This is a genomic window from Saprospiraceae bacterium (assembly GCA_016717265.1).
Taxonomy (GTDB): Bacteria; Bacteroidota; Bacteroidia; order Chitinophagales; family Saprospiraceae; genus Vicinibacter.
Genome location: JADKFX010000001.1, coordinates 2463603 through 2521273 on the forward strand (window position 1 = coordinate 2463603; position 57671 = coordinate 2521273).

The 57671-nt window shown below is 34.0% G+C and carries 47 protein-coding genes (2 of these 47 cut by a window edge); 28 read left to right on the plus strand and 19 right to left on the minus strand.

Annotated elements, in window-relative coordinates; all coding sequences use genetic code 11:
- The 3 genes in view from IPO86_09470 to IPO86_09480 are tightly spaced (at most 13 nt apart) and all read left to right on the plus strand, a layout consistent with a single transcriptional unit that may run on beyond the window.
- Positions 1-1755, plus strand: partial view of a hypothetical protein gene (locus IPO86_09470; GenBank protein MBK9728333.1) — the 3' portion only. 906 nt of this gene lie to the left of the window's left edge; only the last 1755 of its 2661 coding nucleotides appear in the window; its start codon lies beyond the left edge, outside the window; the stop codon is at positions 1753-1755.
- A gap of 13 nt (positions 1756-1768) precedes the next feature.
- Complete coding sequence (locus tag IPO86_09475; GenBank protein ID MBK9728334.1) at positions 1769-3805, plus strand: hypothetical protein; 2037 nt, start codon at positions 1769-1771, stop codon at positions 3803-3805.
- Between the two features lie 12 nt (positions 3806-3817).
- Positions 3818-4543: a methyltransferase gene (locus IPO86_09480; GenBank protein MBK9728335.1), complete on the plus strand. Its 726-nt coding sequence runs from the start codon at positions 3818-3820 to the stop codon at positions 4541-4543.
- On the opposite strand, the gene IPO86_09485 is transcribed toward IPO86_09480, so the two are convergent.
- The 4 genes from IPO86_09485 to IPO86_09500 all read right to left on the minus strand — a co-directional run bounded on the left by IPO86_09485 (position 4521) and on the right by IPO86_09500 (position 8782).
- Entirely contained in the window at positions 4521-5855 is a 1335-nt protein-coding gene (locus IPO86_09485; GenBank protein MBK9728336.1) for an MATE family efflux transporter, read from the minus strand. The two genes, IPO86_09480 and IPO86_09485, sit on opposite strands and share 23 nt — an antisense overlap.
- Positions 5856-5947: 92 nt before the next feature.
- Complete coding sequence (locus IPO86_09490; GenBank protein ID MBK9728337.1) at positions 5948-6193, minus strand: DNA-binding protein; 246 nt, start codon at positions 6191-6193, stop codon at positions 5948-5950.
- A 152-nt stretch (positions 6194-6345) separates the two neighbouring features.
- Positions 6346-7458, minus strand: coding sequence for an alanine dehydrogenase (gene ald, locus IPO86_09495; GenBank protein MBK9728338.1), 1113 nt, complete (start codon positions 7456-7458; stop codon positions 6346-6348).
- A 493-nt stretch (positions 7459-7951) separates the two neighbouring features.
- Positions 7952-8782 carry a 1,4-dihydroxy-6-naphthoate synthase gene (locus tag IPO86_09500; GenBank protein ID MBK9728339.1) on the minus strand — a complete coding sequence of 277 codons (831 nt, stop codon included), beginning with the start codon at positions 8780-8782 and terminating at the stop codon, positions 7952-7954.
- Between the two features lie 2 nt (positions 8783-8784).
- Between IPO86_09500 and IPO86_09505 the strand changes: the two genes are divergently transcribed.
- Positions 8785-9477 carry an RNA pseudouridine synthase gene (locus tag IPO86_09505; GenBank protein ID MBK9728340.1) on the plus strand — a complete coding sequence of 231 codons (693 nt, stop codon included), beginning with the start codon at positions 8785-8787 and terminating at the stop codon, positions 9475-9477.
- A 234-nt stretch (positions 9478-9711) separates the two neighbouring features.
- Positions 9712-10386, plus strand: a complete 675-nt coding sequence (gene fsa / locus IPO86_09510; protein MBK9728341.1) for a fructose-6-phosphate aldolase — start codon at positions 9712-9714, stop codon at positions 10384-10386.
- Here fsa and IPO86_09515 read toward each other — a convergent pair.
- The gene (locus IPO86_09515; GenBank protein ID MBK9728342.1) at positions 10366-11223 is read right to left on the minus strand and encodes a nucleoside phosphorylase; all 858 of its coding nucleotides are present in this window, start codon (positions 11221-11223) and stop codon (positions 10366-10368) included. The genes fsa and IPO86_09515 overlap by 21 nt on opposite strands.
- A gap of 18 nt (positions 11224-11241) precedes the next feature.
- Here IPO86_09515 and IPO86_09520 point away from each other — a divergent pair, with 18 nt between their 5' ends.
- Entirely contained in the window at positions 11242-11595 is a 354-nt protein-coding gene (locus tag IPO86_09520) for a hypothetical protein (protein MBK9728343.1), read from the plus strand.
- Positions 11596-11610: 15 nt separating this feature from the next.
- Here the strand turns inward: IPO86_09520 and IPO86_09525 are convergent, their stop codons facing one another.
- A complete protein-coding gene (locus IPO86_09525; protein MBK9728344.1) occupies positions 11611-12102 on the minus strand; it encodes a hypothetical protein in 492 nt (163 codons plus the stop codon).
- 22 nt (positions 12103-12124) lie between these two features.
- Here IPO86_09525 and IPO86_09530 point away from each other — a divergent pair, with 22 nt between their 5' ends.
- Positions 12125-13120 (plus strand): acyl transferase, encoded by a 996-nt coding sequence (locus IPO86_09530; protein ID MBK9728345.1) that lies wholly within the window; start codon positions 12125-12127, stop codon positions 13118-13120.
- 62 nt (positions 13121-13182) lie between these two features.
- On the opposite strand, the gene IPO86_09535 is transcribed toward IPO86_09530, so the two are convergent.
- On the minus strand, positions 13183-14001 hold the full coding sequence (locus IPO86_09535) for an N-acetylmuramoyl-L-alanine amidase (protein ID MBK9728346.1): 819 nt from the start codon (positions 13999-14001) through the stop codon (positions 13183-13185).
- A gap of 734 nt (positions 14002-14735) precedes the next feature.
- Between IPO86_09535 and IPO86_09540 the strand changes: the two genes are divergently transcribed.
- The 11 genes from IPO86_09540 (at position 14736) to IPO86_09590 (ending at position 25057) form a co-directional block, all read left to right on the plus strand.
- The gene (locus tag IPO86_09540) at positions 14736-15380 is read left to right on the plus strand and encodes a hypothetical protein (GenBank protein MBK9728347.1); all 645 of its coding nucleotides are present in this window, start codon (positions 14736-14738) and stop codon (positions 15378-15380) included.
- Between the two features lie 2 nt (positions 15381-15382).
- Positions 15383-16477 (plus strand): cytochrome c biogenesis protein CcsA, encoded by a 1095-nt coding sequence (gene ccsA / locus IPO86_09545; protein MBK9728348.1) that lies wholly within the window; start codon positions 15383-15385, stop codon positions 16475-16477.
- 77 nt (positions 16478-16554) lie between these two features.
- The gene (locus IPO86_09550) at positions 16555-16746 is read left to right on the plus strand and encodes a hypothetical protein (protein MBK9728349.1); all 192 of its coding nucleotides are present in this window, start codon (positions 16555-16557) and stop codon (positions 16744-16746) included.
- Positions 16730-18151, plus strand: a complete 1422-nt coding sequence (locus IPO86_09555) for a Glu/Leu/Phe/Val dehydrogenase (protein ID MBK9728350.1) — start codon at positions 16730-16732, stop codon at positions 18149-18151. Before IPO86_09550 ends, IPO86_09555 begins: the two co-directional genes overlap by 17 nt.
- A gap of 369 nt (positions 18152-18520) precedes the next feature.
- Positions 18521-19003, plus strand: a complete 483-nt coding sequence (locus IPO86_09560) for an Lrp/AsnC family transcriptional regulator (GenBank protein MBK9728351.1) — start codon at positions 18521-18523, stop codon at positions 19001-19003.
- 38 nt (positions 19004-19041) lie between these two features.
- Positions 19042-19833, plus strand: coding sequence for a TraB/GumN family protein (locus IPO86_09565; GenBank protein MBK9728352.1), 792 nt, complete (start codon positions 19042-19044; stop codon positions 19831-19833).
- 48 nt (positions 19834-19881) lie between these two features.
- Positions 19882-22224, plus strand: a complete 2343-nt coding sequence (locus IPO86_09570; GenBank protein MBK9728353.1) for a TonB-dependent receptor — start codon at positions 19882-19884, stop codon at positions 22222-22224.
- A 5-nt stretch (positions 22225-22229) separates the two neighbouring features.
- Complete coding sequence (locus IPO86_09575; GenBank protein MBK9728354.1) at positions 22230-23165, plus strand: DUF4249 family protein; 936 nt, start codon at positions 22230-22232, stop codon at positions 23163-23165.
- A 7-nt stretch (positions 23166-23172) separates the two neighbouring features.
- Positions 23173-23511, plus strand: coding sequence for a gliding motility protein GldC (locus IPO86_09580; protein ID MBK9728355.1), 339 nt, complete (start codon positions 23173-23175; stop codon positions 23509-23511).
- Between the two features lie 23 nt (positions 23512-23534).
- Positions 23535-24557, plus strand: a complete 1023-nt coding sequence (locus IPO86_09585) for a hypothetical protein (protein MBK9728356.1) — start codon at positions 23535-23537, stop codon at positions 24555-24557.
- A gap of 5 nt (positions 24558-24562) precedes the next feature.
- Complete coding sequence (locus IPO86_09590; protein MBK9728357.1) at positions 24563-25057, plus strand: hypothetical protein; 495 nt, start codon at positions 24563-24565, stop codon at positions 25055-25057.
- On the opposite strand, the gene IPO86_09595 is transcribed toward IPO86_09590, so the two are convergent.
- The 3 genes from IPO86_09595 to IPO86_09605 are packed head-to-tail and all read right to left on the minus strand — an operon-like array spanning position 25054 to position 26860.
- The gene (locus tag IPO86_09595) at positions 25054-25629 is read right to left on the minus strand and encodes a molybdenum cofactor guanylyltransferase (protein ID MBK9728358.1); all 576 of its coding nucleotides are present in this window, start codon (positions 25627-25629) and stop codon (positions 25054-25056) included. The two genes, IPO86_09590 and IPO86_09595, sit on opposite strands and share 4 nt — an antisense overlap.
- A complete protein-coding gene (gene fdhD, locus IPO86_09600; GenBank protein ID MBK9728359.1) occupies positions 25626-26486 on the minus strand; it encodes a formate dehydrogenase accessory sulfurtransferase FdhD in 861 nt (286 codons plus the stop codon). Before fdhD ends, IPO86_09595 begins: the two co-directional genes overlap by 4 nt.
- A complete protein-coding gene (locus IPO86_09605) occupies positions 26480-26860 on the minus strand; it encodes a hypothetical protein (GenBank protein MBK9728360.1) in 381 nt (126 codons plus the stop codon). Before IPO86_09605 ends, fdhD begins: the two co-directional genes overlap by 7 nt.
- Positions 26861-26890: 30 nt before the next feature.
- Here IPO86_09605 and IPO86_09610 point away from each other — a divergent pair, with 30 nt between their 5' ends.
- Positions 26891-28639 carry a M28 family peptidase gene (locus IPO86_09610; GenBank protein ID MBK9728361.1) on the plus strand — a complete coding sequence of 583 codons (1749 nt, stop codon included), beginning with the start codon at positions 26891-26893 and terminating at the stop codon, positions 28637-28639.
- Between the two features lie 161 nt (positions 28640-28800).
- On the opposite strand, the gene IPO86_09615 is transcribed toward IPO86_09610, so the two are convergent.
- Positions 28801-30486, minus strand: coding sequence for a formate--tetrahydrofolate ligase (locus tag IPO86_09615; GenBank protein MBK9728362.1), 1686 nt, complete (start codon positions 30484-30486; stop codon positions 28801-28803).
- A 143-nt stretch (positions 30487-30629) separates the two neighbouring features.
- Between IPO86_09615 and IPO86_09620 the strand changes: the two genes are divergently transcribed.
- Entirely contained in the window at positions 30630-31655 is a 1026-nt protein-coding gene (locus IPO86_09620) for a PD40 domain-containing protein (GenBank protein ID MBK9728363.1), read from the plus strand.
- On the opposite strand, the gene IPO86_09625 is transcribed toward IPO86_09620, so the two are convergent.
- A complete protein-coding gene (locus IPO86_09625) occupies positions 31652-31999 on the minus strand; it encodes a hypothetical protein (protein MBK9728364.1) in 348 nt (115 codons plus the stop codon). The two genes, IPO86_09620 and IPO86_09625, sit on opposite strands and share 4 nt — an antisense overlap.
- A 211-nt stretch (positions 32000-32210) precedes the next feature.
- Positions 32211-33290 carry an endonuclease gene (locus tag IPO86_09630; GenBank protein ID MBK9728365.1) on the minus strand — a complete coding sequence of 360 codons (1080 nt, stop codon included), beginning with the start codon at positions 33288-33290 and terminating at the stop codon, positions 32211-32213.
- 37 nt (positions 33291-33327) lie between these two features.
- On the opposite strand from IPO86_09630, the gene IPO86_09635 reads away from it, so the two are divergent.
- From IPO86_09635 to IPO86_09670, 8 genes are all read left to right on the plus strand, one after another.
- A complete protein-coding gene (locus IPO86_09635) occupies positions 33328-33669 on the plus strand; it encodes an MmcQ/YjbR family DNA-binding protein (protein MBK9728366.1) in 342 nt (113 codons plus the stop codon).
- 2 nt (positions 33670-33671) lie between these two features.
- Positions 33672-34760, plus strand: a complete 1089-nt coding sequence (locus IPO86_09640; protein ID MBK9728367.1) for an FAD-dependent oxidoreductase — start codon at positions 33672-33674, stop codon at positions 34758-34760.
- Between the two features lie 83 nt (positions 34761-34843).
- On the plus strand, positions 34844-35947 hold the full coding sequence (locus IPO86_09645) for a Re/Si-specific NAD(P)(+) transhydrogenase subunit alpha (GenBank protein MBK9728368.1): 1104 nt from the start codon (positions 34844-34846) through the stop codon (positions 35945-35947).
- Positions 35947-36246: an NAD(P) transhydrogenase subunit alpha gene (locus IPO86_09650; GenBank protein ID MBK9728369.1), complete on the plus strand. Its 300-nt coding sequence runs from the start codon at positions 35947-35949 to the stop codon at positions 36244-36246. The genes IPO86_09645 and IPO86_09650 overlap by 1 nt, the downstream gene beginning before the upstream one ends.
- Entirely contained in the window at positions 36243-37658 is a 1416-nt protein-coding gene (locus tag IPO86_09655; GenBank protein MBK9728370.1) for an NAD(P)(+) transhydrogenase (Re/Si-specific) subunit beta, read from the plus strand. Before IPO86_09650 ends, IPO86_09655 begins: the two co-directional genes overlap by 4 nt.
- Positions 37659-38087: 429 nt before the next feature.
- A complete protein-coding gene (locus tag IPO86_09660) occupies positions 38088-38468 on the plus strand; it encodes a hypothetical protein (GenBank protein ID MBK9728371.1) in 381 nt (126 codons plus the stop codon).
- A 43-nt stretch (positions 38469-38511) separates the two neighbouring features.
- Positions 38512-44844 carry a T9SS type A sorting domain-containing protein gene (locus tag IPO86_09665; protein MBK9728372.1) on the plus strand — a complete coding sequence of 2111 codons (6333 nt, stop codon included), beginning with the start codon at positions 38512-38514 and terminating at the stop codon, positions 44842-44844.
- 517 nt (positions 44845-45361) lie between these two features.
- Positions 45362-49993, plus strand: coding sequence for a T9SS type A sorting domain-containing protein (locus tag IPO86_09670; GenBank protein MBK9728373.1), 4632 nt, complete (start codon positions 45362-45364; stop codon positions 49991-49993).
- Positions 49994-50060: 67 nt separating this feature from the next.
- On the opposite strand, the gene sppA is transcribed toward IPO86_09670, so the two are convergent.
- The 6 genes in view from sppA to IPO86_09700 are tightly spaced (at most 11 nt apart) and all read right to left on the minus strand, a layout consistent with a single transcriptional unit that may run on beyond the window.
- Complete coding sequence (gene sppA / locus IPO86_09675) at positions 50061-51839, minus strand: signal peptide peptidase SppA (protein ID MBK9728374.1); 1779 nt, start codon at positions 51837-51839, stop codon at positions 50061-50063.
- Between the two features lie 6 nt (positions 51840-51845).
- Positions 51846-52493 (minus strand): deoxynucleoside kinase, encoded by a 648-nt coding sequence (locus IPO86_09680; protein MBK9728375.1) that lies wholly within the window; start codon positions 52491-52493, stop codon positions 51846-51848.
- On the minus strand, positions 52477-52983 hold the full coding sequence (gene folK / locus IPO86_09685) for a 2-amino-4-hydroxy-6-hydroxymethyldihydropteridine diphosphokinase (GenBank protein MBK9728376.1): 507 nt from the start codon (positions 52981-52983) through the stop codon (positions 52477-52479). The genes IPO86_09680 and folK overlap by 17 nt, the downstream gene beginning before the upstream one ends.
- Positions 52976-54526 carry a M28 family peptidase gene (locus tag IPO86_09690; protein MBK9728377.1) on the minus strand — a complete coding sequence of 517 codons (1551 nt, stop codon included), beginning with the start codon at positions 54524-54526 and terminating at the stop codon, positions 52976-52978. Before IPO86_09690 ends, folK begins: the two co-directional genes overlap by 8 nt.
- 11 nt (positions 54527-54537) lie before the next feature.
- A complete protein-coding gene (locus IPO86_09695; GenBank protein MBK9728378.1) occupies positions 54538-55875 on the minus strand; it encodes a hypothetical protein in 1338 nt (445 codons plus the stop codon).
- Positions 55872-57671, minus strand: the 3' portion of a protein-coding gene (locus tag IPO86_09700) for a UbiD family decarboxylase (protein ID MBK9728379.1). Its footprint extends 30 nt past the window's final position; 1800 of the gene's 1830 nt are visible here — the last part of the coding sequence; its start codon lies off the right edge, out of view; it ends in the stop codon at positions 55872-55874. The genes IPO86_09695 and IPO86_09700 overlap by 4 nt, the downstream gene beginning before the upstream one ends.

The window sequence follows — 57671 nt, forward strand, 5'->3', positions numbered from 1 at the left end:
GAAAAGAGAAATTCAAGGGAAGCTAATTATTCAACACCCATGGCACTGTTGAATTATAGCTGGGATGTAAAGGAGAATTTAAAATTTACATCCGGAATTATGGGTTTGACAGGAAAGCGTTCAGATTCTCAACTGGATTGGTTTAATGCACCAGATCCAAGACCCGATTATTACCAAAAACTGCCTTCCTATATTCAAGATAGCACAGTATCCAATGCAGTTGTAGCTGCCTGGAAAAATGATGTGAATACACGTCAAATTGATTGGAATCAATTGTATTTTGCGAATTATGGAAATATAGAAACCATTCAAGGTGTGAATGGAAATCCAACTGCTACCGTTACCGGTAAACGTTCTGTTTATTGGCTTCGAGACAAACATTTTGATCCAACAGAATTAGAACATTTTGGAAACCTTAAATGGTTTAATAAAAGAAATGAATTTATAGCAGGATATCGAATGGAGTTTTCTAAAACTGAATTTTATCTGAAAGCTAGAGATTTATTAGGTGGAGATTTTTTTGTGGATCTTGAAGATTTTGCGGATTTGCCATCTCAACAGCATCCGGACATCAGTCAAATAAATCATATTGTAAAAAAAGATGAAATTTATGGATATCATTATGAAGCTAAGAATCAAAATTTTAACTTTTTTGGAAACTATATTTATACTGGGAAGTTTATCGATCTAAGTTTTGGTGCAAACTATACTGCAAATTCATTTTCAAGAAATGGAAAATTCCAAAATGCAATTTTCAATAATTCTTTAGGTGAATCGGACCGGGTTCATCAGAATGGGGTAGGAGGAAAAGGATTAATTACCTTGAAATTAAACGGACGTAATTATATTCGAACTAACCTTGCGTTACAAAAATTGCCTAATCGATTTGATCAGGTTTTTATAAATCCTGAATGGCGGGCAGACCAACTCCAAATAACAGATAAAACCACCGTTCAATATATTGATTTAAGTTATTTTTATAGATCACCAGAATTCAAATTTGAAATCAGTCCTTATTATGCAACCTATAAAGATCAAATTGTAAATCGGAATTTTTTCCTGGATGAGCAATTAGAATCTGCAGAAAATATTGAATTAACAGATGGTGGTTTAATTAGTGCTTTTTACACAGGTCTTAATCAACGACATATAGGCTTCGAAACTTCATTCGAACTAAAATTAGGCAGAGGATTTGAAGTATCCGGAGTTTATAATGTTGGAGATCATATTTATACCTCGAGACCTGAATTGATTATTTTTGATAAATTCAGCCAATCAAATTCGCAGCATACAATATATTTGAAGAACTTTTATGTTCCAGGCTCTGCACTTCAAGCAGCTTGTTTGAATCTTAAATACGATTTTAAAAGGAATGGGTTTGCAGTATTAAGTGCAAATTTTGTGAGTGACCAATATTTAGAACCCAATCCATTGCGAAGAATTCCACAAGCTGTAAAAGAACTGGATCCAGAAAGTGATCAGTTTAATAAAATTATAAATCAGGAAAAATTACCTTCCGTGGTTTATTTGAATGCCTTTGTATATAAGAGTTTTGAGATTTTTAAAGAACGGTTTGCAATTTCTTTAAGTGTCAATAATGTTCTTAATAAAAAAGGTATTGTTTCCGGTGGATTTGAACAATATCGCTTTGATTATCAAGATAAAAATCCAGATAAATTTCCTTCTAAATATTATTATTTGCAAGGATTTAATTATTATTTAGGAGTAAGTTGGAAATATGATTTTAAAAAATAAAAAGATTCTTTCTATGAAGAAGCTATTATATAGTCTTGTTTTGTTTTCGATTTGTGCACTTTCATGCATTGATCATGATTTTGATGCTCCACCTCAAGTGACCGATGACATTGGGTTTCAACCAAATTCATCCATTGCAGCATTAAAGACAAAGTTCGTTGCTGGTAAATTCATCGATATCACGGATGACTTATTAATTCATGCAATTATAGTAGCAGATGATAAAAGCGGGAACTTTTATAAGACACTTGTAATTCAGGATTCAACAGGTGGTATAGAGTTAAAAATTAATCGTACAGGTTTGTATGCGAATTTTCCGGTAGGAATGAAAATTGGCTTAAGATGCAAAGGACTAACCATTGGCGATTATAATGGATTAATACAAATTGGACAAGGAACTTATCAAAATGGTAATTTTACAAATCTTTCTGGTATTGAAGACGCACTCGTAGATCGCTATGTTTTTAAAGGTCCGAGAAATCAAGTAATTACGCCTAAAAAAAGAACCATTCCTGCATTGATAGCACAAGATCTAAGTACATTGATTCAATTAGATGATTTGGAATTTATTCGTTCCGATACAGGTAAAACTTTTGCAGATATTATTGGAAAGAATCCATCAAATTTAATGCTAACCGATTGTGCTGGAAATGAAATTATTTTAAGAACCAGCGACTTTGCAGATTTTGCTGGTACTACAGTGCCACCAACAAATGGTTCTATAGTGGTGATCCTTAGTAAATTTAAATCGGATGCACAGCTTTATATACGCACCATCAATGATATTCAATTTTCTAAACCTGCATGCAAAGGAGGATCTGGAGGAAATGGAGCTTTAATTAATATTCTCGACCTTCGTAAATTATTTACAGGAACCATCACAAATGCACCCGATTTAACAAAGATAATAGGTACCGTAATTAGTGACCGGGTGAATCAAAATACAACTTCAAGAAATTTACAATTGCAGGATCAAACTGGTGGAATTACAGTTCGATTTTCTGCAAATCATAGTTTTAGTGTTGGAGATCAAATTGAAATCAATGTTTCCAAACAAGAGTTGTCAGAATTTGATGGCTTACTTCAAGTGAATAATGTTGATTTATTAAATGCAAAAAAATTAGGGACACTTACGGTGGTGCCCTCAAAGAAAACGATCGCTCAGATAGTTGCTGATTTTGAAAATTTGGAATCAACTCTTGTTGAACTTACAGATGTTGCCATCTCAAAATCCAGTGGTGCATCTTATTCCGGCACCTGTACAATAAAAGATGCATCTGGTATGATGGATTTATATACTCGGTCTGCAGCATTATTTGCAAATGATAATTTCCCTACTGGCAATGTAAAAATTATTGGTATCGTAACTCAAGGTGGTGCTGGTTTGAGTAAACAAGTAGCAATCCGTACAACAAGCGATGTAAGTGGCGGTGGAACTGGTGGTACTCCTGAACTCATTTCACTAAAAGATATTCGGGCAACTTTTTTAGGTACCATAACCACAGTTGCAAGTAATAAAAAAATACGCGCCACCGTAATTAGTGATAAAGACAATATGAATACAACTACAAAAAATATCCATATTGAAGATGCAAGTGGAGGTATTGTGGTGAGATTTACGGTAGATCATTCATTTAGCCTGGGGGACGAATTAGAAATTAATGTTTCAAATCAGGAATTATCAGAATTCAGCGGTTTATTGCAGGTAAATAATGTACCATTGGCAAATGCTACTAAAATTGGAACCAATACGATAATTCCTGTAGTTAAAACTATTGCTGAGATTTTAAATAATTTTGAAAGTCTGGAATCTACTTTAGTAGAAGTGTCTGATATTGCGATTTCTAAAGCTAGTGGAACAACATATTCTGGTACCTGTATTCTTTCTGATGGTACCGGTACAATGGATTTATTTACGCGTTCGCAAGCAAGTTTTTCAGGAACTAATTTTCAAACCAGTAAAGTGAAAATTGTTGCATTTGTGAATCAAGGTGGAGCATTGCTTTCTAAGCAGCTTTCTATCCGTAAAATTACTGATATTACACCATGATACTTTTGATTGTTGAGCAATTCAGTTTTTAGATTAAAGCAATTTTCAGTAGAAATCTTTGAGGGTGTCTTCCCTGTAACTACGGATTCTATATTATTAGGTTCCTGGGTGCGCGTAGCAGATAGTTTGCGAATTTTAGATATTGGTACAGGCAGTGGCTTATTGAGTTTAATGGCCATTCAAAGAGCGGTTTCTAACGCAGAAATTTATGCCATTGATTCTAGTTTAGCTTGTATTGAGTGCTCCAAATATAATTTTTTATCAAGTCCTTGGGCAGACAGATTGCATGCCTTCAAATTGGATGCGTTGGATATTTTAAAACCATCTGATTTTTTTTTATTGGATGCTACCTTTGATGTTATCATTTCAAATCCTCCATATTTTATAAACGCTCTAAAATCCGATTTACCAGATAAATCGCGAAGTCGTCACCAACAGGAATTGGATTTTGAATTGCTTGCGCGATTAACAGCTAAGCATTTAAATGTAAATGGCAGTGCATCCTTTATAATTCCAATCAATGTAGAAGAAACATTATCAAATGTTATGATGAGCTGCCAATTATTTGTTTCTAGATTATGCAGGGTGCGAGATCATGCGCAAGCTCCGGTTAAACTTTGTTTAGTTGAATATAAGAAAATCCATGAGTTACCAGAAATAGAAAATATCATTTTATTTAATGAGGATGGCAATAGATCCAATGAATATCACAATATTACGAAGGCGTATTATATTTAAATTCCTTGGTTATCGAAAGGAAACGGCGATACAGGAGCACTGCCATAACACTCAAACAGACAATAAAGGCTACCCAAACTCCAATGACTTGCCAATTTAAGGTAACACTTAATAAATAGCCTACAGGAATCCCAAGAAACCAATAGCAGAGTGTCGTATATAAAGTTGGTAATTTCACATCTTGTATTCCTCGGAGGATACCAATTCCAACGGCTTGAATAGAGTCTCCTAATTGAAATGCAGCAGCAAAAAGAAATAATATAGAAGCTTGGCGAACAACTTCTTGTTCGGATGAAAATAAATAAGGAATATAATTTCTAAAAAGTATAAAAGCGATGGCGCATAAAATGCCATAAATAGAAGCAAATTGCAATACCGAAATTCCAGTCTTCCTTGCTAAATGAATATTTTGCATTCCATATGCTTCTCCAACTTTGATAGACCCTGCACTTGATAATCCGATAGAAACCATAAAAGTTAAAGCGGCAACTGAAAGCGCAACCTGATGAGCAGCTTGTTGAATTGCTCCAAACCATCCTACCATAATGCCTAATATTACAAAGGCACCAATTTCACTGACATACTGCCAGGAACTAGGAATAGCAAGTTTTGCAATTTTATTTAGAACCTCCTTCTTCAGCAATCTATTTTGGAGATTATATTTTTTAAATTGAATCTGATCCAAAACAAAAGCTCCTAGAATTATTGCCATTAATAATCTTGTTATAAAAGTTGCAATACCTGCACCTTCTATATTCAGTGAAGGAAATCCCCAATTACCATAAATTAAAGCATAATTTAGAATGGCATTAAACGGAATGGAAGCGAGTGATAAAATCATAGGTATTTTAGTATGATTTAAGCCATCACAAAATTGTTTAATACTTAAAAATGCTATCATTGGAACGATAGACCAAAGCATCCAATTTAAATAAGGTCTTCCCATATTCGCTACCTCTTGATCTTGTTTTAAATAGTATATAATTCCGCCTGTAAAATATAAGATAGAAACAAGAAGTATACTAATTGACATATTAAGATAAAAGGCATTGTTAAGCAAATTACCACAGGTTTCTTCCTTCTGAGCCCCTTTTAATTCAGCAACTAATGGAGAAATTGCAACCGTAAAACCAATACAAAGAACAAATGGCAATCCGATCATATTATTTACCAATGCAGCTGCTGCAAGATATTTATAACCTAATTGACCCACCATAGCAGAATCAATGATGTTTAGCATCATTTGTGAAAGATTCCCAAGGATTATTGGAAATGCTAATTTCAATAATTCGACTTGATGATTTTTAGACAAAAATAATTTTTAATGATCCGAAATAAAAAAGGGTTTGCTAATGTTCAAGAGAGCAAACCCTGTATAAATAGGTAAGGTAAAATTTGTGTTTTCTAATTTTGTTTTGCGCTTTCTTCTATTAATTGTTTCGCAATATTTAATATCGTTTCATCTTCAATATGCACGATTCCTCCATTGGGTCCTGGTTGAATATGATTTCCAGAATTTTCTAAATGATGTGCTCCAAAATAATTTCTTACGGTTTGCTCATCTAAACTTAATTGATCTGCAATTCTTTTAATTCCGCCAGAAGGTAAATTGTGTTTGATTAATCTAAGTTCTTCTAAGGTTATATTCATAAAAACAGTTTTATTTGTGAATAACGAAATGACCCTTGAAGTTATTACGAGATTTAATTCCTTGCAAGTATTTTTAGATAAATTTTTAAAGAAAATTTAATTCAAGCTTATTTCAAATTCAAATGAATCTAAAAGACAGCTGGATCCTAAATTTATAACATCGTTTCAACCGGGACATACGGTAAATTGAATGCATCTGCAACGCCTTGGTAAACTACTTTTCCATGGACTACATTAAGTCCTGTTGCTAATGGCTTACTATCCTTGCAGGCTTGTTTCCATCCTTTATCTGCTAATTGTATAGCAAAGGGCAATGTAGCATTTGTAAGGGCTAGGGTAGAGGTAAATGGAACTGCTCCAGGCATGTTGGCAACACAATAATGGACCACTTCATCAATGATATAAATAGGATCATCATGGGTGGTGGGTTTGCTCGTTTCCATGCATCCACCTTGATCAATCGCAACATCTACAAGTACAGTCCCAGGTTGCATCGTCTTCAGCATATCGCGGGTTACAAGATTCGGCGCTTTTGCTCCAGGAATTAAAACAGCACCGACAATAAGATCATGAGAACGGACTAAATTTCGAATCGTTAATTCATTAGAATACATGGTTGTAACATTGGGTGGTAAGACATCCGCCAAATAACGCATTCTCGGTAAACTAACGTCTAATAAAGTGACTTGAGATCCAAGTCCGGCAGCCATTTTTGCTGCCTGTGTCCCAACAACACCGCCTCCTAAAATAAGAACTTTGGCAGGTGGTACACCCGGAACACCACCCAAAAGGATTCCTTTGCCTTTTTGAGGTTTTTCTAAGAATTTAGCACCCTCCTGAATTGCCATTCTACCAGCAACTTCCGACATTGGAACTAATAATGGCAGACTCCGATCTGGTAACTCAACGGTTTCATATGCTAAACAAATTGCACCACTTTGGATCATGGCCGTAGTTAAAGGCTCATAGGATGCAAAGTGGAAGTAAGTGAAAATTAATTGGTTTTCTTTAATTAAAGGATATTCTGAAGCAATGGGCTCTTTTACTTTAATAATCATTTCAGCAATCTGATATACCTCCTCAATCGTGTGAAGTATAGACGCTCCTGCTTCTAGATACATCTGATCTGTAAATCCACTGCCGATTCCGGCGGTTGATTGAACATGGATTTTATGGCCTCTTTTACTAAGTTCAAGAGCACCTGCCGGTGTTAATGCCACCCGGTTTTCATTACTTTTAATTTCTTTTGGAACGCCTATGATCATAACAAGGTTGAGTTAATTGAAATACAAAAGGCGAAAATACGATAAGAGCTCAATTTTTAGGGAGATCCTTAAAAAAAGATAGCCCGTATACAGTTATACGGGCAAATCTTCATTTAATAACCAAAACTCAAAACTCAAGTGGCTTTAGTTCAAGAACTATGCCAAATTTTCAGAAAATTAATACCTTCTGATTAGATCTTTGAAATTCAGGATTTTATAAAATGAAGCTGCTTTGAATTTGTAAATGCAGTATAAAATCGACTGCTACTTATGGATTTGTTTGAAAATAAAACAAACCAAATTCTTATAAAAAGGTCCTAAAATAAAAATGCTCGTGACTTTTCACGAGCAAAAACGAATTTTACATTTAATAACCAAAACTTACACAGCGTAAAGATATAATACATTATTAATATTTACAATATGTAAACGGCTATTTTATAGGTTTTAATATAAATTTAAATAACATAATATGTAATTGATTGTAAAATAATCAATTGAAAATATCATCTTCATTTGAAAAAATTTGATTTTCAGGATCAATTAAACGAAAAATTGCCTTTTTACCCTCTGGGCCAATTTCTTTCGTGAAATGATTAACATATAAATCAATATGCTTCAGGATTACTTTTAGGTCTAACTCATTGGCCTTTGATTGTATGAATGGTAATAGTTCTGTTAAATGTGTATTTGCCCATTCCAGACTTTTTTGAACTTGACCTTGAATTTCCTTTCGGAGGCTTACTTCTAAATTCCGTTTTATTGCAATGAGTCCTAATGGAATTGGCAAAGAGCTTTCTTTAAACCATAGTTTTCCTAAATCAACGATTTCAAATAGTCCTTTTGCCTGATAACTAAACCTCGTTTCATGAATAATGACCCCTGCATCATATCCACCATCTGTTAGCTTATCCTCAATTTCCGAAAAAATACAGTGTTCAAAATTCTTACAATCAGGAAATAAATATTGAAATAGAAAACTAGCTGTAGTGTTTTTACCGGGTAATAGGATTTTTAAATTCGGCAAATCTTTTAATTGTATAGGCTTTTTTCCTACGAGTAAAGGTCCGCAATCATAGCCAGCAGCGCCTCCACAATTTAGAATTTGATATTGTTTGTAAACGGAGGGAAGCATCACGGCACTTATCTTAATTACATCAAATTCACCTAAAATTGATCTTTCATTAAGCTCTTGAATGTCCATGTAACTAAACTCCGCTTTTGTTAATTTAGGATTCTCAATAAAACCCTGAATCCAGGCTCCAAAAATATAAGTATCATTGGGGCACGGAGAAATCGCTACTTTTATCAGTTTATTTTGCATCTATGAAATTTATTCCACATATTCTTTACGAAGATAATCATCTATTAATCCTTGAAAAGCCTGCAGGACTGCTCTCCCAGGGAGACCATACCGGAGACCCTAATTTAGTGGACCTGGTAAAAGAATATCTTAAAGTTAAATATCAAAAACCTGGAAATGTTTATGTAGGTCTCGTACATCGTTTGGATCGACCGGTTTCAGGCATTATTATTTTGACAAAAACTTCGAAAGCATCTTCTCGATTGCAAGAACAGATGAAGGCTGGTGAAATTGAGAAATATTATTTGGCTGTTACAGAAAGCCATCCTCCTAAAGAAGATGATACGCTCACGCATTATCTTACTAAAGATGAAGGAAAAAATAAAACCAAAGTCTACGATCATGCTAAAAGTGATACTAAAATTTGCAGCCTGTATTATCGGGTATTAGCAAATATGGACGGTCAATGTTTATTGGAAGTTGAACTTCAAACAGGTCGTTCACATCAAATCAGAGCGCAATTAGCCCATATTGGCTGTCCGATTAAAGGGGATACAAAATATGGTAGACCTGCTACCAAAAATGAAAATGATATGGCCTTGTATGCTTATCGAATTGTATTGACCCACCCGGTATCAAAAGAAGTATTGAGTATCGTGTCATTTCCACAAAACACTGGATATTGGAGAAATTTGAAAGGATTTTTTCCTAAATAAGCACGGATTTTAATTTTTTTCTACTTCATTAATAAGCCTTAGAGGGTTTATCAAGGATATTTTTACCCAATAATTTCTTAAGATCATTCAGATCTGACTTAAAATCTTAATTTTGCCTTCGGTAAGGGTTCACGACTTGCTCCTGCTGAATCCCCCAGGGCAGAAATGCAGCAAGGGTGAGTGGTTGAGCGGTGCGATGAGCTCTTGCCTTTTTTTAATAATCAACCTGGAACTATGAAGTTTTTTATTGATACCGCCAACCTCGACCAAATTAAAGAGGCCCGTGAATTGGGAATTTTAGATGGGGTTACTACCAATCCAAGCCTTATGGCAAAGGAAGGGATTACCGGCAAAGAAAGTATTTACAGGCATTATAAGAAAATATGTGATTTAGTGAGTGGCGATGTTAGCGCTGAAGTGATTTCAACAGATTATAAAGGAATCATGAAAGAGGCAAAAGAATTGGCTGAAATTGCCGAAAATATCGTCGTAAAAGTTCCAATGATTAAAGATGGTATAAAAGCAATCAGCGAACTTACTACGCTAGAAATTAAAACGAATTGCACCTTAGTCTTTAGCGCTGGCCAAGCGATCCTTGTAGCTAAAGCTGGGGCAACCTACATCTCCCCTTTTATTGGCCGAATTGATGATACCAACTGGGATGGTATGCAATTAATTAATGACATTTTTGAAATATACACGATGCAAGGTTATGACACTGAAATCCTTGCAGCATCCATCAGAAGTGGTTTGCATATTGTAGAAGCCGCTAAAGCTGGAGCAGATGTGGTAACCTGCCCATTAGAAGCAATACTAGGTCTCATAAAACATCCTTTAACAGATATAGGCTTGCAGAAATTCCTGGAGGATCATAAGAAAGCTCAAGCTTCATTGACCAAAAAGGCTTAAGATTTTTTCGAGCGCAAACCTTATCATAATTTTAATTGTCTTTTCAGGATTATTTGAAAATTTACCAGTAATACGGTTTGCTAATATGGCATTAATCGATAGGGCCTGATGACCCATTAAGGTACTTAAACCATAAATCATAGAAGTCTCCATTTCAATATTGCTTATTTTGCCAATATTTGGAATATTCCAGCTTTCAATTTCAGACAGAAGGTTTGCTTGAGAAATCCTCGTAGGTCTGCCTTGCGGAGCATAAAAGCCAGCTGCTGTAACAGTGTTTCCTATACATACTGTTTCAGAATTAAAATGCTCTAATAATGCAGGATCCGCTCGGGTGATATGCAATCCTTGGAGTCCAGGAATGGTATGGGAGGATGACGGAATTTGCTTAAACGTTTGATTTGAGTCAGGGTAAAATGACAATGTATTGTCTAGCGCAATACAATAATCTGTAATTAATATTTGATCAATTTCAATTTCTCTTTGTATTGCACCTGATGTACCTAAGCGAATAATCTTTAATTGTTGTGGATGCTTATGAGGTTGCCCGGTTTGTAAATCAATATTGAATAAAGCGTCAATTTCATTCAATACAATATCAATGTTGTCTGTGCCGATGCCTGTTGAAATGATACTCATCAATTGGCCTCCTAAATAGCCAGTGATAGTATGAAATTCGCGTGCTACAACTTCAGATTCAATTCGATCTAAATACTTCGCTATAATTGAAACCCTTTCTGGGTCACCAACTGTTATTATGATTGGAGCAAGTTGTGATTTTTTTAGTTTAAGATGGTAAATGCTACCATCCTGATTTTGAATCCAGTTTGTTTTCATATTTTAATAAATTGCAGAATGAATAAAAACAAAATATACCATTTAAGTCAATGTAGTACGTGTAAAAGGATACTCGGCAATATAAATTCCAGTTCCTGTGAATTGCAAGATATTAAACAAGATGCTATTCAAGCTAAAGAACTGGATGCAATGGCAAAAATTGTTGGATCATATGAAAAACTTTTTAGTAGGAAAGCCTTAAAATACAGAAGCCTGGGCTTGCATTTAAAAACACTTTCTGAAAAGGATTATCGCAAATATATTTTATCAGAATACACGTTTCTAAAAAGACCAATCATACAAGTAGGAAATCAATTATTTATTGGAAATACAAAAGAGGTGGTAGCAGCCGCAAAAAAAGCTTTGGAATAAAATGAGTACTAGATATTATTTACAATTTAAATAGATTTTTCCGGAATGTAAATCATTGCTGATATGACCGGCTTTATCTATCAAATTAATAATAAAATCTAAGGAATCTTTAGGATACTGGGGCGGATTGCTGCAAGGAGGAATATTATCTTTAAAAAGACAACAGCTTGTAAAAATTAAAATCGTTAGGACCCCTTTTTGTGTTTCTTTGTCAGAGGGAATTAAGTCAGGTATTTTATATTCATCTTGAATATTGCCAGTTCGGCCATCTATTACCCGAATATCTTTTCTCGAATCGCCACTTCCATACCCTAAATCACCATCTCCATCTTCAAAGCGAAATTGTAACCAAAGTGAATCCTGGTTTAAGTCCCCTTGTGTCATCTCCGTTTTGCTTACTCCAATTAATTCGATTTTAGGGATCTCTGATCCATTCTCAGGTTTGGTACATCGTATACAAATACAACATGTTAAAAATAAAATAGAAAGATTTGAAAGTCGATGCATAGATTTACGACAATAACGAAAAATGCAAAAAAGAATTACCCTGCAAGATAAAATATTAGACATGAATGATTTCAGTTTGCAGGAAATCATTTTGGAAGTATTTGACTATCAGTCGTTATTTAATCCGGTATACGCTGAATTTATTCGATTGCTGGGCAAATCAAAGGAATCTGTAAGAGCTCTTAATGAAATACCGTTTCTGCCAATTCAATTATTTAAGACCTTGGAAATTAAGACAGGGGAGTGGTCTGCTGAACAAACCTTTGAATCTAGCGGAACAGGACAACACGGTGTTTCAAAACATGCAATTGCTTCTTTAGATTTTTATCATAAAATTGCCCGACATTGTTTTCATATGCATTTTGGGTCAATTTTGCAATATGAATTTGTTGGACTCCTACCAAATTATTTGGAAAAACCAAATTCTTCCTTGGTTTCAATGCTCCAATTTTTTATAAATGAATCTAATGACATTTCTGAAAATTCATTTTTTTTATACGATTTTTCTGCTTTAAATAGACATTTAAATGCGCTTAAAAAGGCTAAACGCAAAGTAATATTATTCGGGGTGAGTTTTGCATTGTTGGATTTTGTAGCAGAATACCAGATTGAATTTGAACAACTCATCATAATAGAAACTGGTGGAATGAAAAACCGACAAAGAATCATTGAACGAAGTGAATTATTAACTGCCTTGAAAAAGGGATTCCCACTTTCAAAAATAGTTTCAGAATACGGCATGACAGAAATGCTATCGCAAGCTTATGCACTGGATGCTATAGAATATCGCGGAACGCCATTTCTTAAATTTTTGATTTCTGATCCAACAGATCCAATGCAATTCTTAGAAACCGGTAGAAGGGGCATTATAAATGTTATGGATTTAGCAAATATTCATTCCTGCTCATTTTTGCAAACAGAAGATATAGGGATACTCAATGAAAATGGTAATTTGCAAGTATTGGGGCGATTTAATCCAGAAGATACTCGGGGTTGTGTACAAATGTATGAAGGCTAAGATTTTGTATTAAATATCATTGCATTAATAAATTGGAGTACTCAATGTATTATTAAATTCAATTATTTTAAAAATCCTTCCGTAATCCAGTCTGCAAGTAATTGTCTGTTTTTAGGATAAAGAATTCTTTTTTGATCTTCAGGATTATGAATATTTGCTAGCTCTACAAAAATAGGTTCTGGGTCAGAGTTTCTAACTACATAAAGTGGTCTTGAACTGACAGTGCCTTTGTAGCATTCATTTTTTCTACAAATTTTGTATTTTTCTTCAAATACATTTTGTATATCAAGAGCTTTATTTTTACTAATAGTACTTTCAGATTGATAATAGAAAAATACATCTTGCCTGCTTTCTTCACTTTGTGCATCAATATGAAGTGAAACCATCCATTGTTTAGCAATCCCTTTTTTCTTGTGTTTCGAGTATAATTTATTAACTTTTGAAATGCCTTGCTTTAGCCTCTTTTTTTGGCTCAAAGGAATTTCATGACCACCCATACTGGTTTCATCTTTATCACAATCCAGGTACATTTCATCTCGAATGCCGTCGTTTTTATCTTCTACAATAATATAAACGCTTGCGCCTTTTTCCATTAAATTTTTTGCCAATCGCAAACTTACATCATATGCATATTCATCTTCACAAATGGTGTATTTGCCATCCACATTTTTTGCAATAGCTCCAGGATCAGGACCACCATGCCCTGGTACTATATAAAATACCTGATCGTTCAGTTCGTCTGTGACAATATCTACGGATTCATATTTGTTTCCAAAAAGTGGTACGTTTAAAGATTTTGCAGATACTTTTTTAATTAAATTACCTTCAGATTTAAGAGACGTGAATCGCTCCCGCAATGAATTAACTTCTGCATCTGTCATTTTATAATCAGCCACCAACTTCGACTTCATTGTACTCATAGAGGCGACAAGAAATTGCTTTCTTGGGTCATCTTCTGGAATGCTTTTTACACTTTGTGTTGTTGATGAATTGGAAAGTATTATTTTCGAAGAATTCGCTAACTGGTTATTTGATTTCTCGTTGATTTGAATGGGGACCCATAGTTTTCCATCTTTTTTATAATCTGTTTTTCGGATTTTCTTCTTTGTTAATACAAGATTGTATTCTTCAATCTGTTTTGCAGTTTCTAAATTCTTATTTCCAATACTTGTACGAATACTCTTTCCATCGTATTTTAAAACTTCAATCGGGAGTTTATACAATTTGTTTTTGCTTAAACTTGTATTCTGCTTCAAACTATTAATCTCATAAAATAAGGCTACATTATCTGGATCCTGAATTAATTTATAATTTCTTAATAAACTATAAACCCCTTGACCTTCGCTCGGTTTTACTTTTAAATACTGAATAGTTTTTTTGGATTTCGAGGACTTATTCGATTTTATAGGTTTCGGCGATGCCTGTATGGAAACACCAATCAACAGAATGGTCCAAAGGATAAGTTGCTTTCTTAAGGACATAGACTAGGATTTAAGGAACAAATATATTATAAAATATTATAATATGTATATACCTGATAGATAATTTAATATATGTTAATAAATTTTATAATATAAATGCTTGAAAATCAAGCTTATCTTTATACATTTATTCCATGTTTAAATCTTTATTAAGAAAAGAATTTCTTTTTGAATGGCGAAGTTTATACCAAATAGGAGGCCTCCTGAGCTTTTTAATTGGTGTAGCCTATTTAGTCTATTTTTTTTCTGGAGAGATAAATGCCAGGCACTGGAATCTTATGTATTGGATTATTTTTCTGTTTTTAAGCTTTTTTGGAGCAGCCAGAGCTTATGAAGATGATAATAACAGATTTAAAATTTATACACATCAATTGAGCTCCCCATTATTGCTCTTCTTGACAAAATCGTTTTATTTATTTCTTTCCCTGTCTGTGTTTGGACTTTTGTTAAATTTTATATTAAATGGACTCTTACCAATTCAAAATGGATTTAATATCTCCTGGATAATTGTATTATTAGCAGTTTGCTTGGGATTTGCTCTATTAACTGCTTTTACGTCATTTCTTTCTAGCCATGGCCAAACAAAGCAAGTACTTATGGTAGTCATTAGCTTACCTCTTTGTTTTCCACTGATCGGAATGGCTTTTTCATTTACCCTTGATATTTTATCAGGCCAAAGCTTGGCTGCCATTTATCCTAAATTATATCCAATTTTTGCAATTGATTTATTAGCCATGGCATTAGTCTCTTTACTCTTACCTTTGAGCTGGAAAAATTAACTATGACTGAACGACATATGTGGTGGAAAGCATTAGGCGTTATTTTAATGCTGATAGTTTTGACAAAAGGTTTATTGACACCTTTAAAACACGGAATTGTAGATATTCACCCAGACCGATTTAATGCAGGAAAGGAAGTCCGTTTTGAGGTAACTGCATATAATTCGCATTACATTTCCCATCCAGACCAAATCAATGTGTATTTGAAGCACGTTGGGGACTCAAAGCAAAAGGAAAGGAGTGTTGATTTTATTTTAAAGTCAAAGCTTGTAAAACCTTTGAATGAAAATCAGATTGAAGTCCAGTTCGACTTACCAGCTCATTTGCCAGATTCAAGAAAATTGGCTTTGTTTACGGTGATTGTTGAAAGTCCATATGATGGAGCAGCCGCAATTCCCTCTAAAATCATTATACAACAAGATAGTATCAATCTAGAAAATGGTATCCAGGCATGGTCCGTAACGGATAAGCCGAATTTTCATTTGCCAAATAAGTTCGATTTCCCTTACCGCAATATATTGGTCGAGACTATCAGAAATACATTTTTTCATGTGTCTTTATGGTTTGCAATGTTTTTATTGTTTGGAATGTCCGTTTATTATAGTATTAAATTCCTACGCTATAATATTCCAGATGCTGATATGAGGGCCTTTGCATTAGTTCGTACAGGTTTATTATTCGGCATTCTAGGATGTTTGACGGGTTCATTATGGGCACGATATACCTGGGAAACCTGGTGGACATCAGATATTAAGTTAAATATGGCGGCGTTAACCATCCTTATTTACCTATCTTATTTAGTTCTTAGAGCGTCTATTGAAGATAAAGACCGGAAGGCCAGAATTTCATCGGCTTATAATATTTTTGCTTTGGTGGCTGTAATCCCATTGATTTTTGTCTTACCAAGATTAACCGATAGCCTGCATCCTGGAAATGGTGGAAATCCTGCTATCGGTGCAGACGATATGGACAATGCCTTAAGAATCATTTTTTATCCTGCCGTTTTGGCCTTTATGTTAATTGGATTATGGATGGCAAGTTTGCTTTATCGGTCCGATAAAATTTCGAATTTCATTGAGGAGAAGTATAATAATTAGGAATTTCTTTCGTCAATTGAAGAATTAAGCTCAATTTCGCAGCAGATTTTATAAAATTAAAAATCAAGATTAACTACATGAAATTATTAGGATTAATCAGTTTAGTTGAAAGTCCGATTGCAGGCGATTTCATGCGGGAAACAGGTAAAATCAATGTGGTATTTGGCGTTTTAACAATCATTTTTATAGGCATTGCGTTATTTTTAATACACCTTGAATTAAAAATACGTAGAATCGAAAAAAGAATTAACAATGACGAAAACAAATAATGGATCCTTTTTAGAAAGTGTAAACCGAAATTTTGACAGAGCAGCAAGTTTTACTGATATTTCAGAAGGAATTTTAGAACAAATTAAAGCTTGCAATGCTGTATATGAAATGAAATTTCCAGTCAGAATTGGAGATAAAATTCAAGTAATTCAGGCATTTCGGGCACAACATAGCCACCATAGATTACCTACAAAAGGAGGGATTCGATATAATGAGCATGTTGATAAGGAAGAAGTAGAAGCGTTAGCTGCATTGATGACCTATAAATGCGCAATAGTAGATGTTCCTTTTGGAGGTGCAAAAGGAGGTGTTAAAATCAATCCCAGAGAATATACTGAAGAACAACTTGAGCGCATTACCAGAAGATATACAACAGAACTAATACGGAAAAATTTTATTGGACCTGGTATTGATGTTCCAGCACCTGATTATGGTACAGGGCCTCGTGAAATGGCCTGGATTTATGATACTTATCTTACGTTTAAAGGGGGAGACATTGATGCTGCAGGATGCGTTACTGGAAAACCTGTCAATCAAAATGGTATCCGGGGACGGAATGAAGCTACTGGTCGAGGTGTTTTTTACGGTTTAAGAGAATTGTGTGACACCGATGATGCAATGCAAAAAGTTGGTTTGGACAAAGGATTAGCTGGAAAGAAAGTCGTAATTCAGGGATTGGGAAATGTGGGTTCCTTTACGGGTTCTATTATGCAGGATGAAGGAGATATTAAAATCATTGCAGTATCAGAATATGAAGGTTCTATTTATAATGAAAATGGTATCAATATAACTGAATTATTGACTTATCGTAAAGAAAATGGGTCGATTCTTGGGTTCCCGGGAAGTAAGACCTTGCCTTCTAAAGAAGCAGCACTAGAATTGGAATGTGACATTTTAATTCCAGCAGCATTAGAAAATCAAATAACGATTGAAAATGCGAACAAGATTCAAGCAAAAATCATTGGAGAAGCAGCGAATGGGCCTATATCTGCCGACGCAGAGGAAATTTTAAATAAAAAAGGAATTATCATTGTTCCAGATATGTTTTTAAATGCTGGCGGGGTTACTGTATCCTATTTTGAATGGCTAAAGAACCTGTCACATATGCGTTTTGGTCGTATGGAAAAACGTTTCGATTCAAATACCTATTCTAATTTTGTTGGTTTGATAGAAAAACTTACTGCTAAAAAAATCGGACTTAGGGAACGTGAATTTTTAACAAAAGGGGCAGATGAGATTGATTTAGTGCGATCTGGATTAGAAGAAACTATGGTTACTTCTTTCCAGCAAATTTGGGAAACTTATAAGGAAAACAATAAAATAGATGGCCTGAGAAGTGCTGCGTTTGTTTGTGCTTTAAATAAAATATCAAACGATTATTCAAGTCTTGGAATTTTTCCATAGGATTTAGCTTTCCTTATTTTGTTTATACGCTAAGCTAAATTCATTGATTTAGGTCTCTTTAGAAACTTAAATACTTGATTATTAGTATACTTGCTTTTAAATCTAGTCTAAGCTTGAAGCTTAGGGCTTGTTTTTTCCCATTTTTGTTAGAAATTGGATATTTACACGTAACCATATAACCATTTTATCCATTTTTCCAGTCCAATTAAACTTCATTAAAATTGGAATTCCTAACTACTTTTATATTGTGATTTAACATTTTATTGGCAAAAAAATATTTCTAATAAATTCCGTTAAATACAGAATATTATTCTATCTTAGCCATTGAAAGTACGTGTTTTCAATTTTATATTTTATAAATACTGATTTATGGCAGACAAATTGGATAAAATCGATGTTAAAATTCTAAACTTACTCCAGGAAAATAGTAAGATTACAAATCTTGAGCTATCTAGAAAAATTGGATTATCACCAGCTCCTACTTTGGAACGTGTAAAAAAGCTCGAGCAATTAGAAGTTATAGAGAGCTATCATGCTAAAGTCAATCCCAACAAAGTGCAATTAAGCATTAGCACCTTTGTTTTAGTCAACTTAGCTTGGAACAAAACACGCGCTATGGAAAGTTTTGTTGAGAAAATTAAAAATATTGAAGAAGTTACGGATTGCTATGTAATTACAGGTGATGCAGATATCCTTATGAAAATAGTTTGCAAAGACATTCAATCTTATGAAATGTTATTGTTTAAAAAACTTTCAGCTATTGAAGAAGTCGAACGTTTAAAAACCTTAATGAATCTATCTGTTGTAAAATCTTCTAATAAACTACCCATTCATATTGAAGATTTAGATTAATAATTATACACCATCGGATTTTTAATTTCAATCTAGCCATGGCATTTGAATCCGGTCTATTGTGGAAATTAAGTTTTAAGAATACACTGAATTCTTATCTATTTGGCACGATTCATTTGAATAGTTCTATTCTGAATGATAATCGCATTTTATTTTCAAGTTTGTTAAATCAATGCAATGCATTTGCTGCTGAAATTGATATGGACAAAATGGAATTTAGTAACATGCAGTCTTATTTTAGATTGCCTGATGGTCAAAATTGGAAAGAGGCATTTAAGAATAATCAATGGGATAAAATGCAATCAATCTCTAAAAAATTATTTCATCTGGATCTTGACCAATTTTCAACTATTTATCCGCTGCTGTTAATTAATCAATTAAGTTTACAGTTGATTGGAAGACAACAAGAAAAATCATTAGATCAAATACTTTGGGAAATGGCTACAGAAGCCGGTTTAGAAAAAATCGGATTGGAAGATTTTCATCAACATTTTAGTATGATTGAGGAAATTAAATTGTCAGATCAATTAAAAATGTTGAAAGATTTATTCTCAAATCTGCACAGTTCACGTAAATTGTATTTGAAAATGATATCAGATTATCAAAAACAGGATAATCGATCTATCTATCATATAAGCAGAAAAATGTTGGGTAAATATCGAACGATTATGCTGATTCATAGAAATCATATAATTTCGAATCGAATTGTAGAAATTGGAGCCTCTAAAACATGTTTCTTTACCTGCGGTGCCGGACATTTATATGGGAATCAAGGAGTGCTAAGAAACTTGAAAAAACAAGGGATAAAATTGCAACCTGTAAACATTTAGTTTGTTATCCATTACATTCATTCAGTGTAATTTAAGATGCAAATGTTCATGAAATTGTTTATTTGGTTTTGTTTCTATTTTTTAATGTTTTCATCTAGTGGGTATTCCCAAAAAAATTACACAATTAGTGGATATATTAAGGAATACGGATCTGGTGAAACCATGATCGGCGCTAATTTATACTTAATAAGCAATCCAGCCACAGGGACCGTTAGTAATTCCTATGGATTTTATTCATTTACATTGCCAGAAGGTGAGCATCGTTTATTGTTCTCTTATTTAGGCTACGCATCTGAACAAATAAACTTTAATTTGCAACAGGATACCATTTTTGATGTCTTTTTGAAACCTGGTATTTATATGCAGGAAGTGGAGATTACTGCAGAAAATCCTAGGAACAATATTGAAAGTACCGAGATGGGTACTATTGATATTTCTATGGAGACAATTAAAAAATTACCTGCATTATTAGGAGAAGTCGATCTTATAAAAATATTGCAACTTTTGCCTGGGGTTTCTTCTGCTACGGAAGGAACAGCTGGAATCTATGTAAGAGGTGGTGGTCCTGATCAGAATCTTGTATTGTTGGATGAAGCCATTGTTTATAATACGGGACATCTGCTTGGGTTTTTTAGTGTATTTAATTCAGATGCAATTAAAAATTCAATTTTAATTAAAGGAAATATGCCAGCGAATTATGGCGGCCGTATATCCTCCGTTATTGATGTCCAGATGAAAGAAGGAAATAATCAGGATTATGTAGCAGAAGGAGGCGTTGGTTTAATATCCAGTAGATTTACAGTGCAAGGCCCTTTGCAAAAGTATAAAAGTTCCTTTATTCTTTCTGGTAGAAGAACGTATGCACTTGATCTCGCACAACCTTTTATTAGCAAAACAAAATTTGCAGGAACGAATTATTATTTTTATGATTTAAATGCAAAGGTAAATTATCAACTTGGATCAAAAGATCGGATTTTTATTAGCGGTTATTTCGGTAGAGATGTTTTTAAGTTTGCGAATGAAGAAAGAGGTTTTAAAGTTGAATTGCCATATGGTAATGCTACGGGAACATTTCGATGGAACCATATTTTACAGGATAATCTTTTTTTAAATGTATCCTTGATTGCAAATGATTATCATTTTGGTTTGCATGGAGGCCAGGAAGCCTTTCAATTTAATATAGATTCTGGTGTAAGGGACTATTCTGTTAAAACGGATTTGGATTATTATCCGAACCCAACACATCAAATTAAAACAGGTTTTCGATATACCTATCATAGGTTATCGCCAAATGTAATTAATGCGACAAATGGTGAGGTTACCTTCTCAACAAAATTTGAACCTAAATTTGGACATGAAACAGAGGTTTATGTGATGGATGATTGGGCTGTTCGCAGCGGTATTAAAATCAATGCTGGTGTAAGAATTTCAATGTTTAATCATGTGGGTCCTTATGTGTCTTCAAGTAATCAAGTGGTTTATAATTCCGGAGAACTTGTAAAAACATATGTTGTACCAGAACCAAGAATTGGAATGAATTTTAATGTTTCACAAAGCGCATCCATCAAAGGTGGTGTTTCTTTGTCTAGTCAATATATCCATTTAGTTAGTAATTCAGGAAGTACTTTGCCAGCTGATGTGTGGGTGCCAAGTACAGAACTCGTGAAACCTCAAATTGGAATTCAATATGCACTTGGCTATTACCGTAACTTTATGGATAATGCAATAGAGGCTTCCATCGAAACGTATTATAAGGATCTTAGAAATCAATTGGATTACAAAGAAAATTATGTCGAAAATTTCTCAGCAGAAATTGAAAATGAATTTGTTTCTGGGAAAGGTAGAGCCTATGGTTTGGAATTATTTATTAGAAAAAATAAAGGCAGGTTAACGGGATGGATAGGATATACATTATCAAAAACAGAACGTTGGTTTGAAGCTATTGAGCAGGGTAGAGTATACCCAGCTGTTTATGATAGACCACATGATTTGGTATGTGTGTTTAATTATAGTTTAAGCCGCAATTGGCAAGTTTCTGGAAATTTTATTTATGCAACCGGAAGATCGTATACACCAATCAAAAGCGTATTCTTTATTGATGCCAGACCAAATATTGAATACGGTCCTAGAAACAGTGCAAGATTAGAAGATTACCACAGAATGGATTTGTCTTTCATTTATGAAAATGTTGAGAAGCTTAAAAAACCATTTCATTCAAGTTGGGCTTTTAGTATTTATAATATTTATAATCGGAAGAATCCCTTTTTTACTTATACAGATTTCGAATCCAATGTATTTACTGGAAATGCATCTGCGAAAGCATTAAAAGTTTCTGTATTTACAATAATTCCTTCTGTAACCTGGAATTTTTATTGGAATATTAAAAAATAAGACAAATGAACTACAAAAATATTTCAGGATTAATGTTATTACTTGGTACTTTATTAACTTCTTGTGAAGAAGAATTTATACCTGGTGATACTATTTATGAAAAACAATTGGTGATTGAATGCTATTTGGAGAAGAGTAGTAATAATATTCCAGTCTATGCAATTATAAGTTATTCTTTACCTTTTTATTCATCGTTTGGTATCGATGTAGTAAATAATTCATTTGTGCGATCTGCTGACGTGAGCATTTATGATGGAGTCAGTCGATATACATTGCAAGAACTGTGTTTAAGTAGTTTACAAGAACCACTTAGAACCGAAGTCATAAAACAATTTGGCTTTAATCCAGATAGTATTAAAACAGATATTTGTATTTATGTTGATTTATCAGGCCAAATTAAACCGAAAGAAGATGTAAATTATGAATTGCGTGTCATCACTCAATCTGATACTTTTTTTAGTCAAACGCAAATTCCAGATTTAATCCCTATTGATAGTTTTTGGTTTGAAAAACCACCTGGAAAGAATTCAAATGATACATTTGCACAAATGTTTTGTATTATTTCTGATTTACAAGGTCAGTCAGATTATTATAGATATTTAACCGCAGGTAAAGAGGAGCAATTAACAGCAGGCATAGCTTCTGTAACGGATGATGTTTTTTTCGACGGACAAAAATTTAAATTTACCCTTTCAAAAGCACAAGGAGCAGATGAGTCTTTTGGTGACAACACAGGTCTGTTTAAACGGGGAGATACAGTGCAGATAAAATGGTGTAATATACCGGAGAGCCATTTTAGTTTTTGGAGTACTCTGGAAACAAGTAGGACCCGTCAAGGACCATTTTCTTCTTACGTAAGAATTAATGGTAATATTCAAAATGGCCTTGGTATTTTTGGTGGTCAAAATTGTGCATATTATAAAATTGTGGTTCCAAAATAGTATTTAGATGAGCAAAACTACAGAGATTAAATTAATAGTAAACCTCGATGAACAGAATATACCGGAGTCCATTTTTTGGTCAACCGATAATCATCAGGATAAAGGTGCAAATGCTAAAGCATTTCTGTTATCCATTTTTGAGGAAGAGTCAAAAGATACCCTAAAACTTGATTTATGGACTAAAGATTTTCAAATGGAGGAAATGAATCGTTTTATGTTCCATTCCCTGCAAGCGATGTGCGACACTTATGTTAAAGCAACTAACAATAAGGATTTAGCAAATCAGTTTATGAATTTTGTAAATTACTTCGGTGAGAAGACAGAAATTATTACTCCTACGGAGTAAGTTATTCGCAGCCTTTTTGTAAAATGCTAAACGCTGAAGCAAATTCCCAAAATCAAACGATTATTTTTCGTTTAACAGCTTTATGGGCTTTAAATGAATCAGGGCTCGGTGGCTTTTTACATGCGCTCAATTTTCCTTTTTCAGGTTTGATTATTGGAAGCATAGCTGTCGCTTTAATTAGTTTTATTATTTACTTTTCCGGGACGGATAAGAAAACCTTGTTTAATGCATTAATAATTGTCCTTATAATAAAATTGTTGATGAGCCCACATTCTAGTGTTACAGCGTATTTTGCTGTGAGCTTTCAAGCAGTTTGTGCATATGTTTTTTACCGGTTATTTGGCATCCATTTAATAAGTGTTATATTCGTTTGTGTTTTAAGTTTTTTGGAATCGGCTGTTCAAAAATTAATAACATTGACGGTCATTGGTGGATTATCTTTTTGGAATGCAATTGATGTTTTTGTTGAGAATATCGGAAAGCAATTGTTTCAATTAGAAATCAGTAATGCTTCTCTATGGTTGGTTGGAATTTATTTTAGTATATACCTGGTATTTGCCTTGTTGTCAGCTTTTTTTATCCATAGTTTGTTGGAGCAATTTAAGATGATTAATTTTGGAACCCGAACGAATGAATCTTTAAATGCATACATTAATGAACCTATAATTTCGAATAAAAAACTGAAACCATTCTGGTTGAAATTATTATTGTATTCATTTATAATTGTATTTGTAGTATTTACCTTTCTGATTTTTAATAAGGAGTCTTATAAAGATCATTTTTTAATTTATTATTTTTTACGTACGATTTCTGTGATCTTATTTTGGTATTATATTGTTATGCCGTATTCCCTGCTGTTGATTAAAAAGTATCTAAATAATAAGTTAGTTTCATACCAAGCTGAAGTTGATGAAATAATTGAAGTGTTTCCAAAGCTTAAGCTGATCATTTTGTATTCTTGGCATCAATCTGCTAAATTTAAAGGCTTTAGACGTTTGAAGCATTTTTTCACCTTGACGCTTTTGGAAATTCTTAGCTATAAATAATTTTAATGTCACTTTTTGTAGTAACTGGAGATATTGGGACTGGTAAAACTAGTTATTTGAAAGATTGGTTATCGTTTCGAACAGACGTAGGTGGTTTTCTGAGTCCTGTTATAGATTCTAAAAGACATTTTATGCTTCTAAAAAACAGTCGGATGATTGCAATGGAAGCGGCCTTGGGTTCGCAAAATTTGACATTCGATATTGGTAAATATAAGTTTTTAAAATCTTCTTTTCTGTTAGCAACGCATTGCTTAATTACGGATTGGAACGCTGGTTTGCGATATTGTATTCTGGATGAGTTCGGCCCCTTGGAATTTAATAATTTAGGACTGATGCCAGATGTATTGCACATTTTACAAAGCAGTGCGATATCTGAAAAACAGCATTTAATTGTTGTTGTGAGAAACTCTTTGATTGAAAAATTTAACGAACTTTATACAATTGATAAATTATTCTCAATTACGGAATTAAAAGAATTACAAACTGGTTTTTTGGATTAAATAGCTTGCAATTCATTCCATTTATTTAAATCTTCAACGGTATTAATTCCTTTTAAAATATTTGAATCTTCCAACGGTATTGTTTTAATTTTAGATTCCATAAGAAGACGTTTAGCGGATTTTAGTTTACTGTTATATTCTGCTATTAGATTCTTGAATATCGAAGCGTTATAAATAGCAAATAAAGGATATGGCTCATTGGTTTCTGGGTTGTTTAAACAAATAGCTTGATATGTTTCATCTTGATTTTTAACAAGCAATTCAATATCTTCAAATGTTATATAGACCAGATCAACAGCTATAATTAACCAATCACTTTTGGAGTTTTCAACAAAAGCTTGATACAAGCCTTCTAATGGACCATTTGTCGAATTTTGATCACATAAAATATGCGCATGCTTAAGATCTTGAATTTGATCCTGTCTACATGAAATATATACCGTTTTACAAATTGGTTCTAATAGTTTTAACATGGATCTGTATAATGGGATTCCATTTTTATGGAGCTTGTATTTTGGGAGCCCCAGTCTTGAACTTTTCCCACCACAAAGTATTAATCCATTTAATTTCATTCAATTGCTATTCTATTTGGATTGGAATATATATTGGCTTTGTTATGTTTCAAAAAGCCAATTAGGCTAATTCCAAAAACTTCTGCTGTTTCTATAGCAAGACTCGACGGTGCACCAACAGCAGCAAGTATTGGGGTTCCAATCATGAATGCTTTTTGGACTAATTCAAAACTAACTCTTCCACTTAATACGATCAAATGATCTTGTAATGGTACTAAACTATGCGTAAAAGCTTTACCTACAAGTTTGTCTAAAGCATTATGCCGACCCACATCTTCAGCGGATAATATTAAATTCCCATGGGTGTCGAATATCGCACAACCGTGAATACTGCCTGTTTTTTGAAATATTAGTTGCGCGTTATTTAATTTTTCAACAAGGCTATATAATATTTGAGATTTTAAAACTGGGTAATCTTTTCGCAACAAAAATGCACAATTATCTAAGGACAGATCGATGGCTGTTTTACCACAAACACCGCAACTTGAGCTTGTATAAAAATGCCGTTCAAGGTTTTCGATTTGTGGAATGCAATGTTCTTTTAAATGTACTATTATAGTTTGTTGTTCGACCGGTTCGGCATTGCAATTAAATCTAAATTCAAAATGATCAATATCTGTGATAGGGTTTTTTACAATTCCTTCTGTGAATAGAAATCCGCGCACCAAATTTTCATCATCGCCTGGTGTGCGCATCGTAATTGATATTGTCTTATATTTTAGTTTGCCATTTTGAATATAACTTAAGTTAATTTCAAGGGGTTCTTCTATAACGATAAGATCTGTTTTAGATACTTTTTCATGCTCTATTCTTGTAATTTGCTTATTTCTAATTTCTAGCGATAACTGACTTAGCATAGTTCCGACTTTGGATTTGGAAAATTATCAGATTCATCTTCATGCAATCTTGGTTGAAGACATTGAAAATCTTTTTCAATTAATACGTATAATGATTTATGATCCGCTAATTGGAGCTGTGTTTCAATTCCTATTACATTGCTTTTGCACCAATCCTTAGCCGATTGGCTTGGAATATATACTCTTAAATGATTATTATTAAAAGTTACTGAAATGGCTTCATGATCTGCTTGAATTAAAGAGTAACACAGAACATCGCAGCCGTTGGATGTAAATTGTATACATTCATGGACTAGTCCATGCGTAAAAAATTCATCAACTTCTGATTGACTAAGTCTGAAACGAATTGAATTCTTATTTGTACGAAATTTCATAAATAGGAAATTTATATTAATTTAGCAGCCATGAAAAGATTTACAAAGATATTTTTCTTTTTACTTTATGGGCTTAGTTTATTAACAAGTCAAAGTAACTTCAGTTTATCAGATCCTGCATGTCTTGATCTATTAAAAGGAAATTTTAAAGCAGATTCATTTGCCGATAGAGAGCTCCAGGCTAATGAAAATCTAAGTAATTTTCTAGTTTCGCAAATAAATGCTGATTCATTACATAGATATTTAGCTGGTTTAGTCTCTTTTAATAATAGAAATACGATTGCTGATCAACTTTCAAAGCCTACAGAAGGGATTCTTGGTGCAAGAAACTGGATTCGATCCTATCTTAATTATTGGTCAAATCAAGAAAAGTCCGTTTTAATTCCGTGTGAGTTTGAATTTGATTTTACAATGTGCTCTCGGATAAGGCACCGTGAATTATTTGCGATTATTCCGGGTACAGGTGCTTTGCGAGATGAACTGGTAATTGTGGAAGCGCATTTAGATAGCCGCTGTGAAGATGTTTGCGATACTCTTTGTGTAGCACAAGGAGCGGATGATAATGGAAGCGGATCTTCATTATTAATGGAACTTACGAGGCATTTAAGTAAGGTAAAATTGAATAGAACCTTGGTAATTTTATGGGTTACTGGTGAAGAACAAGGACTTGGTGGATCTAGATCCTTTGCCACATTTTGTAAGCAAAATGGCATTAAAATTAAAGCAGTCTTTAATAATGACATTGTAGGGGGCATTGAATGTGGGGTGACTTCATCACCTCCTAGTTGTCCCGGACCAAATTTGATGGATAGCTTAAGGCTCAGAATTTTTTCTGCCGGGACAACGAATAGCATGCCTAAAAATTTGGCCCGATTAACCAGAATTTTAGTAGAAGAAAATCTTATGAAAGCAATGCCATTGGCTCCTAAAATTGATATCATGTTTGGTGAAGATCGTTCTGGAAGAGGAAGTGATCATATTCCATTCAGAGAACAAGGGTATCCAGCAATTCGATTTACATCTTCCTATGAACATGGAGACGGAAATCCTACACAGGTAGGATATACTGACCGGCAGCATAGCACTCGGGACATCTTAGGGAAAGATCTTAACGGAGATGGCATTTTCGATAGCTTATATGTGAATTTTAATTACTTACGCAACAATACAATAGTAAATGCACTTTCTGCTGTAAATGCGGCTTCCTCCAATTTAGATGCATTTACGCTTGTGGTTACACCTAAAGTGCGATCCTTAAATTTAAAGATTGAAAATCCACAAGCAGCTAAGAAATTTGTTTTTGGTGTTCGGCGAATTAATAGTGCTTATTTTGATACGGTAATAATTTCAGACCAACCAGAAATATTAATTGAAGAATTAATTCCTACACAATATTATATAACTGCCTGTGGAATTGATTCATTAGGTTGGATCAGTATGTTTGGTCAAGAATATAATGTACGTGTATTTAGTTTAGTAGAAGATACAAAACGAAAAGCTTTTGTGGAGCTATTGCAAAACAAGCCGAACCCTTTTGATGAACAAACGTTAATACCCATTTTTGTAAATGATATTTCGAATATTAAGACAGCGGAACTTATGGTGACTTCAGCCGACGGTAGGATCGTAAAGAAAATTGAGCTTCAATTAATTCCTGGAATTAATGAATTGATCTATGATTATAATTGGCATAATTATGAATGTGGAATATTTTATTATAGCTTATTTATCAATGGTCAAAAAGTGGACACAAAAAAGATGGAATTAGTAGCGTATTGAATTGTCAGTTAATAAAAATTAGTGCACCTAATTTTGGCATGTATGGAATTCTAAATTTAAAAATCAGGTATGCACTTCCACCATCCACTCATTCTTAGTTTGAATTTTTAAATTTCTGCATTAGCGTATTAAGAATGATTAAAACGGTAGCTCAATTGCAATTAGAATAAGCCACTAATAACACCGAATTCATCAATGTCTATTTTTTCTGCAGAAGGTTCATCAGGTAAGCCTGGCATTCGCATTATTTCCCCAGTAATGGGTACAATAAATCCGGCACCTGCAGCAATTTCTATTTGTCTTACAGTGAGTATAAAATCTCTTGGCCTGCCGATTAAATCTGGATTATCAGATAATGATTTTTGAGTTTTTGCAATACATACTGGTAAGTGATTTAAATTCAAACTTTGTATCTTTTTTAAATCATTCTTTGCATCTGCTGAATATTCAACGGAAGCAGCACCATAAATCTTAGTAGCAATTGCATGTATTTTTTGTTCTGGTTCCCAATTGAGTTCGTAACAAGGAATAAAGGGTTCATTCCAGCGATCTGCAATTTTAGCAACTTTTTCAGCTAATTCTATTGCACCTTCACCACCTTTAGCCCAGACTTCTGAAAATACAGCTTCTGCTCCAAAAGCTTTGCATTTTTCCTTGATAATATTTAATTCTTCATCTGTATCGGTTGCAAATTTATTAATAGCGACAACTGCAGGTAATCCAAATTGTTTTGCATTTTCAAGATGTTTTTCAAGGTTTTCACATCCTTTTTCAACCGCTTTTGCATCGGGATTAGATAAATTCTTAAGGGACTTTCCACCATGATATTTTAAAGCGCGAACGGTTGCCACAATTACCACTGCATTTGGCGACAAACCAGCCGCTCTGCATTTAATATCTAAAAATTTCTCAGCGCCTAAATCAAATCCAAAACCAGCTTCGGTCACTACATAATCTGATAAGGACATACCCATTTTGGTTGCAATGATCGTATTGGTTCCTTGAGCAATATTTGCAAATGGTCCTCCATGGATAATCGCAGGATTGCCTTCGATCGTTTGTACTAAGTTAGGTTTTATTGCGTCTTTTAAAAGCGCGGCCATAGCACCCTCTGCTTTCAAATCTCTTGCAAATATTGGTTTTTTGTCAAAAGTGAAACCAATAAAAATATTACCCATTTTCTGTTTTAAATCGGTAAGGTCTTTCGATAAACATAAAATAGCCATAATTTCTGACGCCGCAGTAATGTCAAAACCTGATTCCCGAGGGATACCATTCCCGGTTCCGCCCAATCCAATGGTCATTTTTCGAAGAGAACGGTCATTCATATCCATCACGCGTTTCCAGGCAATCGTTCTCGAATCTAGTCCTAGATTGAATTTTTTATTCTGAAGATTATTATCAATTAATGCGGCGAGTAAATTATGGGCCTTTTCAACTGCTGAAAAATCTCCTGTAAAATGAAGATTTATATCCTCCATAGGCAATACCTGAGACCATCCACCTCCTGTTGCACCTCCTTTAATTCCAAACACTGGTCCTAAAGATGGTTCTCTTAACACTACAGTTGTTTTTTTGCCAATTTTATTCAATCCTTCCGACAAACCAATAGAAGTGGTTGTTTTACCTTCTCCTGCTGGTGTAGGCGAAATTGCAGAAACCAAAATTAACTTACAATCTTTTACTTTTTCTTCACGAATTAAACTTAAAGGCAATTTTGCTTTAAATGAACCGTATAGTTCTAGTTTGTCTGGTGTTAAGTCTAACTTTTCGGCTATTTTTGTAATTCCTTGTAATTTTATTGATTGAGCTATCTCAATGTCTGAATTTAGTTTATTTGAAACCATACGTTATGAAAATTTATAATCGCCTTTGTGATGCAAAAATGACACCAATTGCTTTGGTTTGCTTTGTTTTATTTTTAAATTGCAAGAACAGCCCAACAAAAACAGAACAACCAGTAACCACAAGTCAGGAATTGGCAGGGCAAATGCCAAATAAGGATAGCTCAAAAAACACAATTCATTATCCTGCTGAAAAGCATCTTAAAAATGTAAAACAACTTACTTTCGGCGGCAATAATGCAGAAGCCTATTGGAGTTTCGATGGTAAAATGCTGGTTTTTCAATCCGATAACCCGGCTTGGGGTGCAGAATGTGATCAAATATATTATTTCAATCCCGATCTAGATGATTTATCAAAAAACAAACCGCATTATATTTCTAGAAGAGGAGGCCGGACTACCTGTTCTTATTTTATGCCTGGAGATTCAATGATTATTTTCGCCTCAACACATCGGGATACTTCAGCTTGTCCTCCAGTTCCTGAACGGACAACAGGAGGAAAATATGTTTGGCCGATTTACTCAAGTTTTGATATTTATGTAGCAGATCTAAAAGGAAATCTGAAAAAGCAATTAACAAATATTGCAGGTTATGATGCAGAAGCTACGGTCTCTCCAAAAGGAAATAAGATTCTATATACGGCTCTTAGACAGGGAGATTTAAACTTATGGATCATGGATATTGATGGTAAAAATAAAAAGCAAATTACGTTTTTGCCAGGGTATGATGGAGGTGCTTTCTTTTCACCAGACGGGAATTCAATCGTCTTTAGAGCCTCCAGACCGAAGGATTCTGAAGCAAGAAAAGAATATTATGAATTGTTGCAAAAGGGATTGGTGCAACCAACAGAAATGGAAATATTTACGTGTAATTTACAAGGTGGAAATTATCATCAAGTTACCAATTTAGGGAAAGCAAACTGGGCACCTTTCTATCATCCTTCTGGTAAAAAAATAATCTTTTCTTCAAATCATGCTGCTCCTAAAGGATATCAATTTAATTTATACCTTATTAATTTAGATGGAACCGGACTCGAACAAATAACATTTGACTCCGTATTCGATTCATTCCCTATGTTTTCACCCGATGGAAAACGATTGGTATGGGCCTCTAATCGTAATAATGGTGGTACACATGATACCAATTTGTTTATGGCAGAATGGGTTGATTAATTTAATTGATCTGTATTAAAGAGCATTCCTTTTTTAGCATCATAACTGGCAACTCCTGAATGGAGATACATTTCTTTTTTATAAGGATATTGACGAGCATCAATGATATAGACTTTACAACCAATAGCTTTTTTTAATTCGTCGTTTGTTTCTTTCCAACATTGTGCTAGCTCTTCCGTGGTTTCATCATAATTTTTTTTCCACTTCTTAGTAAACATGACTTCCAGATACATAATGCCGTTTCTAAAATTTACAAGACGGCTGCATAAACCATAATTTATCCTATATACAACATCCGACCTGAGGAGGTGTTTTCGATTAATTTCTTTAATATTAAGTGCCATACCTCAAAGAGCACATAAATTGTGCCATTTTTGGATATGTGCATTGAGATATGATTCTAAATTAAAGTATAATTAACAGATATACAGTTATATATAGATTATAAATTAATTTAATATATTTTATAAAGAGGCAATTTGAAAGTCAAAATTATAAGCGTTTAGGCTCTGAATCAACACAATAAATAGTTAAAAAAATATACTTATCAAGGATCTAAATTTTGATTAAGGATTTTCGAAAAAGATTATTTCTAGGATCCTTTATTATGAGTTGATAATATCCTGCCGGTAGGTTTTCAGTATGCAAAATGGATTGATTTGGATGGGACGAAAGACTTGTTTGGTGAATTCTATTTCCAAAGAGATCTAATAAAATAATTTCATATAAATTAGATGGTTCAGCAAATTCAATTACAATTTGATCTTGAAAAGGGTTCGGATGACAATCAATATTTTGCGTATTTATTGAATTTGAAGTTGTAGTAATCTGACACGCGTTATGCGTTGAGCAATAGGATCTTTTAGCTAAGCTACAATCCAAAACAAAGGGATTTGGTTTTTGACTTTGATACGTTGCAATAATTTGACTGCGAGTCCATTCCAAAGAATCCACTGGATCTTTTAAATGCCAGTCGCATAAAGTGATCTTCATACCTTCAAAAAAGCTTCGATCGGCTTGTAGCTCATACATCGTAAAAAAGTAAAAAATGGCCCTCGCAACATTCCCTTTATGGTCTTCTCTTGGTTCAAATAAGCCATTGATAGATTCACTATATTCATCAATGAATTGGGAAGGTTTATTGGTTTGAGAAAATGACTTATAATACCAATCATCTGTTTTAGAATCGCTAATTTCACCAAAAGGATAATTACTTCTAGCTTCATTAACAGCAGCACGGGATGGAAATAAATGATGCATATCAGATCTAGCATTCCCGGTTTCAGCTCCTTTGCTTTGTGGGAAGGTATGTTCGCAATTAATTCCATTTGAATTCCCATTTTTCGATAAATAACCAATTGGATCCGATGATGCCGGACTGAGATATAAAGTATGTTTCGTGTAAACACAAGAAACTGAATCATTTTCATTATAAATTTGCTGATACATTTTGACTCTGGCCTGGCTGTAATCCAAAACCTGTAAAGGCTTAAAATTTTGAACTAATTCATTAATTAAAACAAACGAGGAGTCATTTGGGAATAATATCTGTTGTTTATATTGGGCATGTGTTTTATGATTAATAGAAAGGAAACTAATAATAAAAACAATAACAGATAATCGCAAATGTTGCATTTGGCAAAGATCTGAATTTTCTGCTTAATTTTGAGCAGTGAATATTGAATCCTTTAGAACTTATTGCCTCGGCAAGCCGCACACGCATGAAGATTGTCCTTTTGGACCAGAAACGCTGGTTTATAGAGTAAAAGGTAAAATTTTTGCACTGACAGGGCTTGACAATGTTGAATTTAAAGTAAATCTAAAATGTGATCCTGAATATGCTATGGAGTTAAGAGATCAATATGATGAAATTCAAGCAGGGTATCATATGAATAAAAAACATTGGAATACGGTTCAGTTTGATTCCAGGCTTTCAGATAAACTGCTTAAAGAATTGATAGACCATTCATATGATTTAGTTAAAAAGAGTTTACCTCCAAAAGATCGGTTTTAAAAATGAGGTCAATCGATTTTCTTATTGTAGGATCTGGTATAGCAGGACTCACCGTCGCCGATCATTTAGAAAATGATAATCAATCGTTTTTAATTGTGGATCCATTTTTAGAAGGTCATGCGAGTCAACAAAGTTCAGGAGTTATTAATCCAATAACCGGACGAAGATTTGTGAAGAGTTGGTATTATGAAATTATAAAAAATTATTTTCTGGAATTTTATTCCCGGATTGAATTAAAACTGAATATTAAATGTATTCAAGAATTTAAATTAATTCAGAAACTAAATAGTCCGGATGAAGAAAATCAATGGCTTGCAAGGACTGCGGATCCCGAGTATTCAGGTTATTTGGATGAATTTAAAGCTACTGAATTTCAAGGAACAATCCATTCAAAAAATCAAATATATTGTTTAATAAAATCCATGTATGTGGTGGATGTAAATGTTTTATTAAACCGATGGAAGGAATATTTTAAAAGTAAATCATTATATAGTAATTTGAAGTTTAACTATTGTGAATTATCAAAAGTTGAGCATGGATATTTGTGGGGTGATCATGAAATAAAAAGAGGAATTATTTTTTGTGAAGGATTTAGAGTTGTTGAAAATCCATATTTTAGTTGGCTGCCTATATTTAAACTAAAAGGAGAATTTCTGGAATTTAAAGCCCCATTGCTGAATTTAGATTTTGTATATAAATCAGAATATGTTATTGTTCCATTAGGGAATCATCGGTATTGGTGTGGCTCCAATTTTGATTTACAAGATGCAAGTTTAAAAGTTACCAAAATTGAACTTCAAAAGCAAATTGAATTTTTGAAAGCCAATTTGAAAGTTCCGTTTGAGATTGAATATCATGGATTTGGAATTCGTCCATCTTCAAGGGATCGAAGACCTGTTGTGGGAGCTCATCCAGGAATTAATAATATGTTCATACTTAATGGATTAGGTACAAAAGGTTTTTCAATTGCCCCATTTTGTTCAAAAAATCTTGTTGATAATATTCTATTCAATAAAGAAATACTGCATACGATTTCAATAAATCGTTTTTTGCAGAAGGGATTTATTCCTCAGAATCCTTTTTTGGGTTGATTTTCAACAAAAATTCATTCTTATTTATTTCAGAGCTGGTATTTGGCGAATTCGTTTAATTTTGCAGCTTCAAAAAACAGCCGATGATACTTGGTGTATTAAAAGAGCGTAGAGAAGGTGAAAAAAGAGTTGCTATAACCCCTCAGGTTACAAAGCAATTTATAGATAAGGGTTTTCAATTGATCATTGAAACCGGTGCTGGGGAATTATCTTCTTATCGTGACCAGGATTATATAAAGGCAGGTGCAACAATAGCGGCAAACAAGGAAAGTTTATTGCAATCCTGTGATGTGGCGTTTAAAATTAATCCACCGTTGTCTGAAGAGATTCATGTCGCTAAGAAAGGCTTAGTATGGCTTAGCTTGTTGTATCATTTGTCACAACCAGCATTAATTCAAGAGATTGCAAATGCCGAGCAAACAGCAATTTCAATGGATGCAATACCCAGGATTTCAAGAGCTCAAAGTATGGATGTCTTGAGTTCACAAAGTAATTTGGCTGGATACAAAGCCGTTTTGTTGGGGTCAGATTATATGACCCGTGCATTTCCTCTGATGATGACTGCGGCTGGTACTATTACGCCAGCAAAAATTTTAATCTTTGGTGTAGGCGTTGCCGGTTTACAAGCAATAGCAACTGCCAAAAGGTTAGGGGCCGTTGTAGAAGCTACAGATGTTCGAATGGAAACGAAAGAACAAGCGGAATCCTTAGGAGCAAAATTCATTACCGTGAAAGATGATGGTGTGAAAACGGAGGGAGGATATGCTAAAGAAGTAACAGAAGAATACCTTGCAAAACAAAAAGAAGCTGTGAATAAATCGCTATTTCTTGCAGATTTAGTAATAACGACGGCCCTTGTGCCAGGTAAAAAAGCACCCGTATTGATTCGGGCAGAGCAAGTGCAACAAATGAAATACGGTTCTGTAATCGTGGATATGGCTGCAGAACAAGGAGGAAATTGTGAACTTACACAAGAAGGAAAAGTGGTGGTTGAAAATGGAGTTAAAATAGTTGGATTGACCAATCTTCCATCCAGTTTAGCTACAAATGCCAGTGAATTATACGCTAAAAATGTAATCAACTTATTTGTACATCTTGCTTCAAAAGACGGATTTAAGAATGATCTTGAAGAAGAAATCACGAAAGCAACATTAATTGTTCAAAACGGCAAAATACTTAGATCATAATGGGACTATTTCAGTTTATACACGAACATATTCAGATTATTTATCTGGTTATCTTGATGATATTTGTTGGGATTGAATTAATATCCCATGTGCCATCGGTATTGCATACCCCTTTAATGTCTGGTGCAAATGCGATCCATGGTGTTGTCATAATTGGTGCAATCATAGTCATGGGACAGGCAGAAGAAACCTTGCATTTAATTCTTGGTTTTATTGCTGTGGTTTTAGGTACTTTAAATGTGGTTGGTGGATTTGTTGTTACTGATCGAATGCTTGAAATGTTTAAGAAAAAGAAATAATGGCCTATATACTTGAAGTTTTATATTTGATAGCAGCGGTAACCTTTATGCTAGGGCTTAAAATGCTGAGCAAACCGGATTCAGCCAGGAGCGGAAATCTAATTGCAGCGGTAGGAATGACGATTGCAATATTTGCAACGATTTTTATCTATCAGGATCAAAATGGAAATCATTTAAAGAATTTACTTTTTATCTTTTCAGCCTTATTGGTGGGGACTATTATAGGTTTTATAATGGCTAGAAAAGTACAAATGACAGCCATGCCGCAAATGGTATCGTTTTTTAATGGAATGGGCGGTGCTTGTGCAGCTATAATTTCTATTATTGAATTTGGGCATTTATCGCACATGATGGATGCAGGAGATTCAAGTCTGTTTTCTCAAAAAATTGTAATCATTTTGGCAGGTTTAATTATTGGTTCTGTTTCATTTGCAGGTAGTATGATTGCATATGGCAAATTGGAAGGAAAAATTAATGATTATAGTATTAATGGACAACAGTTTGTAAATGTAGGCTTACTATTAGCTATCCTTGTTTTTTCATTGCTGTTTGGCTTTCAGGTCTTACCAGATAGTTATTGGTTTTATGTAATCCTTGGGATCTCCATTTTATATGGTTTGTTATTTGTTTTGCCTATCGGAGGGGCTGATATGCCAGTTGTAATTTCATTGTTGAATTCTTTTACTGGTGTTGCGGCTGCATGTGGCGGATTTCTCTATGATAATTATGTAATGTTAATTGGTGGAATCCTGGTTGGCTCTGCAGGAACGATATTAACCGTGGCTATGTGCAAAGCAATGAATCGGTCTTTAACGAATGTAATCGTAGGAAATTTTGGTGGAGGAAATAGCGGTATTGTAAGTGCATCCACTGGACAGGGGAGTACGAAGGAAATATCTTTATCGGATGCCTCTGTTTTAATGAAATATGCAAAAAAAGTAGTAATCGTTCCAGGCTATGGTTTAGCAGTCGCCCAAGCCCAGCATATTTGTCATGAATTGGAAAGTATTTTGGAAGAAGAAGGCGTTGATGTGAAGTATGCTATTCATCCGGTCGCCGGAAGGATGCCCGGACATATGAATGTATTATTAGCTGAAAGTAATGTAAGCTATGATCGCTTAATTGAAATGGAAGAGATCAATCCTGAGTTTAATTTAACAGATGTAGTTTTGGTTGTTGGTGCGAATGATGTTGTAAATCCAGCAGCAAAAACAGATCCTGCAAGTCCTATCTATGGTATGCCCATATTAGAGGTAGAAAATGCTAAAAATATAATAATTCTCAAGAGATCAATGAAAGCAGGTTATGCGGGTATTGACAATGATTTGTTTTACCGTCCGAAAACATTTATGTTATTTGGTGATGCAAAAGACTCCTTAACTAAACTTGTAACAGAAATTAAAAATAGCTAGCGAGCTAATTTCAATATTCAAAGTATAATAGCAGCCTATTTTTTAAATTTCTTAAGAAATCCATAATAAAAATTACCAAGTTACCCTGAATCGTTTCATTAATTTGCAAAATCATCTACATAAAGCGCTGGTTTTCAGCGCTTAAAAAAATAAAAAAAATATATCTATTTATTTTTTATTTATAAATGTAAATGTATATTTGCATGTTATAAGAGCGAAAGCTTTTATAATGTTTTAACCAAACTTAAGACTTAATTCTCTTGGACGAAGCCTCCTAACTGAAAAAAGTCGTAATTTATTGATTACCAATTATTTAATACATAAAGTATGTATTATTAATTGTTTTTTGTATGTAAAGATTCCCTTGGAGTTTATACATATTTTTTTAATGTGACATATTTAAAATATTAATAATTAAATACTTATCCCATGAAAATGTGCAAATTCGCATTGTTTTTAGTATGTGTGCTTGTAAGTTTTAGTATTAGCGCACAATCTGTCTTGCCGAAATTAAAAGACAATCAAACTGCTAAGGTGGCAATTGAAAAAGAAATTGATAATCTCAATGGCCTTTTTAAAGCTAACCAAAGTCACGAACTTGAATTGAAAATTGGCTTATACCAAATGGCAGTTGATTTCTTAAATGAGCCGACTATTATCCCTCCTACAACAGATTATGCACTTACTTCTGCCTTCCTAAACACAGAAGTTATCAACAATAATATATTAGATTCTGAAGCCCATGTTCGCTTCCAAAGAAAGCAATGGAATCAGAATTTTATTGATTTGGTGAATTTAGTAAAGCTATAAAAAATTCATCATCAAATTTTATTACGATCCTAAACTCAGTCTCATGAAAAATTTCTCATTTAGCAAATTACAATTTTCAAATTTGAAATTTTGTTTTTTCGCTTTTTTTATCTCATTAATTGGTCAAAATTTAAGTGCTCAATTTTATACTCGTACAGCATGTAATGATCCTTATGTACAAGCATTTGGTCAAGCGGGCACCACATTTATTGGTCAAGGTGATGATGTTACTTTTACTATAAATTTACCTTTCACGTTTAGCATTTATTGTGCTAATCATACAACAGCAACTCTTGGTACCAACGGTTTTGTTAGCTTTCCTTCTGGAACGACCAGAGGTTTAGGAAACGTTACATTGCCAACTACGCTTGTTGGTGCTGCTTTATATCCTTTTTGGGATGACTTAGATATAAATCAAGCTACAACTGCGAATGCGGGGGTTTATACTCGAACAGATGGGGTAGCCCCAAATCGTATTTTTACAATTGAATGGTTTAATGCTGGTCATTTTGCGGATGTAGCAAATCAAGTAGTTACTTTCCAGGTAAAATTATATGAAACCAGTAATTTAATAAAATACCAGTATCTAGATGTATTCTTTGGTGGAACGCAAACTGCCTTTGATAGAGGCTTGAGTGCTACAGTCGGAAATGAAGGTGCTGTTGCAACGCCTCGTCAATTTAATCTAATAAGTTTCAACACAGCTACCTTAAATAATGGTGATTGCTTTTTATTTACACCACCTCCACCAGATTGCCCAGGTTTTATGGTTACAAATGGCGTGGTTCCAATGGACGCAGGAGTCTGTGGTGCTAATGTAGATCTTAATAATTTTGTACAACCTAGAGGTTGCCCAGTTACATTTACCCCTCCTGGTCCATTTTTTCCAGGTGGCGTTACTCAAGTTACCGCAAAAAATGGTTGTACTACATTATCCTTTACAATAACCGTATTAGATATATTACCACCTACAATTATAGGCTGTCCGAAAGCTGTAATTTTAAACTTAGGCCCAGGAGAGTGTGAAGCTAGTTGGGATGCACCACCATTAATGGCCATGGATAATTGTCCGGGAGTTAATTTTGCAGGTCCAATTACTACATCACCTGGCTGTCCTTTAGGTGCCAATAACTTCTTGACTGCCGCTGGTTTTTACATCGGATTGATGTTTGACATTCAGAACACTAGTGGACAATTAATGGCTGTTAGAGGATTGAGTATGATGGCTCATACTGGGGTAGGCAATATTTATAGAGTTTACACTACAACAGCGCCAGGAACATTTGGACCTGTCGCAAATAATCCTGCAGCTTGGACTTTGGTAGGTAATGATATGATGAAAGTTGGTCAAAATACATTTCCTCCAGGCAATCCTAGATTTTTAGAACAATTCGATTTAAATATTCCAATAATTTTAATGCCAGGAGAATCCAGAGGAATGGCTATCTATGGTGGCGCACCTGCCATTTCCCAATATTATGTAAATGCAATTGCACCCTGTAGTACCATGTTACAAGGTGATGCAAATTTAAAAATTGATGTAAGAACCGGTTTAGTGCAATACGGAACCGCTTACTTCCAGGTTTCTGGAACATTTGCAAGCAGAATGTTTAATGGTAATGTAGATTATCAATTTGGCGATAATATGATCAATGTTGTTCAAACTTGTGGACAACCATATGGTCCTGGAACTTACTTCCCAATCGGATGTACTACGCTTTGTTTTGAAGCAACTGATGTTGCAGGAAATAGATCTACTTGTACGTTTGATGTTTGTGTAAATCCATATGCAAATCCAGTTAATTTCTTAGCTTGTCATGACGAGATCCAAATTAGCTTAAATGAAAATTGTACGGCTACCATTTCACCGGATGAAGTTTTATCTGGTGGTCCATATCGCTGTTTTGATGAATATACTGTAGAAGCTCGCGATTGGGTGACAAATACAATTGTTGATCGTCAACCCAATGTTCCTGGAGTCCAATTAGGATTTCAAGATATAGGAAGAGAATTAAAATTAACGGTAAGAGATCCTCAAACTGGAAACAGTTGTTGGGGACATGCAAAAGTAGAAGATAAGTTACCACCTACTATCATCTGTAGAGATACTTGTGTGCCTTGTCATTCTGGGACGACTCCATTTTATACAGGAACACCTATCGTGGTTGATAATTGTTCGTCTTATAACCTTAGTTATTATGATGACGATACACAAGGTAGCTGTGCTTTAGGTTATGATAAACTTATTAACAGATATTGGACAGCAGTAGATCCTTATGGTAATAAAGCAAAATGTACTCAAATTATTACTGTTAGTATTGGTAAGCTAGCAGATGTTATCGTTCCATTAAGTTATGATAACATTGAAAATCCAATGTTGAATTGTAATGAAAAAATAGATTTGAATAAAGATGTTACACCACATTATTTAGCATTCCCATATTGTGTAGATGGATATTTATTAGACTCCGTACATTGGTTTGCAACAGGTGGATTTTTACCAAGTCCAAATGGAGACTTAGCGGGTGAGCGTTTACCAAGAACATTAGGTTGGAATTGCCTGGATTCAGGTCCATATCAAGGACATCCAAATCCATTTCCTGTATATTATCCAGCACATCCTAACTGGAGAGCAAATAATCCAGTATGTTGGGGTCCGGATGAAGTAGTTATGTGGCAAGGAACGGGTTATCCTGGAGGAGCATATTGTAGAAATTTTGGTGTCAATTACGTAGATATTGTTATAGATTTAAGAGCACCAGCTTGTGATGCAGGTCCTATTGGTTGTTATAAAATAATCAGACAATGGACTGTTATGGATTGGTGTACAAGCGAAATTGGAGGACACAATCAAGTAATTAAAGTTGGTGACCAGGAGGGTCCAAAAGTATTATATCCAGATACAGTCAATGTAAACATGGAAGTGTGGACCTGTACCGGAAGATGGGAAGTACCACCAGCCTGGATTGTTGACAATTGTAGCAATGAGTTACATTATACAGTACAAGTTGAAGACGGCACAATATTAGGAAATGAAACCACTGGATATGTTGTAGTAGATATGCCTGTTGGTGTTCAAAATGGATATATTATTGCAAGTGATTGCTGTGGAAATATAACGAAGAAAAGAATTGCATTAAACGTATTTGATAACGTACCACCAATTGCAGTTTGTGAACAACGAACGATCGTTAGTGTCAATGGAAATCAAAGTCCTGGTGAGAACTTTGGAAAAATATTTGCAGAGTCATTTGATCAGGGAAGTTTTGATAATTGCGCTCCTCATATTTTCTTTAAAGTGATCCGTATGGATCAATTGAGAGGAACAAACAATGGTAGCAATGCAAGCCAACCAGACAATGGTACAAATTGCACTGGTGTTAATGGTGATGACAATGCAATCTTAGAAGGAAATCAAATCTATTTTGATGATTATGTTAAATTCTGTTGTTCTGATGTAGGGAAAACAGTCATGGTAGTGTTCAGAGTTTTTGATCGCGAACCAGGTGCAGGCCCAGTTACTCCAAATAGAATGAACTCCGGTGGAAATTTATTCAATCGTTACAGTGATTGTATGGTTGAAGTAGAAGTACAAGATAAGAGTGTACCTACCGTAGTAGCACCACCAAATATCGTAGTAAGCTGCTGGTTCTGGTTTGATGTTGACAAATTAGTAGATCCTAATGATGCAACATTTGGTAAAGTGGTAACAGACTTATCAAGCAGAGAAAAAGTTAAAACAACAGATTTAGTATGTTATAATTATTGTGTGAGAAATGATATCACAGGTTACCCAGGTTTCGTACCAGGCGCACCACCATCAAATCCACCAGCATGGAATAAAGCATGTGACTATTACAGAAGCTTATTCGATACAGCACATTATGACAGAAAATATGAATTAGTATGGGGCTTTGACGGTTATGTCTTAAGTTCATGCGGAAATACACCAACGATCAGTGTAAATGACAACCGGGAATGCGGTCAAGGTCAAATTACACGTACAGTAGTTGCAAGAGGACCCAATGGAATTAGCGTAACAGCAACTCAGATAATCTGGGTAGTTGATTGTGATCCATTCTATATCAATAGAGCAGATAATTGCGATCCGGATGATGACATTACCTGGCCAGGAAATTGCACAGGACAAGCAACAACAATTGCTGGTTGTGGAGCAGACATTAGCCCAGATAATCCATTATTAGGAAGACCAGTAGTTGAAAACGGAGCAGATGATTTATGTGCATTGATCAGTATCGAATATTTCGATGAGATCTTTACAATTGAACCAGATGCATGTTTCAAAGTATTGCGTAAATGGGTAGTAATTGACTGGTGTCAGTATGACCCAAGTATCGATCCAGTAAAAGGAAGATGGGAGTACTTACAAATTATAAAAGTACACGACACAGATAAACCAGTTGTAAGTATTGAAGTAGGTCCATGTGAACCTGCAGTAAAGAATGCAACGGATAATATCTGCTATGGCCATATTAGCTTAGTAGCTGATGCAACAGACAACTGTAGCCCATTAGATTGGTTATTCTATGACTATAAAATAGACTTATATAATGATGGAATCGGAACTCATCAGGGATATGATTTCAAAGTAGGTCCATTGACTAGAAAAGAATATGCAGCAGGAAGAACACCATTGTTCCACCACAATCCATTAGCAGATAATGAAAACAATCCATTTGAAGCAAGTGGTACGTATCCAATAGGAATACACAAAATCTGTTGGTTTGTAGAAGACGGATGTGGAAACATAGGAACCTTATGTCAATTGTTTGAAGTGAAGGATTGCAAAGCACCAACACCATACTGTTTGACAGGAGTAATTACAGTTCCAATGCCAGCATCTAAATGTGTAACGGTTTGGGCAAAAGATTTAGACAGAGGAAGTTTTGACAACTGTACAAATGCTGATGATTTATTATTCTATTTCAACGGAGATACGAGTGCAACAAGCATTACAATCTGTTGTGATGATTTCGTAGCAGCAGGTGCAAATGATGAGTTATTAGTAGATGTTCAAATGTGGGTTCAAGATGAAGAAGGCAATACAGATTATTGTAAAACCGTAATCATCATCCAGGACAATCAGGATATCTGTCCTAATACAGGATCATCGAAAGGTCGCATTGAAGGTGAACTTAAAACTGAAAATGGTAGTGGAACAGAATTGGCAGAGGCACAAATGTACTTAGTCAATAAAATGATGAAGCAGGTAGTTACAAAAGTTGATGGTCAGTATTTATTTGGGGACTTAGATCCAAATAGTTATAGCGTTAAATTCAGCCGAAATGATAATCATTCAAATGGCGTAAGTACAGCTGACATCGTTAAAATTCAAAGACATATTTTAGGAATTGAAATATTAAATAGTCCATACAAATTAATTGCAGCAGATGTAAATGCGAATTCAACAATTACCGCTGCAGACATAACTGAAATTAGAAGATTAGTTCTTGGAATTAATAGTAAATTTACTAAAGTTGAATCCTGGACATTTATTCCTAAATCATATGTTTTTCCAAATGTTTTAGCTCCGTGGTATGCTCCACGAGAAGCAAGTTTAACAATTTCAAAAGATGAGCGATTTGTTGAAAATTTCGTAGCCGTTAAAATGGGGGATGTAAATGATAACGCTAGAGCCCACAATGTAGCTGGAAGCAGCAGTCGTAACAATGGTAAGTTACATTTCGAAATAGATAACAATAATACGGTATCTGGAGAATTGTACAAAGTAGCATTCAAATCAAGTGATTTCAACAACATCGCAGGATACCAGTTTACAATGAAATTTGATCGTCAGGCATTGACATTCGAAGGAATTGAAGCAGGATCTTTAAATGTAGATGAATCAAACTTTGGAACAAACCAAGTAGGAAATGGCATTTTAACTACAAGCTGGAATAGCAAAGTAGCACAGAGTGTAGAATCAGAAGCAACGTTATTTACAGTAGTATTCCGCGCAAACAGTAACAGAAACATTGGTAGCTTAATCGCAATCACTGGAGATGTAACAGCAGCAGAAGCATATGATGCACAATTGAATACAAAAGACATCAGCTTAGGAGTACGTACAGAAAGAGGTGTTGTAGAAAGTGGAATTTTTGAGTTGTATCAAAATACACCAAATCCATTTGCGAAAGAAACTACCATCAGTTATAGATTACCAGAAGCAGGAAATGCTAAATTGAGTATCTATGATGTAACCGGTAAAGTATTGAGAGTATATGAGTTAACAGGCGTAAAAGGCTTGAACACTGTAAAAGTTCAGAAAGCTGAATTGAATGCAGGAGGCGTATTATACTATCAATTAGATGCCATAGACCATACAGCAACTAAGAGAATGGTAGTTATTGATTAATTAATAATAAAGAAAATAGTCCGATGGGAGTAGAAATTAAAACTACTCCCATTTTTTTTTTGGCATGGTTTTAGCAAATTGAAAGTAGATTCTAATCAAATAGCTCATTCTGAGCTTTAAAGTCCATTTATAACCTATTTAGGTAATGAGACATAGTAATAATAGTTTTAATTTCATCGTGTTTCATATTAAAATTCTTTAAGGGGTATAAATATTTAAACCTTTCCTGGTTCGATATTTAAATATCATCATTAAAAAAATATCAAATTTTACTTGCAGTCCCATACTAAAAGAGTGATCATTGTCCTGTCACTCACAACTATCTATTCATAATAAGAACACCATTTTTATTTATGTATAGCTAGTCTTAGTTTTTTAATAAACTAAGGATAACCATCATTTAATACCAGTCTACTCAATTCTCATTCTTCATTGAGCTTTCAAATTTTTTTGAAATGTTTAATGGAGAGCGATGAAGCAATTAATGATTTAACAAATAAATCCAAATCTCTATTGTATGAATAGACTATGCTTACTTAGTTTGAAGAGACGACTCCCATTGAGTTGTCTAATGATTTTACTCGCTCTTTTGTCTGTAAATTTTGGTTTTGCAGCAAATGGGCCTCGTGAGGTTGCCCCTTTAGGGCAATTGGTGTGCCATGATTTAATTCAAATCAGTTTGGACGAAAACTGTGAAGCAACAATAAGACCACAACACTTATTGGAGCAAGCGGGTCCGAACTTTTTGTATGAAGTCATTGCACGTGATTGGGAGACCAATAAATTGGTAGATGAAGATCCATCAACGCCCTTTGTTCAAATTGGACGAAATCAAATCGGACGTTGTTTGAAAATTACAATTCGTGAAATTTCTTCTGGTAATTCTTGCTGGGGAAAAGCTTGTGTTGAAGATAAATTAGCTCCAGCATTAACTTGCCCTCGAGATATTAGAGTTGAGTGTTATGAAGATGTTGGGCCTTTGGTTACGGGCGCTCCAACTGTAAATGAAGGATGCGGAACGTACTCTTTAACATTTAAAGATGTAGTCTCCAAGGGATCCTGCACATTAGGATATGACCGTATAATCACACGTTATTTTATTGCAGTTGACGAAACTGGAAATAGAGATACCTGTGTTCAGATAATTACAGTTGAATTAGGGGACCTAAACAATTTAACTTATCCGTTGAATTATGATGGCCTTTTATTACCAGGTCATACACATGCATTAAGTTGTGACGCAAAAGTAGATGCAAATAAAAATATCTCAGCGCATTTAGTAGATGCACCAACATGTGTAGATGGCTATTTATTAGATTCTGCTTTATTTATTTCATCTAGTATCAGAGTTCCTAAATTACTAGGATGGAACTGTTTAGATTATGGTGCATATCAAGGGCATCCAAGTCCAAAAAGTATTTACTATCCTGCAAAACCAGGATGCTGGGGAGCAAATGAAATCGTAATGTGGGAAGGAACTGGCGAACCTGGAAATGCAGGTTGTGGAAACATAGCTGCAACCTTCAGAGATATCCGTATTGATATTTCAAAACCAGGTTGTGATGCTGGTCCAGTAGGATGTTATAAAGTTTTAAGAGTGTGGACTTTACTTAACTGGTGTACCGGTGAAGTGAAAGACACGAATCAAATTATTAAAGTGATGGACATCGTTCCACCACAAATTCTTTATCCGGATAGCCTGGTAGTCAGTACAGATCCTTGGAGATGCGAAGGTCGTTGGGACGTTGCACCTGCTTGGGTAACTGATAATTGCTCAAATGAAATTCACTATTCTATTCGTGTAGAAAGTGGAACTGTATTGGGTGATGATAAAGCTGGTTATGTCGTGGTAAATCTTCCTCTTGGTATCCAAAACGCCTATATTGTTGCTGAGGACTGCTGTGGTAATATTACCGAGCGCAGAATCATCCTCGATGTTCAAGATAATAATCCTCCAAATGCAGTTTGCGATCAAAAAACTGTAGTTACAATTACCGGAAACGGAAGTCCTGGCGATAACACAGCTAAAGTGTTTGCTGAAACTTTCGATGACGGCTCTTTCGACAACTGTTCTCCACATTTATTTTTTAAGGCAATCCGTATGGATGAGTTGTTAGGTACTAATAATGGTAGTACTAAAGATAACAAAGCAACATGTAATGGTGTCAATGGTGATGATGATCTATCAACACTCGGCAATCAAATTTATTTTGATGATTATGTTAAATTCTGTTGCCAGGATGTTGGAAAAACGATCATGGTTGTTTTCAGAGTTTATGATGTTGATCCAGGTGCAGGACCTGTTGCACCAAGCAAAATGAATCAAAATGGTTCTTTGTTTGGTCGTTTCAGTGATTGTATGATTGAAGTAGAAGTGCAAGATAAAAGTATTCCTACAGTGGTTGCACCACCTGATATCGTTGTAAGTTGTAATTTCTGGTTTGATGTAAATGTACTTTCAAATCCTTCAAATGCAACTTTCGGAAAAGTAGTAAATGATTTAGCATGGAGAGGAAAAGTGATTACAAACGATGTAGTTTGTTCCTATTACTGTGAAAAAAATCAAATCACAGGTTATCCTGGCTATCTACCTGGTTTGCCACCACATTTACAACCCGTATCAAACAAAGCTTGCGATTATTATAATTCATTATATAATGCAGCACATCCTGATAATAAATATGATTTATTATGGGGCTTTGATGGTTATGTTTTATCTTCCTGTAATGTTACACCTTTAATCAATGTAAGAGATTTAAGAGTTTGTGGACAAGGTAGAATATTAAGAGATGTTTCTGCAACTGGACCAAATGGTGTTATTATAACTGCAACACAGACAATCTGGGTTGTAAATTGTGATCCATTTTATATTAATCGTAGAGATCATTGCGACTTAACAGATGATATTATCTGGCCTGATTGTCAAGGATTAGGAACTACAATCGATGGTTGTGGTGCAGATATTAGTCCGGATAATCCAAAGTTGGGAAAACCTCAAGTTGAAAATGGTGCAAGAAATCATTGCAATTTGATTGCTATTGAAAACTTTGACGAAATATTTACGATTGAACCAGATGCTTGTTATAAAATACTAAGGAAATGGGTTGTGATCGACTGGTGTCAGTATGATCCGAATGTAAATCCAGAAGTCGGCAGATGGGAATTTACTCAAGTTATTAAAGTTAGAGATCAAGTGAAACCTATCGTTACTTGTAATGTCGGTATTTGTGAACCTGCGGTATTAAATACGCAATTAGGTACCTGTGTTGGTCATATAAGATTAACCGTTACAGCTACAGATTCATGTACACCAAATGATTGGTTACTTACGGAATATAAAATTGATGCATTCAATAACGGTACTTATGATTTTAATGTGGGTAAGTTAACGCGTAAAGAGTTAAGCCAAGGCGTTATTCCATCAATCCATAATAATCCATTTGCTGACAATCCAAATAATCCTTTTGATGCTAGCGGTACCTATCCAATTGGCGTTCATAAGATTTGTTGGTATGTTGAAGATGGTTGCGGAAATATTGGTCAGTGTTGTACACTTTTTGAAGTTAAAGATTGTAAAGCTCCAACGCCATATTGTTTAACTGGTATTATTACAGTACCTATGCCAACTTCTGGTTGTGTTGACATTTGGGCGAAAGACCTTGATTTAAATAGTTCAGATAATTGTACACCAAGAAACAGATTAAAATTCTATTTCAATGGCGATACATCTAAAAGAAGTATCAGAGTTTGTTGTGAGGATTTTGTAAGACAACAAAAATCAGATGAATTAACGATTTCTGTTCAAATGTGGGTAGAAGATGAAGAAGGTAATAAAGATTATTGTGCAACTACAATTATAGTACAGGATAATCAAAATATTTGTCCAAATCCTCCAACTGCAAATGGTGGTAATATCAATGGATTGGTTAGAACTGAGAATGGTGATTTAACAGCAAAAGCAGAAGTTGAATTGTATAACAATAATTCAATAACAAGACAAGCTGTAACAAACAATTCTGGTTCTTATCTATTTGGTGAGCTGGTAATGAATGCTTCCTATAGTGTTAAATCGAAACGTAATGACGAAGCTGGAAACGGTGTTTCTACTGCAGATATCGTGAAAATTCAAAGACATATATTAGGAATAGAGGAATTAAATAGCACATACAAATTGATTGCAGCTGATGTTAATAAATCGAATTCAATTACAGCAGCAGATATATCAGAAATCAGAAAATTGATATTAGGTATCAATGCAGAGTTTACTAAAACTCCATCCTGGTTAATGATACCTGCTGATTATGTATTTGCAAATCCGAAACAACCTTGGGAGTATTTGCAAGAGAAAAGCTTAATAACTGTCAGTCAATCAAATAAAGTAGATTTTATAGCTGTTAAAATGGGAGATGTTAATAACTCAGCATTAGCAAGTAGCTTAAATGGGGCAGTAACTTCTAGAACTTCAGCTTCATTGAATTTATTTGTTGATCAGCTTAGCGTAAACCCTGGAGAAACCTATAATATGAATGTAAAAGCATCTGACTTTAAGGATATCTCTGGGTTCCAATTTACCTTAAACTTTGATGCTTCAAATTTAATATTTGAAGGATTTGAATCGGCTTCTTTAAATGTTGATGGATCTAACTTTGGTGCAAACCAATTAGAAAAAGGATTATTGACAATGAGTTGGGATTCAAAACAATCCAGAACAATTTCTGAAAACGATGTATTATTTACCTTGAAGTTTTCAGTATTGGGAAAAGCATTGGCAAGTAATTTATTTGCAATTACAAGTGATGTTACAGCTGCAGAAGCTTACGCTTCAAGTTTAGAAACAAAATCGATCAAATTAAATGTTCGTAGTGGAAAAACAGAGGTAGAAGCAAGTGTTTTTGAATTATATCAGAATGCACCAAATCCATTTGATACTGAAACTGAAATTAGTTTCCGCTTAAATGAAAATGGTGAAGCTAAATTGAGTATATATGATGTTACTGGAAAAGTAATCTATATTTCACAATTGAAAGCTCAGAAAGGCTTAAATACTGTAAAAGTAGATCGTTCAGATTTAAATGGTTCCGGTATGTATTACTATCAATTAGATTGTGGTAATCATTCTGCAACGAAGAGAATGATCATAATGGATTAATTTTTCAGGATTACTGAAAGCTAATTTATAAGCAGTCTTCGCATACCGTTGTGAAGACTGCTTTTTTTTATTTTGAAATGATAAAGGGTAATTTCATTTGTAGCCCTTTATTTGTTTTCCAATATTTCATTTCTTGATAATAAGGAATCATTTCCTCCAATTCCTGTTCCATAATTCGAGCTTTTATTCCAACGCTTCCTTCTTCATTATTTCCTTGTAAAGCTTCCATTAGTTTTTGTATAGGATCTTTTTGTGTTGGAAATTCACTGATTCTAAATTTTTCTAGGGATGCCATACGAGAAGCACATGAAATCGCATCATCTAGATTTCCTATTTTGTTTACAAGACCTAATTCTTTTGCTTTTATACCACTCCAGATCCTTCCTTTCGCGAACTCTTTTACCTGTTCTTTAGCTAAACTCCGTCCAGAAGATATCACAGATATAAATTGATCATAAGTTTGTGCAATATTTTCTTGCATAATTTTAGCTTCATCAATTCCCCATGGTAACATCACGTTGAATTTATTCGCCATGGGTCCAGTGCCGACTGTATCAATATCAATTCCAATTTTATCTCCACTAATTCTATTAAAATTTGGGATTAATGCAAAAACACCAATGGAGCCGGTTAATGTATATGCATTTGAAAATATACTATCTGCATGACAGGAAATATAATAACCACCAGATGCTGCATAGTCACCCATACTTACAACTACAGGTTTTCCCTGAGCTTTAATTAAATCAATCTCTTTTAATAATTCATCACTTAATAAAGCACTTCCTCCAGGTGAATTTACTCTTAATACAACCGCTTTAATACTCTTCGTGGATCTTATATCCCGCAATATTTTAATGTATTTTCGACCTATTTCGCCTTCTTCTCCTTTGCCTTCTATTATATTACCTTCTGCATAGACAACAGCAATTCTGTTAGAGCTTGAGAAGTCTTCGTTAGCGGATTTGCTAATCGCAAAATAATCCTGTATATTTATAAAATGAATTTTATCATTTTCATTAAAATTCATTTTACTTCGAATATTTGCCAATACGTCGGATTCATATGCAATAGAGTCAATCAATTGGTTAGTATACGCTAATTTTGGGGAATACGATTTAAAGCCATCAAAATTTGATTTTAATTCATTGTAATCAAGATTTCTTGCTTTAGAAATTTCATCTAAATATAGATGATATTGCTCGCCTAAAAATTCCTTTAATTGCAATCTATTTTGATCGCTCATTTTATTTAAACGAAAGGGTTCTGTTGCACTTTTAAATTCGCCTGCGTAATAAATATTGAAGTCTAAACCAATTTTATCTGTAAATTCTTTAAAATAGGGGATTGATATTCCAAATCCTTTCAAGTCTAAGAATCCCAATGGATGCAGATACAACTGATTTGCAGCCGAATTAATATAGTAATTTTTATGATCTAAATAATTGGAATAACAAATGATAAATTTTCCTTCATTTTTAAATGCTTGTAATGCATCTCTTATTTCTTTTAAAGTTGCATATCCGTGATTATAATTGCTGCTTTGCAGATAGATACCTCTGATTTTTGGATCCTTCGCAGCATGAAGAATGGCTTTTGTAAGATCCTTTAATCCTATCGTTACGGTATTATTTAAATTGTAACTTTGAATGGGATTATTATTTGTTTGTTCTGGTATTAATCCTGGAATAATCAATTGCAATACTGAGTTTTCTGTAAGCTTGGTATCCGTTTTATTGCGCAACATGAAGCCTGTGCCGATTGCAATTAGTAAAAAACCAATAACAATAAGTGCAAGTAAAGCCCCAAGGCATGAAGAAAAGATTGACGAAAAAAATGTTTTCATTCTATTTTAATTTAAAATTTTAATATGATGTAATCCAGGAGCAAATTGTGTGAAAACAATCTCTTCTAGTTCTTTGTAAATAGTTTTATTTTTTGTAAAATCTTGGTCTTCAAGATTAATTACCACGACAGGTATAATTGTTTGGCTTTTAAAAAATTCAAAATAGCTGTCCTGAATTTTACTTAAATATTCATTGGATATATTGTTTTCAAAAAGTCGACCTCTTTTATTTATATTTGATTGAACGTGTGTAGTCTCCCGATGTAAATAAAGTATTAAATCAGGTTTATTTAAAGTGTGCGTTAATGCCTGGTAAATTTTGAAAAACAATTTATATTCATCTGGTGGCAAGTTCGTTCGAGCAAATAATAGGCTTTTTAAAATGGTATAATCTGAAATAATAAAATCATTAAATAGATCAGGACTTTGGGCGTCTTGTTGTATTTGCTTTTGTCTTTCTGTTAAAAAAAACAATTCAACGGTTAATGCATATCTGGCCGGATCTTTATAAAAGTATTCTAGAAATGGATTATCACTGAATTGTTCAAGTATCAGTTTGCATTTATAATCTAAGCTGATCATCTGGCAAAATGTAGTTTTACCAGCTCCTATATTGCCTTCAATACAAATATATTTATTAGGATTGGATTTCATGCGTTTTGAATTTTGTTACGTGACCTAAATCCGTACACCTTACTAATAACTCGTCCATACGTAATTTTAGTATTGGATGAATTAATTTTGGGGCAATCTCCGATAATGGAAGCAGTATGAATTTTCGAAATGCCATTCTGGGGTGGGGTAGTATTAATTCTGGTGTATTTAATATCATACTTCCAATAAAAAGAATGTCAATATCAATGGTTCTTGGTCCATATTTTTCAATCCTTATCCTTCCAAGTTTTTTTTCAATGTCTAATATTTTATGTAAAATTTCAACCGGTTTTAAATTTGACTTTAGCTCAATTATCTGATTCAGAAAATGATTCTGCATCTTATTACCCCAGGGTTCTGTTTCATAGATGGAAGATTGCTTCAGGACCGTTGAAAGTTCACCAGAGACAAGGTCAACGGCACGTGTTAAATAGTCGTATCTATTACCTAAATTTGAACCCAGAGACAAAAAAACTGAATTATTATTCATGAATAATAATTTTTTTAGTGGCTTTAAATTTCTTATTTGATAAGCTTAAAAAGTAAAGTCCTGTTGATAATTTTATATGATTTAATTTTGTAAAATTGTCATTTCTTAAGTTTTGATTCATGGAATATATTTTTCTACCCTTTATATCAAAAATTTGCAATAAACAATTTTCAAGATTTTGATCTGGCTTTATTAAAATGCATCCTTCTTCACAAATTGCTTGAAACTTGTTTTCCTCTTTTGTATTCGTGCCGGTTGTTTGATCAACTATGATATCAATGGAGCTGCCATGTTCAATCTCTGCAAGTTCGATAATTGTCGCAATGGATGCTTTAACGACATTTGCCATGAAGTCAAAATTTAAATAATGGCTGGAATCTCTAATGGTATGATAATTTTTATTTCTAAAATTTGCTCCATCTGTTATCATTAAAGCGGGTATATTGCGATCCCAGAAACTTGCATGGTCACTTCTTCTTAAATCTGGAGCAATACTTCCATTTCCGGGTACTTCTAATGATATAATTTTTAAAGCAGGAACATGGTTTAGTGTATTGGTATGAAAACTATTTTTAAGATTTAATGAATTCGTGTTTCCAACATTGATTATAAAATCGCCTTTTCTATTATTTGCAATTACCTGATTGTAAGCATCTGGAAATAAAACATTGAAGCCAGTTGGTAAATCTTGTGTGTTTGCTTGCTCTGTATAATACCCAATCATTTCAAAATTAAGAACTGCTTTGATACTATCTCGTTTGCTTAATTGATTAGCATTATAGATACTACTTCCAACTAATCCATTTTCTTCCAAATCAAAAAGTACATAGCGAATTGATTTTTTGCTAGGATAATCTGCAAGTATCCGAGCCATTTCAAGAACCCCTGCAACACCAGAACCATTGTCATCAGCTCCTGGCGAAATGGTGGCGGCATCATAATGCGCATCCACAATAATGATGGAGGATGGTTCACTACTGCCATGCTTCGTAGCTTCATAATTAATTCCAGTATAGAGTGCATTCTTAAAATCTAGTGATTTTGTGTTTAAATAGGTTTGCAATTGTTCAGACAAATATGTTCGAGCCTGGTTGTATATAATTGGATTATTCGCGTTTCTGCGACCCTGAATTTGTTCTACATAGTCTTTTAAATTGTTGGGATTAACATTGGAGATGATATCTTCAATATTTATGGATTCTTTGTCGTAGGCTGATAACACAACCACCAATTTTGGACTTGCATATTCTATATTTATAAGATTAATTTTTTTATTCAGTCCTGGAGAAACAGGGTAACCCACATCTCCAGTTATAGATTGGGCAAGTAATTCGGTATACTTATCGTTTTCTGATAAACTAAATATTTTACATCGCACTTCCAGTTTGTCATTATCTGGATCCTGCAAATCAAAATCAATAGATAAGCTGCGATCCGTTGAAGTAAAATGAATACTTTTTTTTATGATCTTAGGGATTGCGTTTTGTGCTTGAATATGTACTAAGAAAATAAGAAGAGCTGTTAATACATTGAAATATTTCATTTGATTAATATTTAAAATGAGATAATACGTTGATTTTTTGGAAAATAATTTTTTAGTCCATTTGAATTGGATTTTAACCATCCAAGATTCGCAGATCGATAGGAAGCAATGGCCCATTTGGATTTTTGCTTAACCGCAATTTCAGGTGCATTCGATTTTAGAAAATTAATTGCTTGATTAAATTCTAAATCTGATAGTTCAATATTTTTACTGAAATGATTGCTTTGACTTAAACCATGTGCCGGATAAAAATCTTTCCCTTTAAATTGTCCTATAGGAATTCCTGCATAATAAATTGGGGCTATTTGCATTAGATGTTGAATTGTATCTGCCCAGAAATTTGAGATTGCATATAATGAATCTTTTAATCCTATGATACTAAATGCATCGGGATTTGATAACCATTCAAAATGTGTGGTATTGTTCGAAGGTCTTATTTTAGATTTTTTTACATAATTTGAATTTTCACTAAATTTTATTGCTTCTTGTTTTTTAAGAACACTTACTGTAAATCCTTCACCTTTTGATTTGTGTGGAAAGAATCGATAGGTAAAATTTTTGGAATTGGGTTCGCATATTGAAAAATCATTTTTAATATTTACAGATGTATATTTTTCGTTTTCAAGATAGGGATTTGTAATAGCTTCATTTTCCTTTGTATTGTAGGTACAAGTGGAATAAATAATATATCCGTTTTCTGCACACATTTTATCAGCAATTCTAAGGATCTGATTTTGCATATGTACACAGTTATTAATTTTATTTTGGTTCCATTGATTGATGGCTTCTTTCTCTTTTCTAAACATCCCTTCTCCACTGCAAGGAGCATCAATTAATATGAGATCATATTTAATATCGGAACGTTCCAATTTATCCAATGAGCCTTGTGTTATAATTGTATTGGAATAGCCCCATCGTTCTATATTTTGACGGAGTACATTTGCGCGTAAGGGTTCAAATTCATGACAATGCAGCAACGTATCTTGAGATAAGTTAGCTAACATTAATGTGGATTTTCCTCCAGGTGCACTGCACATGTCCAGAATTTTAGCGTGTATTGGTAATTCTATAGATTTTAAAATAAAATCTATAAACATAGATGCAGCTTCTTGTACATAATAATGCCCGGCATGAAAAAATGGATCTAAGGTAAAAGAAGGCCTTTCATTTAAATAATAAGCATTTGTACACCATGCGACAGGATCAGAAAGAATTAAATCATTTTCAGTTTTAAAGGGATTTATACGAATACTAATTGGTAATTTATCATGTAATGAAGATTCAAAATCAGAATACTCATTTCCAAGAATGGCTTTCATCTGTTCAATAAATTGTATTGGCAAATTCATTTGAATAATTTATTGAGCGATGGAATATTAGATATTATTGCATCCACTTTTTGAGTGATTTTTGGATCCACAATTAAGGGAGGAGCATGGTGTGGTTTAGTTCTTGCATCAATAATTAAGTTGGTTTCACAAGCCCAATGTTTGTAATCGTAACGTGCATTGGCACCATAAATATCATAGGCAGGATTACTCTTTGTAAAGCAGGACCAAATGAAATTATTGTAGTTTTCCGTAATAAATTTTGTATTATCACATAAAATAATTAAAGGAAATCCAGGACATGCATTTCGTTCAAAGTAATCTGTTAAAATTTTTAATTCCAAAATCGTTTGTTGGTAATTTAAAAACGATGTACCTTGAATACAAACGATTCCAGATTGAATAAGACTTACGCTATGAAAGGATTCTGGTAAATTATGAAAACAACTTAAATCCGAATCAAGATTTCTTAATTTATTCCTATTGCAAGCAATAACCACTTTGGAGCCTGCATTCCAGCTGCCTCCAGAATAATCAAGCGTGTCCATGGTAGTATTTGTAAAAAAATGTAAATCTTTACTCCAGTCCACACGTTCTAAAATATAATTGAAAAATGCAGGAATGTTTTTAGTGCTTAATTCGGTACCTTTTTCATCTGCTGCAATAAATAAATATTTAGCCAGTGAGGTCTGGCCTTTTCCTAATAAATGATTTGCCAGTGTAAGTATTTCTTCTGGTTTTCGATCTCTAAATGGCATGTAGCGCTCACTTCCTATAGCGAGCAATAGAGGATGTACGCCAGCCTGATCGACTGCATGAATTTCTTTAATTCCTGGAAACTCTGTAGTGGTTAATTCGGCAACAATCTGATGTATTAAAAAACCAAAACTGCTATCTTCCTGAGGTGGCCTACCTACAACTGTAAAAGGCCATATCGCATTTTTTTTATGATATACTTTTAGATTTTCAAGATATGGAAATGGATGTTTAAGACTGTAATATCCTAAATGGTCACCAAAGGGGCCCTCAGTTTTTAAATTTTTTAAATTAACCGTACCGGTTATACAAAAATCGACATCTTGTGGAATTAAAAAACCATCTTGAGTGTAATAAGAATACCGTTTTCCATTCAAAATTCCAGAAAATAAAATTTCACTCAAATTTTCTGGCAAAGGAAATATAGACGCTAATGTATATGCAGGAGGCCCTCCAACCGCAATACTTATCTTAAAATCTTCTTTTGATTGCAAATATTGTAAATGGTGATTGCCAATGCCTCTATGAAGTTGATAATGCAGTCCTATTTCCTCATTATTTATATAATCATTACCGGAAAGTTGAATCCTATACATCCCAACGTTTGCTTTTTTAGGATCCAATGAATTTGGTGGAAAGCTGATAACCTGTGGGAGGGTTATGAATGCACCTCCATCATCAGGCCAGGATTTAATTTGAGGCAAATCCAGAATATGACATTTTTGATTAAGTTGATTACTATAATTGCGCTTCGGTAAAGCGGAAACCAAATATCCTAGATTTTGAATTGTAGTAAGTGGATGATGGAAAACAGAGATGGGATCTTTTTTAATTTTTATGAGCCATTCAAGTTTTTTCATCACGTGTCGAAAAAGAAACTCAGATCGTTCAAAGGTTCCAAATAAATTAGAAACCGCTCTGAATGGACTACCTTTTACATTATTAAAAAGGAGGGCAGGACCTTGAACAGCATATACCCTTCGATGGATTTCTGGAATTACTTGATCCGGATCCAAAAGTTCATCGATTTGGATTAGTTTTTGGTTTTTTTCCAAATCCAG

Excerpts from the sequence above, each read along its gene's own strand:
- IPO86_09640 (MBK9728367.1), top strand. The coding sequence starts at position 33,672 with ATGAGGTCAATCGATTTTCTTATTGTAGGATCTGGTATAGCAGGACTC.
- ccsA (MBK9728348.1), top strand. The coding sequence starts at position 15,383 with ATGACTGAACGACATATGTGGTGGAAAGCATTAGGCGTTATTTTAATG.
- folK (MBK9728376.1), bottom strand. The coding sequence starts at position 52,983 with ATGAATAATAATTCAGTTTTTTTGTCTCTGGGTTCAAATTTAGGTAAT.
- IPO86_09525 (MBK9728344.1), bottom strand. The coding sequence starts at position 12,102 with ATGCATCGACTTTCAAATCTTTCTATTTTATTTTTAACATGTTGTATT.
- IPO86_09575 (MBK9728354.1), top strand. The coding sequence starts at position 22,230 with ATGAACTACAAAAATATTTCAGGATTAATGTTATTACTTGGTACTTTA.
- IPO86_09475 (MBK9728334.1), top strand. The coding sequence starts at position 1,769 with ATGAAGAAGCTATTATATAGTCTTGTTTTGTTTTCGATTTGTGCACTT.
- IPO86_09570 (MBK9728353.1), top strand. The coding sequence starts at position 19,882 with ATGAAATTGTTTATTTGGTTTTGTTTCTATTTTTTAATGTTTTCATCT.
- IPO86_09645 (MBK9728368.1), top strand. The coding sequence starts at position 34,844 with ATGATACTTGGTGTATTAAAAGAGCGTAGAGAAGGTGAAAAAAGAGTT.
- IPO86_09625 (MBK9728364.1), bottom strand. The coding sequence starts at position 31,999 with ATGGCACTTAATATTAAAGAAATTAATCGAAAACACCTCCTCAGGTCG.
- IPO86_09560 (MBK9728351.1), top strand. The coding sequence starts at position 18,521 with ATGGCAGACAAATTGGATAAAATCGATGTTAAAATTCTAAACTTACTC.
- IPO86_09515 (MBK9728342.1), bottom strand. The coding sequence starts at position 11,223 with ATGAAAACAAACTGGATTCAAAATCAGGATGGTAGCATTTACCATCTT.
- IPO86_09670 (MBK9728373.1), top strand. The coding sequence starts at position 45,362 with ATGAATAGACTATGCTTACTTAGTTTGAAGAGACGACTCCCATTGAGT.
- IPO86_09505 (MBK9728340.1), top strand. The coding sequence starts at position 8,785 with ATGAAATTTATTCCACATATTCTTTACGAAGATAATCATCTATTAATC.
- IPO86_09500 (MBK9728339.1), bottom strand. The coding sequence starts at position 8,782 with ATGCAAAATAAACTGATAAAAGTAGCGATTTCTCCGTGCCCCAATGAT.
- IPO86_09665 (MBK9728372.1), top strand. The coding sequence starts at position 38,512 with ATGAAAAATTTCTCATTTAGCAAATTACAATTTTCAAATTTGAAATTT.
- fdhD (MBK9728359.1), bottom strand. The coding sequence starts at position 26,486 with ATGCTAAGTCAGTTATCGCTAGAAATTAGAAATAAGCAAATTACAAGA.
- IPO86_09520 (MBK9728343.1), top strand. The coding sequence starts at position 11,242 with ATGAATAAAAACAAAATATACCATTTAAGTCAATGTAGTACGTGTAAA.
- IPO86_09660 (MBK9728371.1), top strand. The coding sequence starts at position 38,088 with ATGAAAATGTGCAAATTCGCATTGTTTTTAGTATGTGTGCTTGTAAGT.
- IPO86_09610 (MBK9728361.1), top strand. The coding sequence starts at position 26,891 with ATGAAAAGATTTACAAAGATATTTTTCTTTTTACTTTATGGGCTTAGT.
- IPO86_09590 (MBK9728357.1), top strand. The coding sequence starts at position 24,563 with ATGTCACTTTTTGTAGTAACTGGAGATATTGGGACTGGTAAAACTAGT.
- IPO86_09580 (MBK9728355.1), top strand. The coding sequence starts at position 23,173 with ATGAGCAAAACTACAGAGATTAAATTAATAGTAAACCTCGATGAACAG.
- IPO86_09695 (MBK9728378.1), bottom strand. The coding sequence starts at position 55,875 with ATGAATTTGCCAATACAATTTATTGAACAGATGAAAGCCATTCTTGGA.
- IPO86_09490 (MBK9728337.1), bottom strand. The coding sequence starts at position 6,193 with ATGAATATAACCTTAGAAGAACTTAGATTAATCAAACACAATTTACCT.
- fsa (MBK9728341.1), top strand. The coding sequence starts at position 9,712 with ATGAAGTTTTTTATTGATACCGCCAACCTCGACCAAATTAAAGAGGCC.
- IPO86_09650 (MBK9728369.1), top strand. The coding sequence starts at position 35,947 with ATGGGACTATTTCAGTTTATACACGAACATATTCAGATTATTTATCTG.
- IPO86_09630 (MBK9728365.1), bottom strand. The coding sequence starts at position 33,290 with ATGCAACATTTGCGATTATCTGTTATTGTTTTTATTATTAGTTTCCTT.
- IPO86_09565 (MBK9728352.1), top strand. The coding sequence starts at position 19,042 with ATGGCATTTGAATCCGGTCTATTGTGGAAATTAAGTTTTAAGAATACA.
- IPO86_09595 (MBK9728358.1), bottom strand. The coding sequence starts at position 25,629 with ATGAAATTAAATGGATTAATACTTTGTGGTGGGAAAAGTTCAAGACTG.
- IPO86_09690 (MBK9728377.1), bottom strand. The coding sequence starts at position 54,526 with ATGAAATATTTCAATGTATTAACAGCTCTTCTTATTTTCTTAGTACAT.
- IPO86_09615 (MBK9728362.1), bottom strand. The coding sequence starts at position 30,486 with ATGGTTTCAAATAAACTAAATTCAGACATTGAGATAGCTCAATCAATA.
- ald (MBK9728338.1), bottom strand. The coding sequence starts at position 7,458 with ATGATCATAGGCGTTCCAAAAGAAATTAAAAGTAATGAAAACCGGGTG.
- sppA (MBK9728374.1), bottom strand. The coding sequence starts at position 51,839 with ATGAAAACATTTTTTTCGTCAATCTTTTCTTCATGCCTTGGGGCTTTA.
- IPO86_09585 (MBK9728356.1), top strand. The coding sequence starts at position 23,535 with ATGCTAAACGCTGAAGCAAATTCCCAAAATCAAACGATTATTTTTCGT.
- IPO86_09555 (MBK9728350.1), top strand. The coding sequence starts at position 16,730 with ATGACGAAAACAAATAATGGATCCTTTTTAGAAAGTGTAAACCGAAAT.
- IPO86_09530 (MBK9728345.1), top strand. The coding sequence starts at position 12,125 with ATGCAAAAAAGAATTACCCTGCAAGATAAAATATTAGACATGAATGAT.
- IPO86_09605 (MBK9728360.1), bottom strand. The coding sequence starts at position 26,860 with ATGAAATTTCGTACAAATAAGAATTCAATTCGTTTCAGACTTAGTCAA.
- IPO86_09535 (MBK9728346.1), bottom strand. The coding sequence starts at position 14,001 with ATGACAGATGCAGAAGTTAATTCATTGCGGGAGCGATTCACGTCTCTT.
- IPO86_09540 (MBK9728347.1), top strand. The coding sequence starts at position 14,736 with ATGTTTAAATCTTTATTAAGAAAAGAATTTCTTTTTGAATGGCGAAGT.
- IPO86_09620 (MBK9728363.1), top strand. The coding sequence starts at position 30,630 with ATGCCAAATAAGGATAGCTCAAAAAACACAATTCATTATCCTGCTGAA.
- IPO86_09680 (MBK9728375.1), bottom strand. The coding sequence starts at position 52,493 with ATGAAATCCAATCCTAATAAATATATTTGTATTGAAGGCAATATAGGA.
- IPO86_09550 (MBK9728349.1), top strand. The coding sequence starts at position 16,555 with ATGAAATTATTAGGATTAATCAGTTTAGTTGAAAGTCCGATTGCAGGC.